This window comes from Ruegeria sp. BHSA162 (assembly GCF_059613385.1).
In genome coordinates, this window is the sequence record NZ_JBXWSK010000023.1 from 1 (window position 1) to 46,300 (window position 46,300).

41 protein-coding genes are annotated in these 46,300 nt (G+C 62.3%); 23 read left to right on the forward strand and 18 right to left on the reverse strand.

The window, feature by feature from the left end; all coding sequences use genetic code 11:
* Positions 1 to 189: 189 nt before the first annotated feature.
* Positions 190 to 879: a ribulose-phosphate 3-epimerase gene (gene rpe / locus AC2FM5_RS08890; RefSeq protein WP_496735104.1), complete on the reverse strand. Its 690-nt coding sequence runs from the start codon at positions 877 to 879 to the stop codon at positions 190 to 192.
* A 184-nt stretch (positions 880 to 1,063) separates the two neighbouring features.
* Between rpe and phnC the strand changes: the two genes are divergently transcribed.
* The 5 genes from phnC (at position 1,064) to AC2FM5_RS08915 (ending at position 5,810) form a co-directional block, all read left to right on the forward strand.
* The gene (gene phnC / locus AC2FM5_RS08895; protein WP_170357035.1) at positions 1,064 to 1,885 is read left to right on the forward strand and encodes a phosphonate ABC transporter ATP-binding protein; all 822 of its coding nucleotides are present in this window, start codon (positions 1,064 to 1,066) and stop codon (positions 1,883 to 1,885) included.
* Between the two features lie 68 nt (positions 1,886 to 1,953).
* Positions 1,954 to 2,856 carry a phosphonate ABC transporter substrate-binding protein gene (gene phnD / locus AC2FM5_RS08900; RefSeq protein ID WP_170369802.1) on the forward strand — a complete coding sequence of 301 codons (903 nt, stop codon included), beginning with the start codon at positions 1,954 to 1,956 and terminating at the stop codon, positions 2,854 to 2,856.
* A 66-nt stretch (positions 2,857 to 2,922) separates the two neighbouring features.
* Complete coding sequence (gene phnE, locus AC2FM5_RS08905) at positions 2,923 to 3,804, forward strand: phosphonate ABC transporter, permease protein PhnE (RefSeq protein WP_170357037.1); 882 nt, start codon at positions 2,923 to 2,925, stop codon at positions 3,802 to 3,804.
* Positions 3,801 to 5,168 (forward strand): phosphonate ABC transporter, permease protein PhnE, encoded by a 1,368-nt coding sequence (gene phnE, locus AC2FM5_RS08910; protein WP_496735107.1) that lies wholly within the window; start codon positions 3,801 to 3,803, stop codon positions 5,166 to 5,168. Before phnE (AC2FM5_RS08905) ends, phnE (AC2FM5_RS08910) begins: the two co-directional genes overlap by 4 nt.
* A 24-nt stretch (positions 5,169 to 5,192) precedes the next feature.
* The gene (locus AC2FM5_RS08915; RefSeq protein WP_496735109.1) at positions 5,193 to 5,810 is read left to right on the forward strand and encodes an LbetaH domain-containing protein; all 618 of its coding nucleotides are present in this window, start codon (positions 5,193 to 5,195) and stop codon (positions 5,808 to 5,810) included.
* A 6-nt stretch (positions 5,811 to 5,816) separates the two neighbouring features.
* Here the strand turns inward: AC2FM5_RS08915 and phnF are convergent, their stop codons facing one another.
* Positions 5,817 to 6,533 (reverse strand): phosphonate metabolism transcriptional regulator PhnF, encoded by a 717-nt coding sequence (phnF, locus tag AC2FM5_RS08920; RefSeq protein ID WP_170371796.1) that lies wholly within the window; start codon positions 6,531 to 6,533, stop codon positions 5,817 to 5,819.
* Between the two features lie 102 nt (positions 6,534 to 6,635).
* Here phnF and phnG point away from each other — a divergent pair, with 102 nt between their 5' ends.
* The 7 genes from phnG (at position 6,636) to phnN (ending at position 11,886) form a co-directional block, all read left to right on the forward strand.
* Positions 6,636 to 7,097, forward strand: a complete 462-nt coding sequence (gene phnG / locus AC2FM5_RS08925; protein WP_170434283.1) for a phosphonate C-P lyase system protein PhnG — start codon at positions 6,636 to 6,638, stop codon at positions 7,095 to 7,097.
* On the forward strand, positions 7,094 to 7,669 hold the full coding sequence (gene phnH, locus AC2FM5_RS08930) for a phosphonate C-P lyase system protein PhnH (RefSeq protein ID WP_496735112.1): 576 nt from the start codon (positions 7,094 to 7,096) through the stop codon (positions 7,667 to 7,669). Before phnG ends, phnH begins: the two co-directional genes overlap by 4 nt.
* A 3-nt stretch (positions 7,670 to 7,672) precedes the next feature.
* Entirely contained in the window at positions 7,673 to 8,764 is a 1,092-nt protein-coding gene (locus AC2FM5_RS08935; protein WP_496735114.1) for a carbon-phosphorus lyase complex subunit, read from the forward strand.
* Positions 8,765 to 8,999: 235 nt separating this feature from the next.
* Positions 9,000 to 9,860 (forward strand): alpha-D-ribose 1-methylphosphonate 5-phosphate C-P-lyase PhnJ, encoded by an 861-nt coding sequence (locus tag AC2FM5_RS08940; RefSeq protein ID WP_174819621.1) that lies wholly within the window; start codon positions 9,000 to 9,002, stop codon positions 9,858 to 9,860.
* The gene (gene phnK / locus AC2FM5_RS08945) at positions 9,857 to 10,627 is read left to right on the forward strand and encodes a phosphonate C-P lyase system protein PhnK (protein WP_170357044.1); all 771 of its coding nucleotides are present in this window, start codon (positions 9,857 to 9,859) and stop codon (positions 10,625 to 10,627) included. The genes AC2FM5_RS08940 and phnK overlap by 4 nt, the downstream gene beginning before the upstream one ends.
* Positions 10,628 to 10,651: 24 nt before the next feature.
* Positions 10,652 to 11,335, forward strand: a complete 684-nt coding sequence (gene phnL, locus AC2FM5_RS08950) for a phosphonate C-P lyase system protein PhnL (RefSeq protein ID WP_170339802.1) — start codon at positions 10,652 to 10,654, stop codon at positions 11,333 to 11,335.
* Positions 11,332 to 11,886, forward strand: coding sequence for a phosphonate metabolism protein/1,5-bisphosphokinase (PRPP-forming) PhnN (gene phnN, locus AC2FM5_RS08955; RefSeq protein WP_170451063.1), 555 nt, complete (start codon positions 11,332 to 11,334; stop codon positions 11,884 to 11,886). The genes phnL and phnN overlap by 4 nt, the downstream gene beginning before the upstream one ends.
* Here the strand turns inward: phnN and AC2FM5_RS08960 are convergent.
* A complete protein-coding gene (locus tag AC2FM5_RS08960; protein ID WP_496735118.1) occupies positions 11,862 to 12,545 on the reverse strand; it encodes a DUF1045 domain-containing protein in 684 nt (227 codons plus the stop codon). The two genes, phnN and AC2FM5_RS08960, sit on opposite strands and share 25 nt — an antisense overlap.
* Positions 12,546 to 12,597: 52 nt before the next feature.
* Between AC2FM5_RS08960 and AC2FM5_RS08965 the strand changes: the two genes are divergently transcribed.
* On the forward strand, positions 12,598 to 13,740 hold the full coding sequence (locus AC2FM5_RS08965) for an alpha-D-ribose 1-methylphosphonate 5-triphosphate diphosphatase (protein ID WP_496735120.1): 1,143 nt from the start codon (positions 12,598 to 12,600) through the stop codon (positions 13,738 to 13,740).
* Here the strand turns inward: AC2FM5_RS08965 and AC2FM5_RS08970 are convergent, their stop codons facing one another.
* Genes AC2FM5_RS08970 through AC2FM5_RS09000 form a run of 7 tightly spaced genes read right to left on the reverse strand, consistent with a single transcriptional unit; the run spans position 13,741 to position 20,239 of the window.
* Entirely contained in the window at positions 13,741 to 14,217 is a 477-nt protein-coding gene (locus AC2FM5_RS08970; protein WP_093964551.1) for a class I SAM-dependent methyltransferase, read from the reverse strand. It abuts the gene before it with no gap.
* Positions 14,218 to 14,235: 18 nt separating this feature from the next.
* A complete protein-coding gene (locus AC2FM5_RS08975; protein ID WP_170405060.1) occupies positions 14,236 to 14,988 on the reverse strand; it encodes a polysaccharide deacetylase family protein in 753 nt (250 codons plus the stop codon).
* Positions 14,985 to 16,127 carry a glycosyltransferase family protein gene (locus AC2FM5_RS08980; RefSeq protein WP_170436298.1) on the reverse strand — a complete coding sequence of 381 codons (1,143 nt, stop codon included), beginning with the start codon at positions 16,125 to 16,127 and terminating at the stop codon, positions 14,985 to 14,987. The genes AC2FM5_RS08975 and AC2FM5_RS08980 overlap by 4 nt, the downstream gene beginning before the upstream one ends.
* A complete protein-coding gene (locus tag AC2FM5_RS08985; RefSeq protein ID WP_170441485.1) occupies positions 16,124 to 16,708 on the reverse strand; it encodes a histidine phosphatase family protein in 585 nt (194 codons plus the stop codon). The genes AC2FM5_RS08980 and AC2FM5_RS08985 overlap by 4 nt, the downstream gene beginning before the upstream one ends.
* Complete coding sequence (locus AC2FM5_RS08990) at positions 16,705 to 17,781, reverse strand: glycosyltransferase family 4 protein (RefSeq protein WP_496735124.1); 1,077 nt, start codon at positions 17,779 to 17,781, stop codon at positions 16,705 to 16,707. Before AC2FM5_RS08990 ends, AC2FM5_RS08985 begins: the two co-directional genes overlap by 4 nt.
* On the reverse strand, positions 17,781 to 19,028 hold the full coding sequence (locus AC2FM5_RS08995; protein WP_496735126.1) for a glycosyltransferase family 4 protein: 1,248 nt from the start codon (positions 19,026 to 19,028) through the stop codon (positions 17,781 to 17,783). The genes AC2FM5_RS08990 and AC2FM5_RS08995 overlap by 1 nt, the downstream gene beginning before the upstream one ends.
* Positions 19,025 to 20,239, reverse strand: coding sequence for a glycosyltransferase family protein (locus AC2FM5_RS09000; protein WP_170340379.1), 1,215 nt, complete (start codon positions 20,237 to 20,239; stop codon positions 19,025 to 19,027). The genes AC2FM5_RS08995 and AC2FM5_RS09000 overlap by 4 nt, the downstream gene beginning before the upstream one ends.
* A gap of 373 nt (positions 20,240 to 20,612) precedes the next feature.
* Here AC2FM5_RS09000 and AC2FM5_RS09005 point away from each other — a divergent pair, with 373 nt between their 5' ends.
* A complete protein-coding gene (locus tag AC2FM5_RS09005) occupies positions 20,613 to 22,985 on the forward strand; it encodes a mechanosensitive ion channel domain-containing protein (protein ID WP_496735149.1) in 2,373 nt (790 codons plus the stop codon).
* Positions 22,986 to 23,069: 84 nt separating this feature from the next.
* Here AC2FM5_RS09005 and AC2FM5_RS09010 read toward each other — a convergent pair whose 3' ends face one another.
* The 5 genes from AC2FM5_RS09010 to AC2FM5_RS09030 are packed head-to-tail and all read right to left on the reverse strand — an operon-like array spanning position 23,070 to position 30,287.
* Positions 23,070 to 24,419, reverse strand: a complete 1,350-nt coding sequence (locus tag AC2FM5_RS09010; protein ID WP_496735129.1) for a CoA transferase — start codon at positions 24,417 to 24,419, stop codon at positions 23,070 to 23,072.
* A complete protein-coding gene (locus tag AC2FM5_RS09015) occupies positions 24,416 to 25,570 on the reverse strand; it encodes an ABC transporter permease (protein ID WP_170357056.1) in 1,155 nt (384 codons plus the stop codon). Before AC2FM5_RS09015 ends, AC2FM5_RS09010 begins: the two co-directional genes overlap by 4 nt.
* The gene (locus tag AC2FM5_RS09020; RefSeq protein WP_093964561.1) at positions 25,567 to 26,595 is read right to left on the reverse strand and encodes an ABC transporter permease; all 1,029 of its coding nucleotides are present in this window, start codon (positions 26,593 to 26,595) and stop codon (positions 25,567 to 25,569) included. Before AC2FM5_RS09020 ends, AC2FM5_RS09015 begins: the two co-directional genes overlap by 4 nt.
* 13 nt (positions 26,596 to 26,608) lie before the next feature.
* Positions 26,609 to 28,522, reverse strand: coding sequence for an ABC transporter substrate-binding protein (locus AC2FM5_RS09025; RefSeq protein WP_496735132.1), 1,914 nt, complete (start codon positions 28,520 to 28,522; stop codon positions 26,609 to 26,611).
* Positions 28,515 to 30,287 (reverse strand): ABC transporter ATP-binding protein, encoded by a 1,773-nt coding sequence (locus tag AC2FM5_RS09030; protein WP_170340386.1) that lies wholly within the window; start codon positions 30,285 to 30,287, stop codon positions 28,515 to 28,517. Before AC2FM5_RS09030 ends, AC2FM5_RS09025 begins: the two co-directional genes overlap by 8 nt.
* Before the next feature lie 231 nt (positions 30,288 to 30,518).
* Between AC2FM5_RS09030 and AC2FM5_RS09035 the strand changes: the two genes are divergently transcribed.
* The 7 genes from AC2FM5_RS09035 (at position 30,519) to AC2FM5_RS09065 (ending at position 38,531) form a co-directional block, all read left to right on the forward strand.
* A complete protein-coding gene (locus AC2FM5_RS09035; RefSeq protein ID WP_496735134.1) occupies positions 30,519 to 31,016 on the forward strand; it encodes a class I SAM-dependent methyltransferase in 498 nt (165 codons plus the stop codon).
* A 92-nt stretch (positions 31,017 to 31,108) separates the two neighbouring features.
* Positions 31,109 to 31,738 carry a glutathione S-transferase family protein gene (locus AC2FM5_RS09040; RefSeq protein ID WP_170357059.1) on the forward strand — a complete coding sequence of 210 codons (630 nt, stop codon included), beginning with the start codon at positions 31,109 to 31,111 and terminating at the stop codon, positions 31,736 to 31,738.
* Positions 31,739 to 31,816: 78 nt separating this feature from the next.
* Complete coding sequence (locus tag AC2FM5_RS09045; RefSeq protein ID WP_496735136.1) at positions 31,817 to 34,219, forward strand: GcvT family protein; 2,403 nt, start codon at positions 31,817 to 31,819, stop codon at positions 34,217 to 34,219.
* A 2-nt stretch (positions 34,220 to 34,221) separates the two neighbouring features.
* Positions 34,222 to 35,766, forward strand: coding sequence for a trimethylamine methyltransferase family protein (locus AC2FM5_RS09050; protein WP_496735138.1), 1,545 nt, complete (start codon positions 34,222 to 34,224; stop codon positions 35,764 to 35,766).
* 1 nt (position 35,767) lies between these two features.
* Positions 35,768 to 36,454 carry a TetR/AcrR family transcriptional regulator gene (locus AC2FM5_RS09055; protein WP_496735140.1) on the forward strand — a complete coding sequence of 229 codons (687 nt, stop codon included), beginning with the start codon at positions 35,768 to 35,770 and terminating at the stop codon, positions 36,452 to 36,454.
* Positions 36,441 to 37,745, forward strand: coding sequence for an NAD(P)/FAD-dependent oxidoreductase (locus AC2FM5_RS09060; protein ID WP_496735142.1), 1,305 nt, complete (start codon positions 36,441 to 36,443; stop codon positions 37,743 to 37,745). The genes AC2FM5_RS09055 and AC2FM5_RS09060 overlap by 14 nt, the downstream gene beginning before the upstream one ends.
* Positions 37,746 to 37,799: 54 nt before the next feature.
* Positions 37,800 to 38,531 carry a hypothetical protein gene (locus AC2FM5_RS09065; protein WP_170357064.1) on the forward strand — a complete coding sequence of 244 codons (732 nt, stop codon included), beginning with the start codon at positions 37,800 to 37,802 and terminating at the stop codon, positions 38,529 to 38,531.
* Here AC2FM5_RS09065 and AC2FM5_RS09070 read toward each other — a convergent pair.
* Positions 38,519 to 41,947 carry an indolepyruvate ferredoxin oxidoreductase family protein gene (locus AC2FM5_RS09070; protein WP_496735144.1) on the reverse strand — a complete coding sequence of 1,143 codons (3,429 nt, stop codon included), beginning with the start codon at positions 41,945 to 41,947 and terminating at the stop codon, positions 38,519 to 38,521. The genes AC2FM5_RS09065 and AC2FM5_RS09070 overlap by 13 nt on opposite strands.
* Before the next feature lie 142 nt (positions 41,948 to 42,089).
* On the opposite strand from AC2FM5_RS09070, the gene AC2FM5_RS09075 reads away from it, so the two are divergent.
* Positions 42,090 to 42,548, forward strand: a complete 459-nt coding sequence (locus AC2FM5_RS09075; RefSeq protein WP_496735146.1) for an Lrp/AsnC family transcriptional regulator — start codon at positions 42,090 to 42,092, stop codon at positions 42,546 to 42,548.
* On the opposite strand, the gene AC2FM5_RS09080 is transcribed toward AC2FM5_RS09075, so the two are convergent.
* Entirely contained in the window at positions 42,549 to 42,941 is a 393-nt protein-coding gene (locus AC2FM5_RS09080; protein WP_093964572.1) for a DUF3307 domain-containing protein, read from the reverse strand.
* A 215-nt stretch (positions 42,942 to 43,156) separates the two neighbouring features.
* On the opposite strand from AC2FM5_RS09080, the gene AC2FM5_RS09085 reads away from it, so the two are divergent.
* The gene (locus AC2FM5_RS09085) at positions 43,157 to 46,153 is read left to right on the forward strand and encodes a cyclic nucleotide-binding domain-containing protein (RefSeq protein WP_222457544.1); all 2,997 of its coding nucleotides are present in this window, start codon (positions 43,157 to 43,159) and stop codon (positions 46,151 to 46,153) included.
* A 5-nt stretch (positions 46,154 to 46,158) separates the two neighbouring features.
* Here the strand turns inward: AC2FM5_RS09085 and AC2FM5_RS09090 are convergent.
* The coding region (locus tag AC2FM5_RS09090) for an ArsR/SmtB family transcription factor (protein WP_496735151.1) at positions 46,159 to 46,300 on the reverse strand (142 nt) is incomplete at its 5' end.

Sequence of the window (46,300 nt, forward strand, 5' to 3'; positions counted from 1 at the left end):
CGGATCGTGCTGGCTACGTCCTTGCCGGCCGCGCCCACGGGCAAGATCCTAAAACACAAGCTGCTGACACATTTCGCGGATCAACTGGCCTAGGGGAAGGGCCGACAAAACGCTACCGCTCCCGCGCGATGCCGGGCCCAACAGGAGGAGGCGTTTTGCCAAAACGTCGACGAAGGACGGGAGCCGCCGTCAGGCCGCGTGGCCTTCGGCGGCGGCGCGAATGGCGCGGATGTTCTGGCCATAGACGTCCGGGTTCGCAACCGACCCGCCCTTGAAGACCGCGGAACCGGCAACAAGAACGTCAGCGCCGGCCGCCGCCACCAGCGGGGCGGTTGTGGTGTCGACGCCACCGTCGATTTCGATATGCACCGGGCGGTCTCCGATCATCTCGCGCAGGCGGCGGACCTTCGCGGTCATGTCGATGAATTTCTGCCCGCCAAAGCCGGGGTTCACCGTCATCACGCAGACCAGATCGGCCAGATCCAGCATGTGTTCGACCGCTTCGGCCGGGGTGCCGGGGTTCAGCGCCACGCCAGCCTTCATGCCCGCCGCGCGGATCGCCTGCAACGTGCGGTGCGTGTGCGGACCAGCCTCGACATGGGCCGTCAGATAGTCCGCGCCGGCATCGGCATAGGCCTGGATGTAGGGGTCGACCGGCGTGATCATCAGGTGCACATCCATCACCGTCTTGACATGCGGGCGGAACGCCTTCACCGCCGGCGGGCCGAAGGTGAGGTTTGGCACGAAATGCCCGTCCATCACATCAACGTGAACCCAGTCGGCGCCTTGGGCCTCGATAGCTTGGATTTCCTGTCCGAAATTGGCGAAATCGGCGGACAGGATCGACGGTGCGATCTTGATCTTGCGGTCAAAGCTCATGGCGGCCTCATGTGACAGATCTGATGGTTCAGGTGTTGAGCCCGCGTATAGACGGGACGAGCGGCATTGCCCAGCCCTTGCATAGGCCATCGGCTTTCAGCCCGTTACAAAAGCTTCACCGGATCGACACATCACCTTTGAGCACCAGCTGTAGACGACCTCCATCACGAATTGGGGGTGGCACGTGCTGCGCATCGAAAAACTGACCAAGCGCTTCGGAGACAATACCGCCGTCGACACCGCAACGCTGGACGTCGACAAGCCATGCATGATCGGGGTCATCGGGCGGTCGGGCGCGGGCAAGTCCACCCTGCTGCGTATGATCAACCGCCTGACCGATGCCAGCGCCGGGCAGATCCTGTTTCACGGGCGCGACGTGACCACGCTGAAAGGGCGCGAAAAACGTGCGTGGCAGGCCGATTGCGCGATGATCTTTCAGCAATTCAACCTTGTGCCCCGCATGGATGTGGTCTCGAATGTGTTGCACGGAACGCTGAACCGGCACTCGACGCTGGCGACCATGTTCAATCTGTTCCCGATGGAAGACATCCATCGCGCCATCGACATTCTTGACCGACTTGGCATCGCCGAACATGCCCCTAAACGGGCCGAGGCGTTGTCGGGCGGGCAGCAGCAGCGTGTCGCTATCGCGCGCGCCCTGATGCAGGATCCCAAGATCATCCTGGCCGATGAACCCATCGCCTCGCTGGATCCGATGAATGCGCAGGTCGTGATGCAGGCCCTGCGCCGCATCCACGAAGAGGACGGCCGTACCGTGATCGCCAATCTGCACACGTTGGACACCGCGCGCCGCTATTGCGACCGCGTGGTCGGCATGCGCGACGGGCGCATCGTGTTCGACGGCCTGCCCGAGCAGCTGACCACCGGCGTCGCCCGCGAGATCTACGGCGCTGATGCCAGCTTCTCCGAGGCCGCGACCTCGACCGAGATCGAAACGCTGGATGCCACCCGGAAGGCTCTGATGGAAGCCGAGGCCACGATCTGAGCCCCAAACACCTCATTTATCGCCCGGCCCGATGAATGGGGTGGGCCAATCAACCTGGAGAGAGACAGATGAAGAAACTAGTTGCCGCCCTGGTCGCGACCTCCGCCCTGAGCGCGCCTGCCATGGCGGAGGAGATCAGCGAATTCCGTATCGGCATCCTGGGCGGAGAAAACGCGCAGGACCGGCTGAACAACAACGAATGTCTGCGTGAGTACACCGAGGACGCGCTGGGTGTCGAAACCAAGCTGTTCGCCCCGGCCGATTACAACGGCGTGATCCAGGGCCTGCTGGGCGGCACGATCGACATGGCCTGGCTGGGCGCCTCCGCCTATGCCAAGACCTATCTGAGCGACCCCGAGGCGGTCGAACCGGTTCTGGTCAAGGTGAACGTGGATGGTGGGTATGGCTACTACTCGGTCGGGTTCGCCCGCAAGGATAGCGGCATCACCTCGCTTGATGACATGAAAGGCAAGGTGTTTGGCTTTGGTGATCCGAACTCGACCTCGGGCTACCTGATCCCCTCGATCGAAATCCCTCAGGCAACGGGTGCGACGATGGAGTCGGGTGACTACTTCGGTGAGGTGAAGTTCACCGGTGGCCACGAGCAGACGATCGTCGCCGTGAACAACGGTGACGTGGATGGTGGCGTGACTTGGGCCGACGGTCTGGGCAACTGGGAAGACGGCTACAATTCGGGTGCGCTGCGCCGCGCCGTGGATGCCGGACTGGTCGACATGAACGACATGGTGGAAATCTGGAAATCGAAGCCGATCCCCGAAGGTCCGGTGGTTCTGCGCAAGGCATTGCCGGCGGATGTCAAAGAGAAGATGACGGCTCTGATGGCCGGGCTGGCCGACAAAGACCGTGAGTGCTTCTATGGCGTGGCCGCAGGTGAAGCCAAAGCGTTCGAGCCGATCACCCACGAGGCCTACGAAATCATCATTGAAGCCCGCAAGCTGAAGTCGAACTAAGCCTGCGCAACTTCTGTTCGGGGTCCGGCCGCAAACCGGACCCCATTATCCCCATCGGAGCCTTTCATGACCGACCTGACCGCGGGATCCGCCGGCCTCGACCGGATCCGGGAGGATTACACCAGCATGACCCGTCGAAAACGGGTCTACGGTGGGATACTTCTGATCCTGTTCGTGGCACTTATGGCGGCCGGATTCCGGACCGCCGACATGCGAAACGCCGGTAGTTTTGCCGATGGGTGGAACCGCATTTTCGATTACCCTGCCGAGGTTCTGACTGAGGCCTGGGAGAAGATCGGGGAATTGCCCGCGAATTTGGTCGAGTTCTTCCCCGCGCTGATCGAAACACTGAATATCGCCGCCGCGGCCACGCTGGTGGGCACTCTGGGCGGCACCTTTCTGGCGCTGATGTCCACCCGCGGCATGGCGCTGTGGCCGTCATTGATCCCCGTTTTTCGTCGGATTTCTGATATTTGCCGGGCCGTTCCGGAAATTGTCATCGCGTTGGTTCTGATCTTTGTTCTTGGCGGCGGGCCAGTGCCTGCAATGATTGCCATCGCCATTCACACTGCCGGTGCCCTGGGCAAATTGTTTTCCGAAGTGAATGAAAACGCCTCTCTGAAACCGGTCGAGGGGCTGCAGTCGGTTGGCGCCAACTGGTCGCAGCGGATGTATTTGGGCGTGATCCCGCAGGTCGGGCCAAACTATGTCAGCTACGCTCTTCTGCGGTTCGAGATCAACATCCGCGCCTCGGCCATTCTTGGTTTCGTGGGGGCAGGCGGCTTGGGGTACGAGTTGCGCAACGCCATGTCCTGGGGGCAGGGGCGTTACGACGAGGCGGCGGCCATCTTTCTGCTTCTGTTCGTCACCATCGTGGCCGTGGATCAGCTGTCCGGCGTTTTGCGTGACCGTCTGACACACGGTTCCGCCAAAGGAGCCGCAGCATGAGCACCTTTGCCACTGATCTGCCGATCAACGACTTGAAAGCCAGAACCGACCACATCTTTCGGCGCAAACGGGCGCTGAGTTTCGGGTTGCCGGGGCTGGTCATTCTATACCTGATCTATGTTTTCTTTGCCTTTGACGTGCCCGGCTTGGCCGAGCGGGCCAACTGGGAAAACGGCAAGACGCTTGTATCCGACAGCTACAGCTACAAGACACATGTGACGCGGGACAATCGAAACGGAGAAGTGTCCGTTGCGATCGAGGGAGAGCGCAAGGGCGCTTACCCGGATGGCACTGCGCCGGAATGGGTCGCTTTGGGCGAAACCACCGTGATTGACCTGCAAGATAGCCACATCGTTCGTTTTGGACCTGAAACCGTGGAATATGACATCCCGGGTTATGGAACCGTGCGCGCAACGCCCAACCGGTCTGCCGGAGTGCAGGCCGACTTACCGACTGCCGAGGTGCCGGACTGGATCAACATGTCAAAGAATCGCCTGGCGATCACCACGCCGGCGGGTCGGCTGACCGTGACACGCAACCGGGCCGAGGTGTTCCGGTATTTCAAGGGTTGGGAACTGTTCTGGTTCACTTTGGACAGCCCCTATTACGGTCAGTCTTTCAGCCAGTTGATGGGGCGTGCCGCTTCGGGCGAGGCCGCAGAAATCTTTGACGATTTCTGGACCAACAAGATGTGGCGCCATCAGGATGTTGCGTGGGCGATCTTTGAAACGCTTCTGATGGCTTTTCTGGGTACATTGGGGGCAGGGATGATCGCTTTGCCCCTCGCATTTCTGGCGACACGAAATTTCAATCCGTTTAGAACGGTCCGATTTGCCACTCGTCGTATCTTTGACTTCGTGCGCGGTGTTGATGCGTTGATCTGGACGGTGGTTCTGGCACGCGCCTTCGGGCCAGGGCCGCTAACAGGGGCGCTGGCCATCCTGGTCACCGATACCGGCACCTTCGGCAAGATCTTCTCCGAGGCGCTGGAAAATGTTGATCAGAAGCAGATCGAGGGCGTGCAGTCTACCGGGGCCAATGCGCCGCAGAAATATCGTTTCGGTGTGATCCCGCAGATCACGCCGGTTCTGCTCAGTCAGCTCCTGTACTTCCTGGAATCCAACACCCGCAGCGCAACCGTGATCGGGGCGATAACCGGGGGCGGGATCGGTCTGTTGCTGACACAGGCGATTATCACCCAGAAAGACTGGGAGGAAGTCGCCTATTACATCGTGCTGATCATCCTGATGGTCATGCTGATGGACTGGTTTTCGGGCTGGCTGCGCAGGCGGCTGATCCAGGGCGGGCCGCCCAAGTCGCGCAAACAGCGCGATCCGCAGGCCAAGCCCCTGATGTTGCCTTGAACCGTATACGAGGACTTGCAGACCATGGCGCGCTTGCGACCGGACCAGCCTTTCATTCACCCGGATTGCCAGATAACCGGCAGCAGCTTTGGCGCCTTTGTCGAAATCGGTGCCGGAACGCGGGTGACGAATTCGGTGTTTGGGGATTATACCTATTGCGACCGCACCTGCGACATCGCCAATGCACGGATCGGGAAATTCGCCAATATCGCCAGTTTCACCCGGATCGGCGCCACCGACCATCCGATCGAGAAAGCGTCGCTGCATCACTTCCACTACCGCTCGGCCGACTATTGGGACGATGCCGAGGACGACGCGGACTGGTTCGCCCGGCGCGCCGGGCGGTTGGCGCAAATCGGGCATGACACCTGGATCGGCCACGCGGCCATTATCAAGCCCGAGGTGACGATCGGGCACGGGGCAGTCGTCGCCTCCGGGGCGATCGTGACCAAGGACGTGCCGCCTTATACCATCGTCGGCGGCGTCACCGCCCGAACCATCCGCCGCCGGTTCCCTGCGCACGTGGCCGAGCGGATGATGGCTCTGGCCTGGTGGGACTGGGACAATGCCCGCCTGCGTGCGGCGCTTCCGGATTTCCGCGCGTTGCCCGCCGAGGCGTTTCTGGAGAAATACGAGGATTGACCGGCATCACCCGTGATCGTCATCCAGCGTCAGAGTGACCCGCTCGCCCGCAAAGACGGTCTTGCCGTATTCAACCGGATGCCCCTGCGGATCGGCATTGATGCCGACCGAATGCAGAACCGGCGCGCCCTCGATCAGGTGCAGGTGCCGGGCCTGAATCGCATCAGCCGCGCGGGCGGTCAGGCGCGTCGAGATGCGGGTATAATCCGCCACGCCGCAGTGCCGCAGCGCCCGCGTGACCGAGCCGTTCTGGGCCAGCGCTTCGGGCAGGTCGGGCAGGCGCGCGGCGGGAAAGACGCTTTGGAACACCGCGATCGGTTGGCCATCGGCCAGCGACAACCCGTCATAGACATGCACCGGGTCGCCGGGGGCCAGGGCCAGCGCCTCGGCCTCGGTCTTGTCGGCGGCGCGGGTGATCAGCGACAGCACTCGCTTGCCCGGAATCTTGCCGCTGGCCGAGATGTTCCGGTGGTACCGGACCCGTTTGCCGATCGGGTAATCGGTTGCAGCCGCCGAAACGAACACGCCGGCCCCGCGGCGCGGATGCACCAGCCCCTGCCTGGCCAGTTCGGCCAGGGCCCGGCGCACCGTGTGGCGGTTCACGCCGTGGGTCGCGGCCAACTGCGCCTCGGTCGGCAGGCGGTCGCCGGTTGCAAAGCGCCCCTCGGCGATGTCGGCGGTCAGCGCCAGCGCGATGGTCTTCCAGATCGGTGTTTGGCTCATGTCATCAAAACTTCACAGCATATTCGTTGCGAGTCACCCTTTGCTCCGCTATTATTTGTCTAGTTGTATAGTAGTTGTAGACAACTTGGCCAAGAGGCTTTGATGGCGGATCAGACAAAAATCGCGACAGGTGATCGACGGGCCTGGCTGGGCCTTCTGGCACGTGCGCCGGCCGAGGCGCTGGCTGCCTTGTGGACCGCCTATGGCGCAAGTCCCGAATTCCAGTGGTTGCGCACGCCCGAGATCGGCGGCGTCATGGTGCGGGGGCGGGCAGGCGGCTCGGGCGCGCCCTTCAATCTGGGCGAGATGACGGTCACGCGCTGCGCTCTGGTTCTGCCTGACGGAACCGAGGGCCACGGATATGTGCAGGGGCGCGACAAGACCCATGCCGAAACCGCCGCTCTGATCGACGCGCTGATGCAGACCGGGCACGCCGACGCGGTGCGGGCGAGAATCCTGGAGCCGCTGACCCGCCAGGTCCAGGCGGCCAGAACGGTCCGGGCCGCCAAGGCCGCGGCCACCAAGGTCGAGTTCTTCACGATGGTTCGGGGAGAGGATCAATGACCCCACAGACCCGTTTTTCAGGCGGTTTCACCGATGCGCCGGTTCAGGCGGCCCACGCCTTTCGTGCGGCCATGACCGTGATGGCGCGGCCGGGTGAGTTGCGGCAGCTGGTCGGCGCGACCCCGCCCGACGGCCTGTCGGTCGCCGCGGGAACGCTGCTGCTGACGCTGTGCGACCCGGACACGGGCGTTTATCTGGCGGGCGGGGCCGACAACCCGGCCATTCGCCAATGGCTGACCTTCCACACCGGTGCGCCCCTCGTGCCCGCCGCGCAGGCCGATTTCGCCGTTGGCTGCTGGCAGGATCTGGTGCCGCTGGACCAGTACCGGATCGGCACGCCGGAATATCCCGATCGATCCGCCACCCTGATCGTGGAGTGCGACGTATTGCACCAATCCGGCGCCACCCTGCGAGGGCCCGGCATCCGCGACACTGCACGCCTGTCCATGCCCGATGTCGCGGCGCTGCAGGCCAATTCGGACCTGTACCCCTTGGGGTGCGATTTCTTCTTCACCTGCGGGGATACGGTCGCGGCCCTGCCGCGCAGCACCCGCATCGATCCAAAGGGTTAGGCCATGTACGTAGCCGTCAAAGGGGGCGAAAAGGCGATCGAAAACGCCCATGCCTGGCTGGCCGAGGAACGCCGGGGCGATCCCGGCGTGGCCGAATTGTCCTTGGCCCAGATCCGTGAACAGCTCAGCCTTGCGGTGAACCGCGTGATGGCCGAGGGCTCTCTGTACGATCCCGATCTGGCCGCGCTGGCGATCAAACAGGCGCGGGGTGATCTGATCGAGGGGATCTTTCTGATCCGCGCCTACCGCACCACCCTGCCGCGGTTTGGTTATTCGACCCCGGTCGATACCGGCGGCATGGCCTGCGACCGCCGGATCTCGGCCACGTTCAAGGATGCGCCGGGCGGGCAGGTTCTGGGCCCGACCTTCGACTACACGCACCGCCTGTTGGATTTCAAACTGGCCGCCGACGGCGCGGTGCCTGAGGCCCCCACCGCCGCGCCGCGTCACGAGCCGACCCCGCACATCACCGAATTCCTCAAGGACGAAGGCCTGATCCAGGACGAGCCCGCCAGCGATGAACCGCCCGGCGACCTGACGCGCGAACCGATGGAGTTCCCGGCCGACCGCCCCCTGCGCCTGCAGGCGCTGACGCGCGGGGACGAGGGGTTCGTGCTGGGCATGGCCTATTCGACCCAGCGCGGCTATGCCCGCAACCACGCTTTCGTGGGCGAGCTGCGCATCGGCACCGTCGCGGTCGAGATGGAAATCCCCGAACTGGGTTTCGCGATCGAGATCGGCGAGATCGCCCTGACCGAATGCGAAACGGTGAACCAGTTCAAGGGATCAAAGACCGAGCCGCCGCAGTTCACACGCGGCTATGGGCTGGTCTTCGGCCAGTCCGAGCGCAAAGCCATCGCCATGGCGCTGGTGGACCGCGCCTTGCGCTGGGAGGAATTGGGCGAAGACGATCTGGGCGCCCCGGCGCAGGATCAGGAATTCGTCCTCAGCCATGCTGACAACATTCAGGCGACCGGCTTTTTGGAGCATATCAAACTGCCGCATTACGTCGATTTCCAGTCCGAATTGGAACTGGTGCGCAAATTGCGCCGCGAAGCCGAAGAACGCCTGGAACCGCGCGAGGCCGCCGAATGACTTCAGTGCCCTTCCTGCATCCTGTCCGCCGGCCGAGATGCCCTGCCAGCCGCAGCCCGGCGTGGCGCGTCCGCGCTGATCGCAGACCATTCGCCTCGCGCGTCCCGCCGCATGGCCCGGCGCCGTCGCTGGGAATGTACCCTGCGCCAGAGAAAGTAGAGCATGACGACCGCGAAGGCCGAGGTAACCAGAAAACCGTCCACAACAACACCAAAAAACGAAAGTGATACATCAAATGAATGAGTATAACTTCGCATATTTGGACGAACAAACCAAGCGGATGATCCGCCGGGCCATTCTCAAGGGCTTGGCCGTTCCGGGTTATCAGGTGCCGTTTGCCAGCCGTGAGATGCCCATGCCTTATGGTTGGGGCACGGGCGGGGTTCAGGTCTCGGCCGCGACGCTGACACCGGACGATGTGTTCAAGGTGATCGATCAGGGAGCAGATGACACGACCAATGCTGTGTCGATCCGCAAGTTCTTTGAGAAGACGGCGGGCGTGGCCACGACCGAAGAGACCGGGAAGGCGACCATCATCCAAACCCGCCACCGTATCCCCGAGGCCAGGCTGCGCGACGATCAGATCCTGGTCTATCAGGTCCCGATCCCCGAACCGCTGCGGTTTCTGGAACCGCGCGAGACGGAGACGCGCAAGATGCACAGCCTGCAGGAATACGGGTTGATGCATGTGAAGCTCTACGAAGACATCAGCCAGCACGGCGCGATTTCCACGGCCTATGCCTATCCGGTCCGGGTGGCCGACCGCTATGTGATGGACCCGTCTCCGATCCCGAAATTCGACAATCCGAAACTGGAAATGGACGCGATCCAGCTGTTCGGGGCCGGGCGCGAGCAGCGCATTTATGCGGTGCCGCCGCATACGCGGGTGGTCAGCCTCGATTTCGAGGACTATCCGTTCGAGGCCAGCAAGGCCGATCACGCCTGCGATCTGTGCGGGGCCGAAGACAGTTACCTGGACGAGGTGATCACGGACGATGCAGGCAACCGGATGTTCGTGTGTTCGGACACCGATTTCTGCCGGTCCCGCCGCGAGGCCGGACACCAAGGCCGTTTGGCGCAGGAGGATGCGGCATGACCCCGCTCTTGCAGGTCAAAGGCATCGAGAAGCGCTATGGCGCGCGGATCGGCTGCAGGGATGTCAGTTTCGACCTCTACCCCGGTGAAGTAATGGGGATCGTCGGCGAAAGCGGGTCGGGCAAGTCGACCCTGCTGAACTGTCTGGCTGGGCATCTTAAGTCGGATGCCGGGCAGGTGATCTTTGATACCCGCGCCGACGGGCCGGTGGACACGGTCACGATGTCGGAACCGGCCCGCCGGATGCTGGGGCGCACCGACTGGGCCTTTGTGCATCAACATGCCCGCGACGGGCTGCGCATGTCGGTCAGCGCCGGCGGCAATATCGGCGAACGGCTGATGGCCGTGGGGAGCCGGAACTATGGCCAGATCCGCGGGCAGGCTTTGGATTGGCTGGGCCGGGTCGAGATAGCGGAAAGCCGCGTGGACGACCGCCCCAGCGCGTTTTCGGGCGGCATGCAGCAACGGTTGCAGATCGCGCGCAACCTGGTGACCGGTCCGCGGCTGGTTTTCATGGATGAACCGACCGGTGGGCTGGACGTCTCGGTGCAGGCGCGGCTGCTGGACCTGCTGCGCGGTCTGGTGCGCGAGATGGGGCTGAGCGCCATCATCGTCACCCATGATCTTGCCGTGGTGCGGCTGCTGGCGGATCGCTTGATGGTGATGAAGGATGGCGAGGTGGTCGAGGCGGGGCTGACCGATCAGGTGCTGGACGACCCGCAGCATGCCTATACGCAACTGCTTGTGTCCAGCGTCCTGCAGGTTTGAATGCTACAGAAAAGATGAAATCCGATGATTGAACTGATCGACGTGAGCAAGAGCTTTACCCTGCACAATCAGGGCGGCGCCGTGATCCCGGTGATGGCGGGCGCGTCGCTGCAGGTCGGGGCCGGAGAATGCGTGGCCCTGACCGGGGCCAGCGGGGCCGGGAAGTCCACACTGATGCGGGTGATCTACGGCAACTACCTGGCGGCCTCGGGGCAGGTGCGGGTGGGCGGCCTCGACGTCGCCCGGGCCCAACCGCGCGAGATCCTGCAACTGCGCCGGGAGACCCTGGGCTATGTCAGTCAGTTTCTGCGTGTTGTGCCGCGTGTGCCGACGCTGGAGGTCGTGGCCGAACCGCTTCTGGTTCAGGGGTGCGAGCGGCAGACCGCACTGGACAAGGCAGCGGGCCTCCTTCAGCGCCTGAATATTCCGGAACCGCTTTGGCGCCTCAGTCCCACGACATTTTCGGGCGGTGAACAGCAACGGGTGAATATCGCGCGTGGTTTTGCGCATGACTATCCGGCTCTGTTGCTGGATGAACCCACGGCCAGCCTTGACGCACGAAACCGCGAAACCGTGCTGTCCCTGATCCAAGAAGCAAAGGCCCGCGGCGCGGCGATCATTGGGATATTCCACGACCAAGAGGCCCGTGACCGGGTCTGCAGCCGCGTGGTCGACGTCACGCAGTTTGCGCCGGGGGCGGCGGCATGAAGATGGCCCCGGTCATTGCAGTTGTCGGGCCTTCGGGTGTTGGAAAAGACAGCGTGATCCAAGCACTGCTGGCGCGCGCGTCGAACTTCGAAAGGGTGCGTAGAGTCATCACCCGTCCCCATGGCGAAGGCGGTGAGGATTTTGACCGCGTGTCCGACCGGGCGTTTCAAACAATGGTCCAAGAGGGCAGCTTTGTTCTGTGCTGGGCCGCGCACGGGCTGCACTACGGCATACCCGTTGCGATCACGGACCAACGCCGAAGGGCCGATGCGGTTCTGGTCAACCTCTCAAGGGCTGTGTTGCCCGAGGCGCAGAAGGAATTTCGAGAGCTGATCGTGATATCCCTGACGGCCGAACCAAAGGTTCTGGCACAACGTCTGGCAGTGCGCGGCCGGGAAAGCGCGGCTGATCAAGCCCGGCGTTTGGGGCGCGCCACTGCAGCCCTGCCCGAAGGCCTGAACCACGTGATCGAGGTCGACAATTCCGGGTCACTGGATGCAACCGTTGAAACCATCTTGTCCGGCCTTCAACCCGAAAGGGCGTACCGTTGAAGCATATGGAACCGCCCGTCTTCAGCCTCGCCCACAAGGGCCAGGTCCCCTATGTCAAAAGGGGCTGGCAGCAATGGGACAAGCCGTTGGTTCAGAACGGTTTGCACGTTTTCCAGCATCGGCTTGCTCAGGCGACCGGACAGGGTGATGTGAAAGCGGAAAGCCTCCAGAACGTATGGGTAGCCCCAGTTCGTCAGATTGGCGTCCTGCTCCATGGTCAGCCCGGCCGCTCGGCGCCGGTTCATCTCGGTTTCCGAGGCCGGGGCACGAAAAGGGTCCAGGTCGCGGACGCAAGCCGCCGCAAGCGCGTTCAGGTCTCGTGTGTCGCCCACGGGCCGCAAAGCAAGAAACCGACCAAGGCGTGCAACTTCGAGCCCGTCCAGCGAAACGGGGGCGAATTTACCGGCCAAACGGGCGCAGGTGTCCTGCAAAGCGGACAGCGACTGATCTTCACGCAAGCGAAATGGCGGCTTCATCGTGGCATGAAGCCCGTATTTGCGCGGCACTTGTGTTACCGAGGCGACGTCCAACCCGTCAATGGCCGGATGGTCGACGGTCCGTCCCGCATCGATGTCCCACCCCAGCCACGCGGTTGCAAACCTGCTCCAGTCGGATTGGGCTGGGGGAACGAAATAGATCGCGTATCGCGCAAAATTCACAATGGCCTCCTGTTGCGTGGCCTCTCCTTACCTCAAACCACGTGAAAATCCGATGACAGATGAACTGACCCTTGCCAATGCGTTGCTTGTTCTGCCGGATGAGACCGTCCGGGGGTGTGTCCGTGTCGTTGGCCAGACGATCGCTGACATAGACACCGGCGCGGCTGTTCCGAAAGGCGCGATTGACTGTGGTGGGGACTATGTGTCGCCCGGCCTGGTCGAGTTGCACACCGACAACCTGGAACGCCACATCCAGCCGCGGCCCAAGGTGGACTGGCCCCATGCCGCAGCCATTCTGGCGCATGACGCGGAACTGGCCAGCACCGGGATCACGACGGTCTTTGACGCCATGCGGGTGGGGTCGATCCCCTCCGGTGCTGGACGGTATCTGAAATACGCGCGCGGACTGTCGCGCGAGCTGTGGGAGTTGCGAGAGCAGGACGCACTCAAGATCAGCCACTTTCTGCATCTGCGCGCCGAAGTCTGTTCTGAGACGCTGGTCGAGGAATTGCAGGAATTCGGTCCAGAAGACCGGGTTGGCATCGTTTCGTTGATGGATCACACGCCCGGCCAGCGCCAGTTTAGGGACCTGTCCAAGTTCGAAGCCTATCTCAAAGGCAAGTACGCTATGGATGACGACATGTTCGCACGGCACGTCAACCAGTTGCGGGGGCTGAGGGACCGCAATGGAGACCGCCACGAGCAAGAGGCCGTGGACGCCGCGCGCCGCTTCGGAGCGGTTCTGGCCAGCCACGACGACACGACCGAGGCGCAAGTGGCGATATCCGCCCGTCATGGCATTCGGCTGGCCGAATTCCCAACGACGGTCGACGCCGCACGGGCCTGTCACGCTCATGACATTCAGGTCATGATGGGCGCGCCAAACCTGATCCGGGGCGGGTCACATTCTGGGAATGTGGCAGCACGGGAACTGGCCGACTTGGGGTGTTTGGACATTCTGTCGTCGGACTATGTGCCGTCAGCCTTGCTGTTGTCAGCCGTTACTCTTGGGCGCATCTGGGATGACATGGCGCGTGGCATCGCCACTGTGACACGGGCTCCGGCGCGGGCGGCGGGCCTAGCGGATCGCGGCGCTCTGAAACCGGGGCTGCGGGCAGACCTGATCCGATTTCGAATGCGGGGCGACGTCCCGGCCCTGACCGCGGTCTGGTCGCGCGGGCAGCGCGTGGCCTGATCAGGCGAGGTAGAAGAGATAGCGGTCAGGCGCGATGGAGTCCGGGCCGTTGATCTGCTCGAACCCTTCCAGCGGTTGGCCGGATATCAGCAACCCGCCTGGAACCATGACCGAGCCAATCAGCTTGCTGAGCCTCGCCGCTTCGGCCACGTCTTCGTGTTTGATCCCGCGACCGAAATCATAATGCGCCAATGCGATCCGCGGGCCATCTTCGGCCAGCTTCTTCAGCATCGGTTCAGCCTCGCCCTGCAGAAAATCTTCGGCCGGAGGGGTGCTGTCCGGGTGACATTGCAGAACCCGGTCCATGACCCAGATGCGCCGGTCGGGCAGGATCTCGCGCAGGTGGTCATAGGTGCGGCCGTTGCCCAAACCCATGTCCAGAACATCGCCTTTCAGCCCTTTGATCCGCGCCGCAGCCCAGTTCAGCCCGTCGCGCTGGGCGGTCAGGCGTCGCAGCATGGAATCCAGTCGGCTCATCAATGTCTCCTCGGGTAATCAGTGTGGTCCTGCGGACCAGACGCGTGTGGGGCCCGCCATGAGACAATCCAGAAGCGCCTCGGTAAAGTCCCAGATCTGTTGATCATGGACAAGATGATGGGTCAACACGCCAAAAGGTTCGGTTGGGTCGGCACGTTCCTCGCGGCGATCCTGCAGCATCGAGACGGTTTTGGCGATCAACGCATTCGGATCGGCCAACCCTCGCGTACCGCGCCAGTCGATCGGATCCAGATGGGTATTGACCTGAGTCAGGCCTGGCGCTGCTTCTACGTGCGTTCTGGGCGTGGCCGTGGACAGGAACTGATAGCCGATCTCCGCAAGCTCTGCCGTCACTTCGGGCGCGATGCGGTTCCAAGGGGGGACGAACATCGGGCACAGACGATCACCGAAGGACTCCTGCAAACGCAGGAAGCCATGGTGTGCATCAGACACAATCGAGGCGAGCGGACGATGCAGGCGGAACTCGGACTTCTTTTCGCCTTCAGGCGCGTGGTTCTGGTGCGCCCAGCCGTGAACCACCGGAACCAAGCTGGTCTGGTTGGCAACCTGGTCGACCAGATCCTGACTGGCATCGCGTGGAATGATGGCCAGATGAACCGGCAGCCCGGTTCGGGATGACAGGCCCACCAAACGGTCCAATTGCCGGCTGGGCGCGATCGCGTCATCGTCCCGCCACCACAGTGGAAGCGTAAGCCCAGCCTCTCGCCACACCTGCAATTCGGATCGCAGCGGTGTCCAATCGGTTGTCATTGCCGAGCCTCCCAGAGCGAGGTGGCAATCTCTACCGACTTGCGGGCACCGTCAAACCCGCCATCCAAGGGTTCGCGCGAGCCTTGATGCAGGACGCGGTCGACTGCTTGGGCCAATGTCCCTCCGGTCAGCTTCGCGCTGGGCAGCACGTCGACCGCAGGCAGGCGCGCCAGGCTCTTTGCCCTCAGGGTCTGTTCCACTTCCTTGCCATCGTCGAATGGGATCAGAACGGCCGGGGTCGCGCATTGCAGCAAGTCCATGGCGGTGTTGTACCCGCACATGCTGACTGAGGCTGCGGCCAGCGGCAGCATTTGTCTGAAATCCGGACGTACGGGTTCCAGAAGGACATTTTCGCCATTTGTCATGTGCCTCAGTTCGGCAATCCGGTCTTGGGCATCCTGACCGCCGACCAGCAGGCGCCAGCGCCAGTTGGGCATCTTTTGAGCGGCCTCGATGGCCGCGCGAAAGATCGGTTGTCCGACCGATCCGCCGCCAGCGCTGACCAGGATTTCATTCGCTCCTTCCCCCTGTTCATGAGGACCCGGCGCAGGCGGGGCAACAAAGCCCGTATAGAACAGGCGTCCGGCCAAGTTGCCTGTAACCGGCCAGCTGGCATCCAGCGGCGTGATTTCGGGGTCGGAATGAACCAGTACGCCGTCATAGAAACGCACAATGATTTCTTCGGTCCGTACAGCTTTGGCGGGTTTCGACGGTGGCGCGAGGATGTCCCGGACCGAACTCAGAACAACCGGACAGGACGGCAGTGACCGCGCAGTGGACAGCAGGGCCAGAAATTCGTCGGCCAAGCTTCGGCGCCCGAAGGGATAGAGTTCCGTTATCAGGACATCGGGGTTTACCCGTCGAACAGCCTCGGTCAGGGCAATAGCGCGGGAGTTCAGATAGGTCGCGTCTGCAATATCTCCGTCGGCCGTCAGCAACCGCGTGAAATCGGTACCATCCGAACGCAGGGGTGGCAGTGCCAGCAGGGAAACTCCATCCGCATTCAGTTGTGGTGCAGGCATCCCACCGGATGCGACGGTCACGTCGTGTCCGGCATCCGCAAAAGCCCGACCCAAGGTCAAGGCTCGGCTGAGATGTCCGGTCCCCAGCAGATGGGTGACGACGATCATGGTCCTCATGACCCGGCCTCGCGCGGGATAAGCCGGACGGGCTCAGCCTCCGGTCGCATTTGCTCCAAATCGACCACGTAGAGACGATTGCGTTTGATGCGGAACGGCGCGGGGCCTGTGAACTCCCACCCCCAGGCAAGCGCCAGGATGACCCGCATGATTCCGATATGGCAGACAGCTACGTTGTCACCGGTCAGGCTGGACAGCCATGGCACAAGGCGGCGGCGAATGTCGGCCGGGCTTTCGCCGTTGGGGGGACGAAATTCCCAGCTCCAATCCTCGATATGCCGGTAACCAGTGTTGGCATCTGCAATCAGGTCTTCCCCGCGTTGGCCTTCCCAGTTGCCCCAATTCATCTCGACCAGGGCGGCCGAGGTTGCGGGTTCGCGTCCGGCGACCAGCCGCGCAGTTTCGCTGGCGCGGGTCAGGGGGCTGGACCATAGTTCGGCCCGGTCCCAAGGAGTTGGCAAGCGATATCGGGCCAGTTCGGCCTTTGCCTGATCATCGAGGCTGATGTCGCTGCGCCCCTGAATGCGCCCTGCGCGGTTCCAGGCGGTATGACCGTGGCGCAGAAGGGCCAGACGTGTCATGACATCTCCTCTACCAGCGAAGAAACTGCCGACCAGAACGTCCGCGTTGCGGTTGGCATCAAATGACGGCCGGCCACGTAGTCGCGCGCTTTTTGACCTTCGCTCCGACGCAGTTCGGGATCGGACAGCAGCCGGTCAATTCGCTCGGCCAGCGCGGCGGCGCCGTAATCAGGGGCAGGATGATTGGCAGGCGCCAGTACGTCGCGCACTCCCGGGCGATCCTGGGCGACAACGGGGACGCCCGCGGACTGCGCCTCGAGATAGGTCATCCCGTAGGCTTCGTTGACGCCCGGCCATACCAACAGAGCAGCATCGGAGTAGATCGTTTCAAGGTCATCGCGGCTGAGCAGGCCCAGAAACCGGACGCTTGTGCCGAAGGGGGCCATCAAAGCCTCGACATCCGGGCGGGCTGGTCCGTCGCCGGCGATGTTCAGCGTCCAATCCCCATTCAGCAATGCCAGCGTATCGGCCAGAATGCGGAAAGACTCCAACTTGTCCCCGTAACGCATCATTCCCACCGTCAGCATCGGCCCCGCGCATCTAGAGGGTCGAGGCAGGTCCGATCGGGGCAGGAAGGGTGGGAGTTCAATCAATGACTGATCACCGAACCGCTCGCGTTCCAGTGTGATCAAGTCATTTGCTGTGTGATAGAAGATCACCTGCGCGGCGTCGCAGGCATCGTGCGCAGCTTGGGCAAAGCCGGCCCAGGGCCCGGAAAGGCGCGACATGGCGCGGGTGCTCTCAAGCTGAACATAGGGTATTCCCCGCGCGCGGCAGACCGCGGGCCCCAAAAGGTCCGGAGCTTTGTAGTAGTTGTGATAGGTCACCCAGAGGCCTGTATCTGCAGGCAGTTCTGTGCTCAGTCGGGTGGCCTCGGCCGCGGCTTCGCGGTAGAGACGGTTCTGAAGGTCCGGGTCTCCGGTTTTGTCATAGATGCGCAGCCGCGAGACCAGATCAACACGATGCCCGTCGGCCCCGATTGCAGCCATCAGGTTGCGAGCCATTTCGCGGTCGCCGGATGGTACCGGGCTGTCTGGGGCTTTCATCGGCGCATAGAAGGCGACCCGAACCATCAGGCACCCTCCGCGCACAAGGCTTTCAGGCGGCGGGACAGACGTGCAATGCCGGGGTCCATGCGAAAACTGGCAAGCAAGCGGTCATAAGCCGCATCAGCCATGATTGCCGCTTTCTGCGGGTCGGCGGCCAGGGTGGAAATAGCGTCTGCAAGCGCCTTGGGTTCGTCATCGGACAAGATGCCGTGCACGTTGGTCTGGATGAATTCGGGAATGGCCGAGACCGGAGTGGACAGGATCGGTAGTTTTTGCGACGCGGCTTCCATCAGGACATTGGGCAGTCCGTCCCGGTCCCCGTCCGCGGCGATGCGGCTGGGCAGCACGAACAGATCCGCCTCGCGCATGGCCGCAATGACTTCGGGTTGATCGCAGGCGCCTTTCCAGGCGATGCGATCCTGTAGGCGCAGGTTTTCCGCCAGGCCGCGCAGGTTGTCCGACAAGGTGCCGCCGCCAATGTGGGTCCAGTGCCAGTCGATCTCTGGGGGGAGTATGGCCAAGGCGTGGATCAAGCGATCAAAGCCTTTCTTTTCTACCAGTCGTCCGACGGACACCATATGGAACCGTTCATCGACGGATCGCAGTTTTCGTACGGGCGGCTCAGGAAATCGCGTCAGGTCCAGCCCGTGATAGATCAGATCGACACGGGCGGGGTCATCGGCCAGATCGCGCAAGTGCCGCGCGCCGATCTCGGTGCAGGTTGCGCCGAACGCCGCTCCGAAGGTGTCAGCGTGAAGTTTTTCACGCTTTTCCCACTCGGGCGACGTCCAGATATCCTTGGCGTGAGCCGAAAAGCTCCACGGCAGGCCGTGCATGATTGCAGCATAGCGGGCAACCGAGGACGGGGTATGCAGGAAGTGGGCATACAGCGCGCGCGTGTCGCCGGGCAATTCCGCGGCCAGAACGCAAGCCTGTCCAAAGCGGCGGATCCGGTTGTGCGTGGGATCGCGACGCAGATCCTGTCGCCACACCCGGTAGGCCTGTGCGTAACCCGGAAGCGCCTGTGCGGTTCGTCTCGCCGCCCATACGCGTTGGGGTTCCTGGTACAGGTATTCGGGAAGATAGTGCACCCGCCCCTGAAACCGGTCGTGCAGGGGGTGGCGTTTGGTGTCGGTTGGGTGGCGCAATGACCAGATGTCGAAGGCGTGGCCGGCATCCTGCAAAGCAACCAGTTCCTGAGCGATGAACGTCTCGGACAGGCGCGGCCAACCTTTGACCAACACCGCCAGTCTCGGCTCTGCGTCGGTCATCCGGTCGCTCGTTCCTGTTCCACGCTCAGCAGGGCTTCGACCCGATCAGAGACATAGTCCAAGCCATCCAGCAAACCGGCCCGGATCGCCTGCGAGGGAAGGGGCTGCTGCGGCAGGTTGCGAATGGCCGTGATCATCGCATCGGCCGTCAACCCATCACGGGTTTCGTCCAGCATCCGCACAAGGCCCAGTTCCTCGGCCCGCGAGGCGCGGATCCACTGTTCCAGCCGCGGGGTGGTTCGCGGGACGATAACCGCGCGTTTGTCAAAGGAGAGCACCTCGCAGAACGTGTTGTATCCGCCCATGCAGACCACACCCGCCGCGCCGGCGAACAGGGTTTCGATCTGGGATTCGAACCCGACCGCCGTCACACGACCGTTCAGGGCCGCCACGCGGGCCTCGAATTCTTCGCGCAACTCACCGGACAGGAAAGGGCCATAGACGAGCAGGGCTCGCGGGGACAGATCAGGGTCTTTTTCATATGCGGACAGGACAAGGTTGACCATTGCCTTCCCGTCGCCACCGCCTCCGGGCGTGATAAGGATATAGGGCTGCTCGGGAGGTTCGCCGACAGGGCCGAGATCGCGGCGCAGATAGCCGGTCCAGTGAATCCGCGCCTGCGCCGACGGGCTGAGCGGCAATCCTTCTGTCGGGTCATAAACCGACCGCAGGCCGTAGACCCAGATTTCGTGATAGTATTTCTCGGTCGCGGCGACTGCGTCCTTTCGGGCCCATTCCGCCGCCAGAACCTCGGGCTCGTCCAGAACGTCGCGAAGACCCAGCACCAGTTTGGCGCGCCCGGATTGATGCAGCTGTTCCAGGGTGGGCAGCAGTTCGCCTCGGAATCCGGTCGGCTCCTTGTCGACGACGACGACGTCCGGATCGAATTGGCGCACGGTGGTCTGGATCAGTCCCGAACGCAGCTCGGTGACCTCGTCAATCCCCATTCCGATCGTGCGCGCGGCATACGAACCATCGGCCCGCTTGGTCACGCCCGGCAGGCGTACATGGTCCACGCGCCGCGGAAAAGTGAAGCGCCCGGCAACGGGCGAGCCCGTCAGGATCAGGGCCGAGGCCCGCGGGTTCGCCCGCGTCATTGCCGCAGCCAGCGCTCGGGAGCGTCTGAGATGACCCAGTCCGAACGTATCGTGACTGTAGAACATTATGCGCGGAGCGCGACCGGTCTGTTTGTCGTCGATGCCTAGGCTCATGCCCTCGCTCGTATCTTTGTTACGGTGCAGTTTCCGCGCGTTTCGCACCAGTTATCTTATATTTTTTGACGCCGCCTGCCAAAGGGTCTGTGTCAAAGCCGCAAATGCGTCAATCATTGCGATTTGGCAACAGCCATTGCGCAAGCCACCAATAACGCGAAGCCTGCAACATTCCCCGAAGTTGGCAAAGCCCGGATTTGCCGGATGCTGCCTGCTCTTATAGGAATTCCAGAGGGTTGGAAACATCCTGCCTTTGGGCTTGCGCCAAAAACACGGTCCTACACGATGTCGGGAAGCAGCGAGTGGATCGTTTGATCAAGGCCGGTGCGTTCTATAGGCTGTCGTGCAGCAAGAGATCAGGATGCAAGACCTTATGAAACCGAACTTTCTTGTCCGTGTACTGTTCCTGACGTGGACAATCGCTCTGGCCTTCGCGACCGGTGCGGCGGCGCAGACCTCGCTGATCCCGGGGTATCCCGGGGCGTCCGGTGAAACAGAGGCCCCGCAGGACAACGATGTCGCGGCCGCGATCCGCGCCGCGACCGAGGCGGGCGCCAGCGTGATCGTCATTGACAGCGCCGGGCAGGTGGTATCCTCGGTCGGGCAGGCTGGTGGCCAGCCCGAGGACGTCGCTCATGATCCGATGGCGGAAAGTTCGCAGTTGATGAAGGCGCAGGAGCGCTTTGCCAAGTTCAGCGAAGCCGTGCGATCCCGCCTTGAGGCGTTGCCCTATTCGATCTTCGAGGTGCGCTACATCCTCGAGCAAACCAGTCCTGATGGCCGGATTTTCACCTATGTCGAGGTGCTGGGATGGAACATACTGTTCCTGATGGTTGGCCGATGGCTGTCGATCGAGCTGTACGGCAAGCGCTTTGCCCGACGGTGGGTCGTCGCCCGGATCAAGGAAAACCCGCAGGGGTATCGGGAAAAGATGCCGTTCCTTGTGTTCCGGTTTCTGATGGGTATCGGGGCCACGGTGTTTGCAATGCTGATGGCTCTGATCGTTGGGTATCTGTTTTTTGGCGAGGCCGAAGACATCTCGATCCAGTTCACCGTCACGGCGATTTTCACGGCGTTTTTCCTGTCACGTACGGTTTCCGACCTGTGGCGGATGGTACTGTCGCCGTATCTCAGCCAGTACAGGCTGCCGCCGTTCTCGGATCGTGACGCCAAGCGGCTGTACATCTGGGCATCGGCGCTGGCGACCTATGATATTACCGCTGTTCTGTTTTCCACTTGGGTGGCGGATTTCGGGCTAAACTACAACGTCTACGCGATGGTTTATGGCGGACTGACCCTGATCGGGATGGTCGGAAACGTCCTGATGATCCTGTTCAATGCCCGGGCCATTTCGAACGCCATCCGAGGCGGCCGTCAGCCGGACCAGGTGTCTTGGTTGCTGCGGTTCGTGTCATTTGGCTGGGCCCCGGCCCTGATCGTGTATCTGGTCTTCAGCTGGTTCAAGCTGGCGGTGGATCTGGTGCTCGAGACCGAGGACTCGCTGCCGATCGTCGCAAGCAGCTACATGATCTTCATGTCGGTCGTCATCGCATATGGCGCCATGAACTATCTGCTCGAGCGGTACTTCGATCGCAACCGGCAGATCGAGGCTCTGAATGCCGAACTCGATTCCGATGAGGAGGCCGTTCGCACCTCGGAGACGCCCGAGGCGGAGAAGCGCAAGCACACATTGGTGACCTACGAAGATCTTGCGCGGCGTGTCGCGGGCATCCTGGCCTTTGTCGTCGGCATCTATGCGCTGGTCGTCATCTGGAATCCCGAAGCCAGCTGGAGCGAGGATTTGCCCATTGGCAGGGCGCTGGATGTGATGGTGATCCTGTTCATCGGCTACATCCTGTTCCACTTCTTCCGGATCTGGATCGACACCAAGATCGCTGAAGAAACCGATGATGGAGCCGCCGAAGCCGAGTTGGGTGACGAGGGCGGAGAGGGCGGTCAAAGCCGCCTTGCCACGCTGCTGCCTCTGTTCAGGGGCGCCATACTGGCCGTGGTGGTCGTGACCATCGTGCTGATCGTTCTGATGGAACTGGGAATAAATGTCAGCCCGCTGTTTGCAGGCGCCGGCGTTGTCGGTCTGGCCGTGGGCTTTGGCTCGCAAACCCTGGTGCGGGACATTTTCTCGGGCGCGTTCTTCCTGCTGGATGACGCGTTCCGCAAGGGAGAATACATCGACATCGGAGATGTCAAAGGTACGGTCGAAAAAATCTCGGTCCGGTCTTTCCAGCTGCGCCACCATCTGGGGGCCCTGAACACGATCCCGTTTGGTGAAATCAAGGTTCTGACCAACTACTCGCGCGACTGGGTGATCATGAAACTGCCTCTGCGCGTGACCTATGACACGGACGTCGAGAAGGTCCGTAAACTGATCAAGAAGCTGGGACAGGAGTTGCTGGAGGACCCGGTGATCGGGGACAACTTCATCCAGCCGCTCAAGTCGCAGGGCGTTATCGAGATGCAGGATTCCGCGATGATCATCCGGGTGAAGTTTATGACCAAGCCGGGCGACCAGTGGCTGGTGCGCAAAAAGGTGTACCAAGAAATCCGCGAGTTGTTCGCGCGCGAAGGCATCAAGTTTGCCCACCGCGAAGTCACGGTACGACTGGCCGATGGCAAGGAGCCCGAAGACCTGTCTCCGAAACAACGCGAGGCGGTCACCGGCGCGGTGCAAGCCGCGATTGACGAGGATTATCTGGACGATATCGGCCCCGGTGGAGACGACCGCTAGGGCGCTCCCGCCCCTTTGACCTGCGGCGCAGGTGTGCCGCCGTTCCAAGCGTTGGGCAGGGCCGCGCGGCGGTCGGGCCTTTGTTCAGGTGGTTTGCCACGTTGGATCGGACGTGCCGAGCCGGGATGCCGGGATCGGCCAGTGCATCCGTGCCTCACCGACGCTCAGCGCGGGTTTCAGCCGTTTGCCGGGGCCCCAGCCGGACTCTTCCGATCGGGATGCGTAGTCCCCGGGTTCGGCAGCGGTGATCGGGTCGCCTGTCTCGGATTTCGCGAGGCTGGCCAGCAACTCGGCGGTGCGCGCCAGCGACAGGCGCCCATCCATGATCGAATGCCCCGAAGCCGCTTCTGTCAGGGCCGAGAGGACAGCGGCGGCCATCAAATAGCCGGTGGCATGGTCAAGTGCTTGAACTGGCAGCGGGGTGGGTTTGTCGGCTCCGGCCCAAACGCGACCGGCGTCAGCGATCCCCGCGCTCATCTGGACGAGGCTGTCAAATCCGCGACGGGTGGCCCAAGGCCCCTGCCAACCATAGGCATCCAGCGTAACCTCGACCCGGTTTGGAGCGACCGTATCGCGCACCTCTTTGGTCAGGCCCAGAGCATCCAGCGCACCGGGGCGGTAGCCATGGACAAAGACATCCGCTTGCGCGAGCAGCTCTTGCAGCTTTTCCAGGCCAGCGGGTGGCTTGAGGTCCAGATACGCGCAGCGCTTGCCGAGCGAGATATCGGGGATCACGCCCGGCTCATCCCAACCCGGTGGGTCGATGCGCAACACTTCGGCTCCGAACCCGGCCAGCGTGCGGGTGGAAACCGGGCCGGCCAGCACGCGCGTCATGTCGAGAACCCGAAGCCCGACCAAAGGCCGATCCGCGCGCGCCTGAGGCCTGTCGCGCAGCGTGATCCGGCGTGGGCCGTGCCAGCCGATCAACGGATCCCGCGTCACGGCGCGGCCTTGAGGGTGGTCAAGCCACTCGGCCCGGCTGCGCATGGCGGCGGCAACACCACCCTGCGCCACGATATCCGTTTCAAGGTTCGAGACCGACCAGCTCTTGATGGCCTGCGTCACCGCCGCACGATCCCCCTCGGTCGCCATAACCTTGAGGGCCGCTTCCCTATGGTGGGGGAGGTTGGTGTGCAACCTGATCCAGCCATCGGCCCCCCGATAGTCGCCCGCGATCGGATCCCAGAGGCTTGGCATATCCCAGCCTTCGGGCTTGAACGAGTATCCGAACCACAGCGACGCAAGGCGGTGATCGACCATTGCCTTGGGTGGGAGCGAGACAAGATTGGTGGCCTGCATGAACCGTCCAAGCTCGTGGCCCACGGCAGCAAAGCTGGCTGTTGCCAGCTCGGATACGGCAAAGGCGCTGGGAAGCGCACCGGAACCGGCGACCCGATAGGCCTCGGACGGTGGAAGCGAAGCCAGCAGGCTCATTGCTGATAGGGGTCCAGACTGTCGCGCAGCCCGTCACCCAGGAAATTGAAGGCTAGCACCACCACGATGATCGGTAGCATCGGGATGGCCGTCCACGGATAGATCTCGATCGAGGCGAGGTTTTGCGCGTCGTTCAGCATCACGCCCCAGCTGACCGCCGGTGCCCGCAGGCCGAGGCCAAGGAAGCTGAGTGCCGTTTCCCCCAGAATCATGGCGGGGATCGACAGCGTGGCCGAGGCAATCAGGTGTGACATGAAGTTCGGCAACAGGTGCTTGCGGATCACCCGGCCGGAACTGGCACCCATCATCTCGGCGGCGCGCACATATTCTTCTTCGCGCAGCGACAGGAATTTGGCGCGCACGGATCGGGCCAGCCCTGGCCAGTCGAGGATGCCGAGGATGATCGAGATGATGAAGAACACCGCAACCGGCGACCAGTTCGACGGAACTGCGGCCGATAGTGCCAGCCACAGGGGGAGTTCGGGCAAAGACCGCAGGATTTCGATCACGCGGTTGATGACCCAGTCGATCCGCCCGCCGAAATAGCCGGCCAGCGACCCGAACAGGATGCCAAGGAAGAACGAGACCGAAATGCCGATCAGGCCCACGGTCAGCGACAGCTGCGCGCCATAGAGGATGCGGCTGAAGATATCGCGGCCCAGCCGGTCCGAACCCCAGAGGAACAGTGTCGTGCCTTCCGGGGCGCAGAACAGATGCGTGTTTGACCGGATGAGCCCGGCCAGCTTGTACTCGGATGCCTCGCAGAAGAACCGCACGGGTCGCGGATCCTCGGTGTCAGGGACGAATTTCCATTGGAACGTCTCGAGGTCGGCCTCGGCCACGATCGGGTAGACGAACGGCCCAATGAACTCGCCCTGGTGGAACCAGTTCACCGATTGGGGCGGTGCGTAGAGATGTTCGCCATTTCGTTCGTTCGGGCCATAAGGCGCGATGAACCCTGCAAACGGGAGCATCAGATAGCACAGCAGCAGAAAAATGCCCGATATCAGACCCAGCCGGTGTGTCTTGAACTTGCGCCAGACCAGAACCCAATTCGGGGCGTCCAGATCCCTGCGCTCCAATTGCTGCAAAGATGCTTCGGGATCAAACGGGGCGTCGTCGACAAAGCGACCGTCGGGAAGTTTGCTCATGCTTCGCGCCCCTCGTACCGGATACGCGGGTCAAGCATGACCAGCAGAATGTCGGAGATCATGGTGCCGATCAGCGTCAGCAGCGCCACGAACATCAGAATGAAGGCTGACAGGAACTGGTCCTGTGTCTTAAGCGCCGTCAGCAACGTGGGGCCGATGGTCTGCAAACCCAGCACCACCGAAACCAGAACCGATCCCGACACCATCGAGGGCAGCAGGTTGCCGATGTCGGCCACGAAGGGGTTGAAGGCGACGCGCAGCGGGTACTTGGTCAGCATCCGCGACGGCGACATGCCCTTGGCGATAGCGGTTTCAACATAAGGCTTGCCCAATTCGTCCAGCATGTTGGCGCGCAGGCGCTGCATCATAGCCGAGGCGCCCGAGGTGCCGATCACGAATGTCGGCACGATCAGATGAACCAGGATGGACTTCATCTTGTCCCAGCTCATGGGTTGCCCCTCATACACCGGGTCCATCAATCCGCCGATCGGCAAATCGAGGTAGCGGTGCCCGTAGTAGAACAGGATGAGCGCCAGCAGAAAGTTGGGCGTCGCCAATCCCAGATACCCCACGAAGGCGGTCGAATAGTCCACCCAGGTCCGCGATTTGGCCGCCGCCATAACGCCCAGAGGCAAGGCCACGGCATAGACGAACAGGATCGCGGCAAGGTTCACGACCACGGTCAGCCACAGCGTGTCCCCGACGATGTCGGCAACCGGACGATCGAATTCGAAGGACCAGCCGTAGTTGCCCTGCAGCAACCCCTCAAACCCATGAGGGCCGGGAAAGAAGCCGACCCAGATCAGGTATTGTTCCCACATTGGGCGGTCCAGAGCGTATTCCTTTCGCAGGAATTCCGCCTTGGCCACACCGGCCGACTGCCCCGAAGCCTGCAGCTCGGCAATCTGATTGCTGAGATAATCTCCTGGCGGCAGGTTGATGATCACGAAGATCAGCATCGATACCACCAACAGGGTCAGCAGCATCGTGAAAAAGCGATACACCGCGTAGCGGAGCATGATCATCTATCCGCTCCTGTCAGTCGGCGAAAAAGAATTCGTCTGGGCGGTGCACTCCGAAATGCGCGCCGGGTTCCCAGGCCCACATGGCCTGTTCGGGAACATTGCGCAGACGGTTTGAAACCACGATCGGCTGGGGCGCGCCGTTCAGAATTCCGATGCCATAGATCTGGTCGGCGTGTATCTTCAACATCTCCTCCCAGACCGCCCGGCGTTCATCCTCGGTTTTTGCAAGTTCCCAGATGTGGTTCAACTCCAGCAAACGCTGGGCTTCGGGCAGATCGGGCGGCTCGCCGGCTTCGCCGCCGGTTTGATAGTGCTGCCCCCATTTTGGCCAGGCCAGAAACACCTGGTCGGTCGGGGCCAGGTAAACCGGTGACGTATGCAGCTGCGGAATGCCATCATCCCAGCCATACCAGACCGAAGCCATCGTATTGCCGGCAAAAACACGGTTGCGCAGGATGTCGCGGTCAAGCGGACGCATGACCAGTTTCACCCCGATTTCCCGCCACGTATCAGTCACGATCTGCAGCGCGTTCTCGACCTCTTGGCGTTCCCCGGCCGTCTCGATCACCAGTTCCATGGGGCGGCCGTCCGGCAACAGGCGTATGCCGTTCTTGTCGCGCTGCGTCAGCCCGACCTCGTCCAGCAGGGCGTTGGCCTGTGCGACGTCGTATTGCGCCCAGGCCTGCGCATTCTCTTCACTGTAGAAGGGCGAGGCAGGCAGAACCGACATGGCGGCCGGATGCGCCAGTTTGAAGTACAGCGCTTGGTTGATGGTCTGACGGTCGATGGCCAGCGAAAGAGCGCGACGGACACGGACATCGCGCAGCACATTGCGCCAGACCTCGTCTTCAAAATTCAGGTTTGGGTAGATCGCGATCTGTGACGAGACACCGGTTTTCCAGAGTAGAGTTTTGTAATTTCCGTTGGCTTCGCCCTTTTTTAGGATCGAGGCATCCCGAAAATCAAGTCCACGACCCTGCAGGTCGGTCTCACCGGCATTGGCCTTGGCCGCCACCAGGCCGGGAGCAACGATCTCCATCTCGACTACGTCGATGTATGGCAGTTGCAAACCCTTCGAGTCGATGCGGTGGTAATAGGGGTTGCGGACGAAATTGTGCCGGATCTTCTTGCCCGAGCTCGCGTTCAGCCACGGCTGCAGAGTGGGCAGTTCGTGATTGTCGTACTTGTAGAGGTTGTCCAGCTTGTTGTGCAGGGCGGCCCAGCTCTTGACACGTGCGTCACTGACCTCGAAGTCCAGCTTTTCCTTGTCGGCATATTTCTCATGATAACGCTTCAGGAACGCAGCAGGGCGGTAGATGAATGGTGGTCGCGCCTGCGCCAGTGAGGCCAGAAAGTTCGGGTTCGGGTCGTCCCATTCGTAGATCACCGTCGTTTCGTCCGGGAACGTGACAGTGGGGAGTTTGCCCTCAACCCGCAGGAAATCTGGGGGGCCGGACGGGCTGAGGAGCTCGTTGTTGGCCACGTCTTCCCACCAGTATCGGAAGTCTTCCGAGGTGAAAGGTGTGCCGTCCGACCATTTGTGCCCCTTGCGCAGGTGCAGAGTGTACTTGCGGTTTTCTTCGTTGTCGTAAGACGCCAGCAGATCGGGGACCAGATTGTACTGGGCATCGAAGCCCACCAGTCGGGCGTAGCCATAGACCACCATCTGCCGGATATCCTTGGACCGGGTGACCATCGTGCGCAGGGTTCCGCCCTGTTTGCCGAATTCGCGCCCTTTCGAAGACAGGTCGACGATCAGCGGTTCCTGCGGGATGCGATCTTGCACCGGGGGCAGGTTTCCGATGTCCACCTCGGCTTTCCAGAACGTGCTTTCCTGCAGGTCGGGAAGGGTGTCGGCCCAGGCGGGCAGCGCCGCGCCCAGCGTCAGCGCGGCGGCCAGAAACTTGAATCGAGTGGTCTTAAACATGGCAACGTACCTTATGGCCGGGCTCCATTTCCACGAGTGAAGGTATCATGGTGTCAGAGAATCTAAAGGCGTCATCCCAACTGTCCGGAGACCCGGCGCCAAGGGCGACCAGCTTCAGATCGATGGGACGATTGATATCGGGTTCGGGTTGTGCGGCAATCAGAGCCTTGGTGTAGGGGTGGCGCGGGTTGTAGAACAACGTCTCGGGTGGAGCCTGTTCGACGACCAGCCCCTGGCGCATGACCGCGACCTCGTCCGCGATACGGGCGACCACGGCCAGATCGTGAGAAATGAAAAGATAGGACAGGTTCAGACTGTCCTGCAGTCTTTCCAGAAGGGTCAGGATTTGCTCTTGGACCGAAACGTCCAAAGCCGATGTCGGCTCGTCGCAGACGATCAGGGACGGATCCAGCATCATCGCACGGGCGATTGACAGGCGTTGGCGTTGACCGCCGGAGAAAGCGTGGGGGTAGCGCTTGAGCATCCCGGCGTTCAATCCCACGCGTTCGAGCATCTCAGCGGCCTTGTCGCGGCGCTCGGCCGTCGTACCGATATTGTGGATCTCCAGCGGTTCGGTCATCGCATCCTGAATGCGCATGCGCGGGCTCAGAGAACTGTAGGGATCCTGAAACACCATCTGAGCCTTGCGCTGAAACGCCGTGCGCTCCTCGCGGGTCATCTGGTGGACGCGTATCGGGTCCTCGCCCGGCGCGGCGCGAAAAAGCACTTCGCCGCCCGGGTCTGGCAACTCGGCCCCCAGCGCGATCCGGGCCGCGGTGGTCTTGCCCGATCCGCTTTCGCCGACTACGGCCAACGTCTTGCCGCGGGCCAGTTTCAGGTCGACGCCCCGGCAGGCATAAATCAGCTTGCCCGCTTTCCAACCGCGCGACGACCGCATCGTGTAGGTCTTGCACACATCCTTCATATCGAGGATCAGATCCTCGTCCGGCATCGGAATTCCCACGGCTTCCTTGTCCGGGATCTCGGGGGCCGCATCAAACAGCTGGCGGGTATAGGGATGGGCCGGAGCATTCAGGATCAGCTCGGCTGAACCCGCCTCCATCACCCGGCCTTTGTGCATGACGACGACCTGTTCGGCCATATTGGCGACCACGCCCAGGTCATGCGTCACCAAAACCAGCGCCATACCAGTTTCTTTCTGCAGATCCTTGATCAGTCCCAGCACCTGAGCCTGGGTCGTCACATCCAGCGCAGTTGTCGGTTCGTCGGCAATCAGCAATTCCGGTTTGGACACCATCGCCATCGCAATCATCGCGCGTTGACGCATCCCGCCCGAAAGTTCGAAGGGATACGAGTCATAGGCACGCGCCGGATCGGGAAAACCCACGCGTTCGAACTGCGACAGCACTTCCTTGCGGGCCTCAGACTCGGAGGCGCCCCGATGCAGCCACAGAACTTCGCTGACCTGGTTGCCGATCTTGTGCAACGGAGACAGCGACCGCATAGGTTCTTGGAAGATCATCGAAATTCGATTGCCGCGGATGCCACGCATCTCACGTTCGGAAATTTCGGACAGCGCGACGCTGCCCTTGGAGGTGTTCAGCTGCATCACGCCGCTGCGGATCTGGGCCGTTCTGGGCAGAATGCGCAGCACCGCCCGGCAAGAGATCGTCTTGCCCGACCCGGATTCCCCGACCAATGCCAGCGTTTGCCCGGCCTCGACATCGAAATTCACATCTCTGACGACGGGCTCCCCGGCGCCGAAACCGATGCTCAGGTCTCGGACAGACAGCAAGGCCGTCATGCGGGCTTTCCACCCGTGTGGCCACCACGTGACATTGGTTTTGAACTCCCTGGTTTTTTTGTCGCAGTTTCGCGCGCTTGGGGGCGACTAGTCAAATACCTTCTTGGGCTGAAATGTCGCGGAAACGTGACGAACAGTGCATTGTGCCTACACAAAGTCTTGAGTTTTTGTCATCAAAGCCGCGAATGGCCGCGATTGGTGGTCGTTAAGGTATCAGGGAGATATTTCGCAATGTCCGACGCGCAAAGCCGACTGGATCTGTTCATTGATCGCATGGTCTCGCAGCGGGCATGTCTGGATTTCGCGATTGCCGACACGGCCGATTTGGCCGGTCCGGTGTTCGAACTGGGTCTGGGAAACGGGCGCACTTATCATCACATGATGAACCGGGTCCGCAACCGACCCGTCTATGTGTTCGAACGTGCTGTGGCCTCGCACCCCGATTCCACCCCGCCCGAAGATCGTCTGATCCTGGGCGACGTGCGCGAGACGCTGCCCGCCGCGCTGGATCGGTTCGGCGCGACCGCCAGCCTGATCCATGCCGATCTGGGCGGCCACAACCGCGAAAAGAACGATGCCTTCGCCCGCTTTGTGTCACCCCTGATCGAACCGCTGCTGGCCGAGGGCGGGCTGATGGTCTCGAGCGACCGGATGTATTTCGAGACGCTCACGGAGCAGACCCTTCCCGCAGATGCGGTTCCGGATCGCTGCTTTATCTACCGGCGCTGAGCGGCGTTCCGCAGGGTCACTTTGCGCGGGGACTCGATCCCGGCACGGCGGGCGGTCTAACCTACGCGTGACGTTCACGCAAAGGACCGCCCATGCTGTTTTACGATTGCTCGACCGCCCCGAACCCGCGCCGTGCCCGGATGTTCATCGCCGAAAAGGGGCTGCAGATCGAAACCCGCGACATCTCGATCGCCAAGGGCGAGCAAATGAGCGAGGCGTTCCGAAAGGTGAACCCCCGCGCCACCATTCCGGTTCTGGTTACCGACGAGGGGACCGTTCTGACCGAAAACCTCGGCATCGCTGCCTATCTCGAGGCGCGCTTCCCTGAGCCTCCGTTGATGGGGCGGACACCGGACGAGAAAGGGCTGGTGCTGATGTGGAACGCGATCGTCGAGCAACAGGGCGGGGCGCCCATCGCAGACGCGCTGCGCAACACGCATCCGGCCTTCAAGGACCGCGCCATCCCCGGACCGCAGAACCACGCGCAGATCCCGGAACTGGCCGAACGCGGCCTCGCGCGCGTCGGAGCGTTCTTCGACCTGCTCGAAGAACGTCTGCAAGACAGCGCCTTCATCGCGGGCGAGGCGTTCTCGCTGGCCGATATCTCGACCTTCGTGTTCGTGGATTTCGCCCGTGTCATCAAGATGCGCATCCCCGAGGGCAACACGGCAACCCGGGCCTGGTTCGACAGCGTGCAGGCGCGACCCAGCGCCAGCGCCTGACAGCACTGTACAGAAATGTCTAGACAGAAGTGAACAGTGCCCCTAGCGTCCTTTGGGAATCGTCCAGGGGAGGTCGGGATGAAATCGCAGTATCGCGTTGTAGTCATCGGGGGTGGCGTCGTCGGCGCCTCGGTTCTGTATCATCTGGCCAAGTTCGGCTGGCCGGATGTGGTTATGCTGGAACGCCGGCGGCTGGCTTCGGGGTCGTCATGGCACGCGGCGGGGGGCATCCACGCGCTGAACGCCGATCCGAACATGGCGGCGCTGCAGGCCTACACGATCGACTTGCTGAGCGAGATCGAGAAGGAATCGGGCCAGAATATCGGCCTGCACATGACCGGCGGCCTGACGCTGGCCGGAACCCCCGAACGGTGGGAGTGGTTGCAGGCGAACTACCGCATCTTTCAGTCCATTGGCATCGACGACTGCGAATTGCTGAGCCCGGAAGAGGCGCAGAAACGCTGCCCGATCATGTCCACCGACGGCATTCTGGGCGCGATGTGGGCCGACCGGGAGGGCTACATCGACACCACCGGCACCGTGCAGGCCTATGCCACCGCAGCCAAAAAACGCGGGGCGGAATACTACGAGGAAACCAAGGTTGAGGAACTGATCCAGACCGCCGATGGCTGGCAGGTGGTGACCGACAGGGGAACGATCACCTGCGAGCATGTGGTCAACGCCGCCGGCCTGTGGGCCAAGCAGCTGGGGCGCATGGCAGGGGTCGAACTGCCGGTGTCGCCACTGAAGCACCATTACCTGATCACCGACACGGTGCCCGAGGTCGCAGCGGCCGATTTCGAGATGCCGATGACCGTGGATCTCGAGGGCTTCACCTACATGCGGCAGGACCAGAAGGGTGTTCTGGTCGGCATCTACGAGGTCGATCACGAACACTGGGCTATGGACGGCGCGCCATGGAATTATGGCGAGGAGCTGTTTCAGGAGCAGCTGGACCGCATCGAGAACGAACTGACGCTGGGCTTCGAACGCTATCCGGCGATCCAGAACGTGGGCATCAAGACATGGGTGAACGGTGCCTTCACCTTCTCGCCCGACGGCAACCCTCTGGTCGGTCCGGTGCCGGGCAAGCGGGGCTATTGGACCGCTTGCGCGGTGATGGCCGGGTTCCTTCAAGGCGGCGGCGTCGGCAAGACGCTGGCCGAATGGATGATCCATGGCGAGCCCGAGGCCGACGCCTGGCCGATGGACGTGGCGCGCTATGGCGACTTTGCCCAGAACAAGCGCTACATCCGCGAGACGACGGGCCAGTTCTATTCACGCCGTTTCGTGATGACCTATCCGAACGAGCAGTTGCCCGCCGGACGCCTGTTGAAAATGTCGCCGGCCCATGACGCGATGACCGAAGCGGGTTGCAAATGGGGGGTCAGCTGGGATCTCGAGGTGCCGCTCTATTTCGCGCCCGAGGGGTTCGAGGAAACGCCAACCCTGAAACGCTCGAACGCCTTCGACATCGTGGCCGAGGAATGCCGCACCATCCGCGAAGGCGTGGGCCTGATGGACATCACCGGGTTCTCACGGTTCGAGGTTTCGGGGCCCAATGCGGAAATCTGGCTCAACAAGGTGATGGCCTCGAAACTGCCGGGACCGGGCCGCGCGAAACTGGCGCCGATGCTGGGCGAGAACGGGCGGCTCAAGGGCGACCTGACGGTTCTGAACTGGGGCGACGGCACCTGGTGGATCATGGGCAGCTATTACCTGCGGGCCTGGCACATGCGCTGGTTCGACGATCACATGATCGATGGCGTACAGGTGCGCGACCTCGGCGAGGAGGCCTGCGGCTTTGCCGTGGTTGGCCCGAAATCACAGGCGGTGGTCGAGAAACTGGCCGAACAGGATATCTCAACCCTGAAATTCATGGGCTGCGGTGACTACGACATCGGCCTCGTGCGCGCCCGGGTGGCCCGCATGTCGGTCACTGGCGAAAAGGGTTATGAGATCAACTGCCGGTATGGCGACCACATCGCCCTGCGCCGCGCGCTGCTTGAGGCCGGGGCCAGCGACGGCATCCGCGAATGCGGCTTCAACGCGATGCTGTCCACGCGACTTGAGAAAAGCTTTGGCATCTGGTCGGCCGAGTTCACCCAGGCCTACACCCCCGGCATGACCGGCATGGACCGCTGGATCGACTGGGACAAGGATTTCGTAGGCAAGGACGCGGCACTGGCCGAGCGTGAGGGCAACGGCCCGGCGCAGGTTCAAGTCACGCTCGAGGTGGACGCGCTGGATGCGGATGCCAGCGGGTACGAGCCGGTCTGGGCGGGCGACCAGCGCGTGGGTTTCGTGACCTCGGGCGGGTATGGCCACTATATCGGCAAGTCGCTGGCGATGGCGCTGGTGGACCGCGACAAGGCGCGGCCGGGCACCGAACTGTCGGTGCACGTGGTCGGGGTCGAGCGGCCCGCGCGGGTAATCGCGCCGTCGCCCTATGATCCCGAGGGCAAGGCGATGCGGGGCTGATCGTGGCGGCCCGGGGCAGGGATCGGCGAAGGCGGGGCCGGGGTGCGGAGTCCGCACCCGCGACCCATCGGGACGTGAATTATCGCCAGTTGCGCAACCCGTTTCCGGTGATGGAGGTCTTTCCCGTCGACCAGATCGCCGACATGCACGAAACCGCTCTGCGCACGCTGGAGGAACTGGGCGTCAAGGTCCTGCTGCCCGAGGCGCGGCGCCTCTTTGCCGCTGCAGGCGCGCGGGTGGATGAAGACAGCCAGATGGTGTTCATCGGCCGCGATCTGGTCGAGGCTGCGGTGGCCTCGGCCCCGAAATCCATCGCCTGCCGGGCAGGGGCGCGGCATCGCGACTTTACGCTGGAACTGGGCAGCCTTGTTTTCCAGCCCGGCGCAGGCGCGCCCAATGCCACCGATCTGGAGCGCGGCCGCCGCCCGGCCAGCGGGCAGGATTACCTCGAGTTCCTGAAGCTCACCCATCATTTCGACGTGTTCCAGATGATCTCGCCGCAGGTCGAGCCGCAGGACGTGCCGACCCACCTGCGCCACTATTTCACCACGCAGGCGCAGATCGAGCTGACCGACAAGTTCCCGTTCTTCTTCTCGCGCGGGACGCCGCAGGTGATGGATTGCTTCCAGATGCTGGCCGTCGCGCGCGGTCTGTCCGATGACGAGTTCCGCGCCCACCCGCATTGCTACACGATCATCAACACCAACAGCCCGCGCACCCTGGACATTCCGATGGCGCAGGGGCTGACCGACTTTGCCCGCCACGGGCAGATGTCGATCATCACGCCGTTCACTTTGATGGGGGCGATGGCGCCGATCACGGTCGCGGGCGCGATCACCCTGTCCCATGCCGAGGCGCTGGCGGCGCTGACCCTGACCCAACTGGCAAATCCCGGCGCGCCGGTCTGCTATGGCACCTTCACCAGCAACGTGGACATGAAATCCGGCGCCCCGGCTTTTGGCACGCCCTCGCATTTCCAGGCCTCGCTGGCGGCGGGGCAACTGGCGCGGCATCTGGGCCTGCCGTGGCGGTCGGCGGCCGGGTCGGCCTCGAACGCCAATGACGTGCAGGCCGCCAATGAAAACCAGTTTGGGCTGTGGGGTTGCCTGATGGCGGGGGCCACCGTGATCATCCATTCGGCCGGGTGGCTGGAAGGGGGGCTGACCGTGTCCTTCGAAAAGCTGGTCTGCGATGCCGAGGTGCTGAACATGGTAGCCGAGCTGTGCGCAGGGGCTCAGGCCGGTCAGGCTGAGATTGGCTTTGACACTGCCTTGCGAGAGGTCGAGCCCGGCAGCCATTTCTTCGCCGCCAGCCAGACGATGGAGCGCTACACTACCGAGTTCTACGAACCGCACCTGCATGACTATGCCAATTTCGGTACCTGGACCGAACGCGGATCGGTCGATGCGAACTACCGGGCCACTGCGGTTTGGCGTGACATTCTGAACAATTTCGAACCACCCGCTCAGGACCAGCCGGGGCTGGACGCCATGCGCGACTTCATTGCCCGCCGAACCGCCGAGGGCGGTGCGCCGCCGGAGAGTTGAGATGAACAGCAAACCCATCCTGCATCGTGACGACCCCAAGGCCGAGCCTCTGGTCGGGAACGTCAAGGTCACGCGCGATGACTGGTTGAACGTGGCGATGGATGTGCTGATCTCGGACGGGGTCGAGCAGGTCAAGGTTCTGAACTTGGCCGACCGCATGGCGGTGTCGCGGTCCTCGTTTTACTGGTACTTCAAGTCCCGGCAGCACCTGCTGGATGCGCTGCTGGATCGCTGGCAGGCCACCAACACCGCCGCCCTGATCGCGCAGGCCGAGGTCCCGGCCCAGACCATCACCGCCGCCGTCTGCAACGTGCATCGCTGCGTGGTCAACACCGCCCTTTTCGACACGGCGCTTGACTTTGCCGTGCGCGACTGGGCGCGGCGGTCGGGCAAGGTGCGGCGGATGCTGGACCAGTCCGATGCCCGCCGCTTGGCCGCGCTGCGCGCCATGTTCGCCCGCCATGGCTATGAGGCGGTCGAGGCCGAGACCCGCGCGCGCGTGCTTTACTACATGCAGATCGGCTATGATTTGGCGCAGTTGAACGAGCCATTGGCGACGCGCCTGTCTCTGGTGCCGCACTACCTGTACGTCTTTACCGGGGTCGAGCCGCGCCCCGAGGAAATCGAGGAATTCAGCGCCTATGCCAAGCGCTGCTGGGAGGGAGGATCAAGCCATGAGCCAGCCTGACGCAATCATCATCGGAACCGGCGTGATCGGTGCCGCCATCGCGTTCGAGATGGCCAAGGCCGGCTGGAAGACCCTGTCGCTGGACCGCAACGCGCAGGTGGGGCACGGCTCGACCGCCGGGTCCTGCGCGATCATCCGGATGCATTATTCCACCTTCGACGGCACCGCCTTTGCGTGGGAGGGCTACCATTACTGGCGCGACTGGGCCGACTATCTTGGCCTGCCCGATGGGGCCGATCTGGCGCAGTTCTGCGAGACGGGCTGCCTTGTCATGAAAACAGAGGCCAACGGCCACCTGTCAAGGCACATGAAATACAGTGCCGAGTTGGATTGCCCGTTTGAGGAATGGTCGGCCGAACAGATACTCGACCGCCTGCCGATCTATTCTCTGGACAGTTTTGCCCCGGCCAAACGGATGGACGATCCAGCCTTTGGTCAGCCCAATGGCAGCAGGATGCAGGGGGCGGTGTTCTGGCCCAAGGCCGGTTATGTCACAGACCCGGCCCTGTCCGCGCAGAACCTGATGCAAGCGGCCACGCAGCGCGGCGCGCAGGTGCGGACCGGGGCCGAGGTCGTCGAAATTCTGCAGGAAGGTGGCAGAGTCAAAGGCGTCAGGCTGGCCTCGGACGAAGAGATTTACGCGCCGGTGGTGATCAACGTGGCCGGGCCGGGATCGTCGATCATCAACCGCATGGCGGGTGTGCTGGACGACATGACCATCGAAACCCGCCCGCTGCGGCAGGAGGTGGTCCACGTTCCCGCGCCGGAAGGGTTCGATTTCGAGCGTCAGGGAACCATCGTATCGGACGGCGATATCGCCTGCTACTGCCGGCGGGAACATGGCAACCATATCCTGATCGGCTCGGAAGACCCGGACTGCGACCCGCATCAGTGGTGCGAGGACGATTTGCACTACAACCACGACTTCACCGACCAGTGGACGACGCAGGCTATGCGATACGCGCAGCGCGTTCCCAGCATGGGCATTCCGTCCAGAACGCGGGGAGTGGTCGATCTGTACGACGCCTCGACCGACTGGATCCCGATCTATGACAAGTCCAGCCTGCCAGGGTTTTACATGGCCTGCGGCACCAGCGGGAACCAGTACAAGAACGCGCCGATCGCGGGCAAGATGATGGCCGCGTTGGTCGAGTATTGCGAGGGCGGGGCGGATCACGACGCCCAGCCCCTGCAATTCGAGCTGCCCCATATCAAACGCACCATCGACGCGGGCTTTTACTCCCGCAAGCGACCCATCAACGAGGAAAGCAGTTTTTCCGTCCTTGGCTAGCCAAGCCGGACAAATGCGCTAGCTCTCTGGAAACACTAAGAAAGGGCGGGCGCGATGGCGGAGAATGACACCAAAGTTCTGATCTTGGGAAGTGCGCCCGCAGCGCTGGCGGCACGGGAATGGGCGCGTGGGCCGTTCACTCACATCGTGGTCATCAACAACGCCTGGCGCATCCGCGAAGATTGGGATTTCCTGATCCATCCCGAGGATTTTCCGGCCGAGAACCGTCCCGACTGTCTGACAGCGACACAGCGCATCGTGACGGCGCAGGATTATGTCCCGATCCAGAACGCGTATGGCGGTTTCGTCTATGCCGGAGGCACCATGGCCTTTACCGCCGGGTACTGGGCGCTGGGCGCTCTCAAACCATCGGTGATTGCCTTCTTTGGCTGCGACATGGTCTATCCGCGCTCGGGCAATACCCATTTCTACGGCCAGGGAACGGCCGATCCCTTGCGTGCCGACGTCACCCTGCGTTCGCTCGAGGCGAAATCGGCACGGCTGGCGCTGCTGGCGGCGCGTCAGGATTGCAACGTGGTGCGGTTGTCCGTTGGACCCAGCCGGCTGGTCTATCCGTCCGTCTCTCATACCGAAAAGATCCCCGAGGCCCGGCCGCGCACTGAACACGTCGATGCTCTGCTGCAGGCCGAGTACGAGGCGGGCTACATGGTGCCATCCGGCCGGTATTGGGAGGTCGAAGACCGATTCAATCCAGCCGTTGTCGACCGGCTGGATGCGGCTTGGCTTGCGGCCTACAAAGCCTCGGCGCTGGATCAGGCGGCCTGAGCGCGCGGCGCGCGCAACAAGTCATCGACCTTTCGTCTGGCGGTCTCGGCCGCTTGTATCCGAACCGGGCCGTAACCGCGGATCTCGTCAGCGCAGGACAGGATGCTTTGCCACGTTTCGGTATCCCGATCCCCGTACTCTGCCACAAGGCGGTCCAACAGCCCCTGGTACCAATTCAGCAGATCGCGGTGCAGGCGCGCTTCGGCATGATAGCCAAACGGATTGAGAGCTGTTCCGCGCAGTGCCCGCATCTTTGACAGGCCCCGCAGAACCGGCTGCATCCAAGGTCCGAACGCCTTTTTCAGCGGTCGGCCCCGGGCATCCGTTTTGCGGCTCAGCAGGGGCGGAGCCATGTGGAAGCGGACCGCAAAATCGCCCTCGAACTGGTTGGCCAGATCCTTTGCGAAATGGTCCGAAGTCATCAGCCGCGCGACTTCGAACTCATCCTTGTAGGCCATGAAGCGGAACAGGTTGCGAGCGACGCTGCGCAGCAGGGTCTCGTCAGCCTGTGGCAGCGCCGAACGGAGGGCGGCGACCCGATCGGCGTAGGCCTGCGCGTATTTCGCGTTTTGATACTCGGTCAGGTAGGCGGTGCGGCGCGCAATCATCTGATCCAGAGTTTCTTCCGAACCAACGTCGTCGGAAGGCAGCGCCAGAACGTCCGGACGAACCGCCATGTTGCGCCCAATTGCAAAAGCCAGACGGTTCTTCTCGACAGCGACGCCGTTCAGCAGAATCGCCTGACCCAGCGCGACATGCGATACCGGCACAAGACCGTGCTGCCACGCAAAACCCAGCATGATCACATTGGCAAACACGGCATCACCCAGCAGGGTTTCCGCCACCGCGTTGGCGTCGAAACCGAACAGGTTTTCCGCCCCGACCACGTTCTGAATGGCCTGTTTACGGGCATTTACCTGCAACTGAGCATCGCGGCGCAGAACGATATCGCCGGTCGGCATTTCCGCCCGGTTCAGGACCACGCGCGTACCCTTGCGGTAATGCGCCGAGGCTTTGGGGGCTGAACTGACGACGACGTCGCAACCAATCACCGCATCGGCCGCGCCCTGATCAATGCGGACCTGGTTCAATGCGTTTGGAGTGTCGCCCAAACGGATATAGCTGAGAACGGTTCCGAATTTCTGTGCAAAGCCTGTGAAATCCAGGACCGAGGCGCCTTTCCCCTCGAGATGGGCCGCCATCGTGATCAGCGCCCCCACCGTTACCACACCCGTGCCGCCCACGCCGGTAACCAGCAGCTCGAACGGTTTGTCCAGGCGGGGCAGGGCAGGGTCGGGCAGCCCGCCCTCAAGTGTTGCCAGATCCAGCTTTGCCATGCGTTTGCGGCGTTCGCCGCCTTCGATGGTCACGAAGCTGGGGCAGAATCCGTTGAGGCACGAGAAATCCTTGTTGCACGAGCTCAAATTGATCTTGCGCTTGCGGCCCAGCGGGGTTTCGCGCGGCTCGACGCTCAGGCAGTTGGATTCGACCGAGCAGTCGCCACAGCCCTCGCAGACCAGATCGTTGATCCAGACGAACCGCTTGGGGTCCTCCATCGTGCCGCGCTTGCGGCGGCGGCGCTTTTCGGTGGCGCAGGTCTGTTCATAGATCAGAACGGTGACGCCCGGGATCTCGCGCAGTTCGCGTTGCAGGCTGTCCAGTTCGGCCCGGTCGTGGAAGGTTGTCTGCGCCGGAAAATCCGCGTGGTGGAATTTCGAGATATCGTCAGACACGACGGCGATCCGTTCCACGCCCTCGGCGCGGCAGGTCTGGGCGATGCCGGCCACGCTGACCGGGCCGTCCACCGGCTGGCCGCCGGTCATGGCCACGGCGTCGTTGTAGAGGATCTTGTAGGTGATGTTGGTCCCGGCCGCGACCGCCTGCCGGATCGCCAGCGAGCCCGAGTGATACCAGGTGCCCTCGCCGAGATTTTGGAAGATGTGCTTGCCGCCGTTGAACTTGGACGCCACCACATGCGGCACGCCCTCGCCGCCCATCTGGGCATAGCCGACGGTGTGGCGATCCATCCACGAAGCCATTACGTGGCAGCCGATGCCACTGGCCGCGATCGAGCCGCCGGGCACTTTGGTCGAGGTGTTGTGCGGGCAGCCCGAGCAGAAATAGGGCGTGCGGGTCGCGCCGGACACGTTGATCAGTCGCGGCGGCCGGTCCGTCAGCGCCTTGGCTTTGGCGGGCAGGTCTTGCTCGGGGAAGAACCGGTGCAGGCGGTCGGCCACGATGGGCACCAGCATCAGCGGGCTGAGTTCACCCGTCCAGGGGATCAGCGGCTCGCCGTGGCTGTCGTATTTGCCCACCATCTTGTGCGGCTTGTCGCCGGGCCAGTCATAGAAATATTCCTTGAACTGGCTTTCGATGATGCCGCGCTTTTCTTCGACCACCAGCACCTCGGCCTTGCCCTTCACGAAGCGCAGCGCGTTGCGCCGCGCCAGTGGCCAGACCATGCCGACCTTGTAGATGTCGATGCCCAGACGGCGGCAGGCGGCCTCGTCCAGTCCCAGCAGGCGCAACGCCTCCATCAGGTCAAGATGGGCCTTTCCGGTGGTGACAAAGCCGAACTTGGCGTGGTCGATGTCATAGATGCGCCGGTCGATCGGGTTGGCCTCGGCAAAGGCGCGCACGGCGCGCAGCTTGTGCTGGATGCGGGTCTCGATCTCGGGCGAGGGCAGGTCGGCGGCGCGCACGTGCAACCCGCCGGGGGGCAGGTCGATCTCGGGCAGGATGAACTGCCGGTCGGGGCGCAGCTCGACCGAGCGGGCGCTTTCGACGGTTTCCGAGATCGCCTTGAACCCGACCCAGGTGCCGGAAAACCGCGACAGCGCAAAGCCGTATTCGCCGAATTCCAGATATTCCTCGACCGAGGCGGGGTTCAGTGTGGGCATGAACCATGCCATGAAGGCCACGTCGGACTGGTGCGGCATGGATGAACTGACGCAGCCGTGGTCGTCACCGGCCACGACCAGAACGCCGCCCTTGGGGGCCGAGCCATAGGCATTGCCGTGCTTCAGCGCATCGCCCGAGCGGTCGACGCCCGGCCCCTTGCCGTACCACATCGAGAAGATGCCTTCGAATTCGCACTGCGGGTCCAGCGTCGCCTGTTGCGCGCCCAAAACGGCGGTTGCGCCCAGGTCTTCGTTCACGGCGGGCATGAACGTGATGCGGTCGGATTTCAGCCGTTCGCGCGCGCGCCACAATTCCAGGTCCAGCCCGCCCAAGGGCGAGCCGCGATAGCCCGAGACGAACCCGCCCGTGTTCAGCCCGGCATCGCCGTCGCGCCGCGCCTGATCCATCAGGATGCGCGCCAGCGCCTGCGTGCCGGTCAGGAACACGCGACCCTCGGTCTGTTCGTACCGGTCTGTGAGTTGATAAGTGCGAAGAGTGCTGTCGTGGCGGCTCATGGCTTGGACCTGGATTGGCTTTGAGATTGAACAACTGTAGTTCGGTATTTGCGAAATGTTGTGTCAATGGGTCCGCAAGCTTGATATTATTTCGAGAAAATTTGCCGATAAACGCTAAGAAGACGAAAAGGTTTACCAAATGATGCAGTTGGACGACAGAGATCGCCGGATTCTGACCCTGCTACAAAGGGACAGCCGTGTGTCGAATGCGGACCTTGCCGATGCGGTCGGTATGTCGACCTCGGCCCTTTGGAGACGGGTGCGCGCATTGGAAGAGGCCGGGATCATTGAACGCTACGGCGCAGTTGTGAACCTGGTCGCGCTGGGGTTGGGGTTCGAGGCGATCGTACATGTGCATCTGACGCGGCATGATCCCGACAAGATCGTGGAGTTCATCCGGGCAATCGAAACCTGCAAGGAAGTTCAGGAATGTTTCGCAACGACCGGTCAGGCAGACTATCACCTGCGAGTGCAGTGTCCCGATCTTGCCGCCTACAACGTCTTTTTGGAGAGGTTTCTGTTTCGTTTGCCGGCCGTCGCAAGTGCACAGACGAATGTGGTTCTGCGCGCGGTCAAACGCAATCGTTCGGTCGAGTTCTGACTAGCGCGCGACGAATTCAACCCAGGCCCAGGCCATCGCGATGTAAGTGAGGTTGTGAAGGCATTGATCCAGACCGGCGGCCCGCCAAAAGGCGGCCTGATCAGGTTGCAATTGTTTCTTGTCGGAATAGCTGGCTTTGGCGAAATCGATATTGAAATGCACGATCCACTCAAGCGCACCGATGATCAGAATGAACGAAAGCGGCGCGCCGAATATCAGGAAAACCACGACTGAGCCCACAACATGCACCGCGGCATGCTGTGCGCGCCCGACATGCAGGTACTCCCCCCGCCCAGACAGCATCTTGGGCGTTTGAAGGTAGAAATCGGCAAACATGTGTTTGATCTGCAGTGCACACAGCAGAAGCAACACAGTGCCAAGTGTAGCAGGCAATAACTACCCTCCCGATATCGTCCTGACCTTCAGACTAAGGGCTATGAGACAGGATCGCAAATGAACTAGTTCACACAAGTCGAAATAGTTTTCGCCTTGGAAACCATTTGCCTATCCAAGCGCGATTGCAGTACCGTCGTGCTGCTTTGACCGCGGCAGGATCGCTGCAAAACAGTTTCGGGTCACCAGTAGGGGCAGGGGCCATAGAACGTTCAATTTTTGGATTTATTTGGAAGTATTCCAAGCGTGATCAGCTTGTTCTGCTGGCCGTGACGGCAACTTTGTTCCCGCTGCTGTACCTGACGCTTGAATTGCCCAAACGCATCATCAACGACGCAATCGGCGCCTCCAGCGAGATCGTGGATGTCTGGGGATACAGTCTGTCGCAGACGACGTTTTTGGTAATTTTGTGCTTCGCCTTTTTGGCGGCGGTGTTGGCGCATGGTTTGATGAAGATGCGCATCAACACGATGAAAGGCGTTCTCAGCGAACGAATGCTGCGCCGGTTCAGATACCAGTTGATCAATCGCGCACTGTTGTTTCCTCAACCCTATTTCGAGCGCGTCAGTCAGGGCGAACTGGTCTCGATGATCACCGCCGAAAGCGAGCCGATGGGCGGGCTGATGGGCGATGCGATCAGCCAGCCTGTCCTTCAGGCGGGGCAGATGCTGACAATCCTGTCCTTTCTATTCCTGCAAAGCGTCTGGTTCGGATTGGCTGCTGTCGCGCTGATCCCATTGCAGGCCTGGCTGATCCCGCGATTGCAGCGCCAGATCAACCTGTTGAACAAGCGCCGGATCCAAGAGGTGCGCGTACTGGCGGCTCAGATCGGCGAGAATGCAGCAGGCGCGGCAACCCTGCGGCAGAACGGCGGCTGGCGCCACCGCCGAGCGCTGATTTCAGATCAACTGTCCCGGCTGTTCAGCATCCGGTTCGAGATCTACCAGAAAAAATTCTTCATGAAGTTCATCAACAACTTCATCTCTCAATTGACTCCGTTCCTATTCTACCTGGTCGGTGGTTTGCTGGTTCTGCAGGGGTCAGTTTCGCTCGGTGCTCTCGTGGCCGCGCTCGCTGCCTACAAGGACCTCAGCTCGCCCTGGAAGGAACTGCTGACCTATTACAACCAGACACAGGACATGTCTCTGCGCTGGGAGGTGGTCATCGAACGGTTCGCCCCGAGCGGCATGCTGGATGAAACCCTGTTCGAAGGCGAGCCCGACAGCCGACCGCACCTGAATGGCCCGATCGAGTTGGAGCAAGTCTCAGTGCGTGATCTGGATGGCAATCAGGTTCTGGATGATCTGAACCTGACCTTCCCCGCCGGTAAGACCATAGGGGTCGCCGCCCCCAGCGAAGAGGACCGCCGGGCCCTGGCGGATCTATTGACCCGGGAGATCCTGCCAAGTTCGGGCCGGGTCGAAATCGGGGGTGTTAACCTGTCCTCGCTGCACCAGGCCGTCGTGGCGGCCCGGATCGGTCATGCCACATCGCGACCGGTGATGTTCCAGGGAACCGTTGGCGGCAACGTGATGATGCCGATGCAGCTCAGGCCTCTGACCGCTCCACCGGAGGACGCGGACCACCTTGAAACGCTGCGTGCGGGCAACAGCCCCGATCCCTTCCGGGCCACTTGGCTGGACCCTTCCCTGGCCGGGTTCGAAACGGCCGAGCAGCTGCGCGATTGGTGGTTGAAGCTGATCGACGGACTGGGCTCCGGGCCCACCTTGTTCCAACGCGGGGCCGAGTTGGGTTTCGATCCTGAAAAACACCCCGACCTTGCTGCCAAGCTGATCGAGCTGCGGCCCTTAGTGCAGGACGCCGTCAAAAAGGCCGGTCTGGAGTCGCAAGCCCTGATTTTCGACCGCATGACGTACAACGCTGCGCTGCCCGTTGCCGAAAACCTGCTGTTTGCTGTGCCACGCGTGCAGGTGACTCAAGAGTTGCTGGCCCGGCAGACCGTTTTCCTGGGGCAGTTGCGCGAGTTGGGTCTGGATGAAACACTGGTCGGCCTGACACGTGACGTGATCGAAATGCTGCGTCAGATCTTTGGTCTGGACGGGACGGATCACCCGTTGTTCCGCAAGCTGGGTCTCGAGGCCGCCACCTACGAAGCCGCTGTCGACCTGGTAGAGAGGACCCGGGAAACCGGCGCATCGGGGTTGGACGATGACCAGTTGGCCAGCCTGCTGGCCGTGCCTTTCGTGATCTCGGCCGAACAGATTGGGCCGGCCTTTTCCGAAGAGCTCAAGAACCGCATCCTCGAACTGCGGCACAGCCATTCCGACAAGTTGATGGAGCGCCTGAACGACGTGTTCGAGCCGCTGGACCCGGCCACCTTTGCGCCCGGATTGACGGTCATGGAGAATGCGCTGTTCGGCAAGGTCAGCCAGATCGGGGGCGCGCGGTCGGACGAGGTTCGGAAAGTGATCGCAGACGTGCTGACCGAAAACGGAGCCCGTCCGCTGGTGGTTGAGCTGATCTACGATGTACCGGTCGCGCTGGGCGGGCAGAACCTGCCGGCCGCGCTGGCCGAGCCTTTGGCCTTTACCCGCGCGACAATCAAGAAGCCGGATATCCTGATACTGGAAAATGCGCTGGCGAGTTATGGCATGGACACGCAGGTGGCTGTGTTCAGAAACCTGCGAGAGCTGCTTCCGGACGCCACGATCATCTACCTGAACGAACAGTTCAAGAACCCCGGCGCTTTCGACATGTTTGTCGAGATCCGACAGGGGCGCGTAGTGTCCGATCAGGTTCCGTCGGATGTCGAAGGTGACAGTGCAGCCTCGGCGGACCTCACGCGAAAGCTGCGTGCCTTGGAGCAGACGCCGCTGTTTTCGGGGCTGGATCGTCGTCAGCTGCGGCTGCTCGCCTTTGGTGCGCGCTGGTACGAGGCAAAGGCCGGCGAAGTCGTGTTCCTCAAGGATGACCAGCCGACCGATGGTGCCTACATGATCATCGACGGCGAAGCGGGTCTGTACCTGCCGCAGCCGCCCGAGGAGGATCGGCTGGTGACCCGCGTCGGCAGCGGCACCCTGGTGGGCGAACTGGGCCTGATCCGCAAAGAGCCCCGCGCACTCAGCATGGTGGCCGAAACCGATCTGACCTGCCTGCGTATCGGCGAGGAAGAGTTCCTGGCCGTGGTAGAAAACGATGCTGCGACCGCGTTCAAGCTGTTGCAGGTGATCGCAGGCTATGTATCACGCTGACAGGTTCAGGCCTGCGGGCTACAGAACAGGGAATGCATCAACTCGATCACCTGCTTGGCTTTGCCGTCGCGCAGCGAATAGTAGATCGTCTTGCCCTCTCGGCGGGTTGAAACCAGGCCTTCGGTTCGCAGACGCGCCAGCATCTGG

Bases quoted from the DNA above. Each gene is read 5' to 3' on its own strand.
- AC2FM5_RS08975 (WP_170405060.1), bottom strand. From the start codon at position 14,988: ATGACAACCGATTGGACACCGCTGCGATCCGAATTGCAGGTGTGGCGA.
- AC2FM5_RS09000 (WP_170340379.1), bottom strand. From the start codon at position 20,239: ATGAGCCTAGGCATCGACGACAAACAGACCGGTCGCGCTCCGCGCATA.
- AC2FM5_RS08915 (WP_496735109.1), top strand. From the start codon at position 5,193: ATGGCGCGCTTGCGACCGGACCAGCCTTTCATTCACCCGGATTGCCAG.
- AC2FM5_RS09045 (WP_496735136.1), top strand. From the start codon at position 31,817: ATGAAATCGCAGTATCGCGTTGTAGTCATCGGGGGTGGCGTCGTCGGC.
- AC2FM5_RS09020 (WP_093964561.1), bottom strand. From the start codon at position 26,595: ATGATCATGCTCCGCTACGCGGTGTATCGCTTTTTCACGATGCTGCTG.
- phnH (WP_496735112.1), top strand. From the start codon at position 7,094: ATGACCCCACAGACCCGTTTTTCAGGCGGTTTCACCGATGCGCCGGTT.
- AC2FM5_RS08995 (WP_496735126.1), bottom strand. From the start codon at position 19,028: ATGACCGACGCAGAGCCGAGACTGGCGGTGTTGGTCAAAGGTTGGCCG.
- phnE (WP_496735107.1), top strand. From the start codon at position 3,801: ATGAGCACCTTTGCCACTGATCTGCCGATCAACGACTTGAAAGCCAGA.
- AC2FM5_RS08985 (WP_170441485.1), bottom strand. From the start codon at position 16,708: ATGACACGTCTGGCCCTTCTGCGCCACGGTCATACCGCCTGGAACCGC.
- AC2FM5_RS08965 (WP_496735120.1), top strand. From the start codon at position 12,598: ATGACAGATGAACTGACCCTTGCCAATGCGTTGCTTGTTCTGCCGGAT.
- phnK (WP_170357044.1), top strand. From the start codon at position 9,857: ATGACCCCGCTCTTGCAGGTCAAAGGCATCGAGAAGCGCTATGGCGCG.
- AC2FM5_RS09030 (WP_170340386.1), bottom strand. From the start codon at position 30,287: ATGACGGCCTTGCTGTCTGTCCGAGACCTGAGCATCGGTTTCGGCGCC.
- AC2FM5_RS09055 (WP_496735140.1), top strand. From the start codon at position 35,768: ATGAACAGCAAACCCATCCTGCATCGTGACGACCCCAAGGCCGAGCCT.
- phnF (WP_170371796.1), bottom strand. From the start codon at position 6,533: ATGAGCCAAACACCGATCTGGAAGACCATCGCGCTGGCGCTGACCGCC.
- AC2FM5_RS09015 (WP_170357056.1), bottom strand. From the start codon at position 25,570: ATGAGCAAACTTCCCGACGGTCGCTTTGTCGACGACGCCCCGTTTGAT.
- AC2FM5_RS08980 (WP_170436298.1), bottom strand. From the start codon at position 16,127: ATGAGGACCATGATCGTCGTCACCCATCTGCTGGGGACCGGACATCTC.
- AC2FM5_RS09005 (WP_496735149.1), top strand. From the start codon at position 20,613: ATGAAACCGAACTTTCTTGTCCGTGTACTGTTCCTGACGTGGACAATC.
- phnG (WP_170434283.1), top strand. From the start codon at position 6,636: ATGGCGGATCAGACAAAAATCGCGACAGGTGATCGACGGGCCTGGCTG.
- AC2FM5_RS08990 (WP_496735124.1), bottom strand. From the start codon at position 17,781: ATGGTTCGGGTCGCCTTCTATGCGCCGATGAAAGCCCCAGACAGCCCG.
- AC2FM5_RS08935 (WP_496735114.1), top strand. From the start codon at position 7,673: ATGTACGTAGCCGTCAAAGGGGGCGAAAAGGCGATCGAAAACGCCCAT.
- AC2FM5_RS08970 (WP_093964551.1), bottom strand. From the start codon at position 14,217: ATGAGCCGACTGGATTCCATGCTGCGACGCCTGACCGCCCAGCGCGAC.
- AC2FM5_RS09075 (WP_496735146.1), top strand. From the start codon at position 42,090: ATGCAGTTGGACGACAGAGATCGCCGGATTCTGACCCTGCTACAAAGG.
- AC2FM5_RS09065 (WP_170357064.1), top strand. From the start codon at position 37,800: ATGGCGGAGAATGACACCAAAGTTCTGATCTTGGGAAGTGCGCCCGCA.
- AC2FM5_RS09040 (WP_170357059.1), top strand. From the start codon at position 31,109: ATGCTGTTTTACGATTGCTCGACCGCCCCGAACCCGCGCCGTGCCCGG.
- AC2FM5_RS09060 (WP_496735142.1), top strand. From the start codon at position 36,441: ATGAGCCAGCCTGACGCAATCATCATCGGAACCGGCGTGATCGGTGCC.
- phnL (WP_170339802.1), top strand. From the start codon at position 10,652: ATGATTGAACTGATCGACGTGAGCAAGAGCTTTACCCTGCACAATCAG.
- AC2FM5_RS08940 (WP_174819621.1), top strand. From the start codon at position 9,000: ATGAATGAGTATAACTTCGCATATTTGGACGAACAAACCAAGCGGATG.
- phnN (WP_170451063.1), top strand. From the start codon at position 11,332: ATGAAGATGGCCCCGGTCATTGCAGTTGTCGGGCCTTCGGGTGTTGGA.
- AC2FM5_RS09070 (WP_496735144.1), bottom strand. From the start codon at position 41,947: ATGAGCCGCCACGACAGCACTCTTCGCACTTATCAACTCACAGACCGG.
- AC2FM5_RS09025 (WP_496735132.1), bottom strand. From the start codon at position 28,522: ATGTTTAAGACCACTCGATTCAAGTTTCTGGCCGCCGCGCTGACGCTG.
- rpe (WP_496735104.1), bottom strand. From the start codon at position 879: ATGAGCTTTGACCGCAAGATCAAGATCGCACCGTCGATCCTGTCCGCC.
- AC2FM5_RS09035 (WP_496735134.1), top strand. From the start codon at position 30,519: ATGTCCGACGCGCAAAGCCGACTGGATCTGTTCATTGATCGCATGGTC.
- phnE (WP_170357037.1), top strand. From the start codon at position 2,923: ATGACCGACCTGACCGCGGGATCCGCCGGCCTCGACCGGATCCGGGAG.
- AC2FM5_RS09010 (WP_496735129.1), bottom strand. From the start codon at position 24,419: ATGAGCCTGCTGGCTTCGCTTCCACCGTCCGAGGCCTATCGGGTCGCC.
- phnD (WP_170369802.1), top strand. From the start codon at position 1,954: ATGAAGAAACTAGTTGCCGCCCTGGTCGCGACCTCCGCCCTGAGCGCG.